This window comes from Natrinema sp. H-ect1, from assembly GCF_041821105.1.
Taxonomy (GTDB): Archaea; Halobacteriota; Halobacteria; order Halobacteriales; family Natrialbaceae; genus Natrinema; species Natrinema thermotolerans.
Window position 1 is genome coordinate 666138 of sequence record NZ_JBGUBA010000002.1, and the last position, 53454, is coordinate 719591.

The window sequence follows — 53454 nt, forward strand, 5'->3', positions numbered from 1 at the left end:
AGGTGCCTGATAGATGGCAGACGACGAACCCCAGGAACTCGAGGACATCAGCGGCGTCGGCGCGAGCAAGGCAGACGCACTACGCGACGCCGGCTTCGAGTCCATTCAGGACGTCAAGGAAGCCGATCAGGACGACCTCGCCGAGGCCGACGGCGTCGGCAACGCGCTTGCGGCCCGTATCAAGGCCGACGTCGGTGACCTCGAGGTCACCGAGGAGACCGAGGCCGAGATCGAAGACGAAGGCGCCGAAGAGGAAGAGCCGGACGAAGACGTCGAAACCGAACTGCAGCCCCGCGGGCTGACCGAGAAGACGCCCGATCTCTCCGAGGAGGAGGAGCGACTCCTCAACCGACGGAAAAGCGAGGGCAAGCCGCAGTTCAACCGGCAGGACTACCACAAGAAAAAGCGGACGCCGGAATCCTGGCGTCGACCCCGCGGGACGCTGTCCAAGCAGCGCCGCGGCGTCAAGGGCAAGGGCCCGAAGGTCCAGGCCGGCTACCGCACGCCGACGGAAGTCCGCGGGAAGCACCCGAGCGGCTTCGAGGAAGTCTACGTCGAGAACACGGACGACCTCGAGGGCGTCGACGGCTCCCGCGAAGCGGTCCGGATCGCCTCCTCGGTCGGCGCGCGCAAGCGCGAACGCATCGAGGAGCAAGCAGAGGAGCAGGGCGTCCGCGTCCTGAACCCGACCTACGAGGAAGTCGAGGTGGAAGCAGATGACTGATCTCTCCGCACAGAAGCGACTGGCAGCCGACGTCCTCGACGTCGGCGAAAACCGCGTCTGGCTCGACCCCGACGCCCAGGGCGACATCGCCGAAGCGATCACCCGCGACGAGATCCGCGAACTCGTCGACGAGGGACGCATTCAGGCCGACGAACCCTCGGGCAACTCCCGCGGTCGCGCCCGCGAGCGCAACGCGAAACGCGCCTACGGCCACCAGAAAGGTCAGGGCAAGCGCCGCGGCAAGAAAGGCGCACGCCAGAACGAGAAAGACGAGTGGCAGGACAAGATTCGCGCACAGCGTCGGAAGCTGCGTGAACTCCGCGACAAGGGCGAACTCTCGCCCACGCAGTACCGCGAGCTCTACAAGAAGGCTGGCGGTGGGGAGTTCCGTAGCGTCCGGTACCTGTTGAACTACATCGACGACAACTACGGTGACCAATAATGGCGACAGGACCACGATACAAAGTACCGATGCGGCGTCGCCGTGAGGTCCGGACGGACTACCACCAAAGGTTGCGCCTGCTGAAATCGGGCAAGCCCCGCCTCGTCGCTCGCAAGAGCAACAAGCATACTACGGCGCAGCTGATCACTCCCGGACCTCAGGGAGACGAGACGCTCGCAAGCGCACATTCGAGCGATCTAGAGGAGTACGGTTGGGACGCACCCACGAGCAACATTTCGGCGGCGTATCTGACCGGCCTGCTGGCCGGCCAGCGAGCCGTCGAGGCCGGGATCGAGGAGGCAGTGCTGGACATCGGCCTCAACACCGCGACGCCGGGCAACAAGGTGTTTGCGGTCCAGGAGGGGGCGATCGACGCCGGCCTCGAGATCCCGCACAACGACAGCGTACTGGCGGACTGGTCGCGCACTCGCGGCGAACACATCGCCGAGTACGCCGAGCAGCTAGACGAGCCGCTCTACAGCGGCGAGTTCGACGCGACTGACCTCCCCGAACACTTCGACGAGGTACGAGAGGAGATCCTAGAATGAGTGGAAACAACTACAACGACGGCGGATGGGAACCGGTTACCCGTCTCGGCCGAATGGTTCAGGAGGGCGACATCGAGACGATGGAGGACGCCCTCAACTCGGGCCTCCCGCTGAAGGAGCCCGAACTCGTCGATCAGCTCCTCCCCGGGCTGGAAGACGAAGTACTGGACATCAACATGGTCCAGCGGATGACCGACTCCGGGCGACGCGTGAAGTTCCGCTGTGTCGTCGCCGTCGGCAACCGCGACGGCTTCATCGGCTACGCGGAAGGCCGCGACGACCAGGTCGGTTCCGCCATCCAGAAGGCCATCGGTATCGCGAAGCTGAACATGATCCAGGTCCCCCGCGGTTCGGGTTCCTGGGAGGACCGCTCGGACCGGCCACACTCGCTGACCCGACGGACGACCGGCAAGGCCGGCTCCGTCGAAGTCGAACTCATCCCCGCCCCCGAAGGGCTGGGGCTGGCCGCCAGCGACACCGTCCGTCACGTCCTCGAGCTGGCTGGCATCGAGAACGCCTGGACGAAGAGCCACGGCAACACGCGAACGACGGTCAACCTCGCGAAAGCGACCTACAACGCACTCGAAAACGCCTCCCAGTCGCGGCACCCGCGCCGCCGACCCAACCGTGAGGAAGCCGAGGTGAGCGAGTGATGAAGGCGATCGTTCAGGTTCGCGGCGAAGTGAACCGACAGGACGACGTCCAGGACACGCTGGAGATGCTCAACATCCACAGCGTCAACCACTGCGCGCTCGTCCCCGAGACCGACGCCTACGAGGGGATGATCGCGAAGGTCAACGACTACGTCGCCCACGGCGAACCCGACGCCGACGTCCTCGAGACGCTGCTCGCAAAGCGAGCCGAACCCCTCGAGGGCGACCAGGCAGATGTCGACGAAGCGTGGCTGGCCGACAACACCGAGTACGACGACTTCGGTGAACTGGCCGACGCGCTCCTGGCGGAGGAGACGACCCTTCGTGACGAAGGACTGTCACCGACGCTTCGACTCCACCCACCGCGGGGGGGTCACGAGGGTATCAAGAAGCCGACCATCGAGGGCGGCCAACTCGGAAAGCATACAACGGGGCAGATTAACGACCTGCTAGAATCGATGCGATAACCATGACGAGCAAAAAACGACGCCAGCGCGGATCGCGGACCCACAGCGGCGGTTCCCACAAGAACCGACGCGGTGCGGGCCACCGCGGTGGTCGCGGCCGTGCCGGGCGCAGCAAACACGAGTTCCACAACTACGAACCGAAGGGCAAACACGGTTTCAAGCGTCCCCACGACATCCGCGAAACGGTCGCGGAGATCGACGTCCAGAAGCTAGACGAGGACGCGATCCTCTATGTCGCGGAGGACCTCGCCGAGGAGACCGACGGTGGCTACGCTCTCGACGCTCGCGATATCGTCGAGGACGGCCACGAGGTCGACAAAGTGAAAGTCCTCGGTTCAGGACAGGTTCGCAACGAACTGACCGTCACGGCTGATGCCTTCTCCGACGCGGCGGAAGAGAAGCTCGAGGCCGCTGGCGGCGAGGCCGTCCTCACGGAGCGCGCACAGGAGGACGACGCCGACGACGAACAGGACGAGGACTAACATATGGGATGGAAGGAAGCCGCTGAACCGGTCCTAACGCGGATGCCAGCAGTGCGCCGTCCGGAGGGGCACGTCCCCTTCAAGCGGAAGCTGATGTGGACGGCCGGCATCCTCATGTTGTACTTCTTCCTGACGAACGTCACGCTGCTCGGTCTGCAGTCCGGCGGGGCAAACGACCTCTTCGGCGAGTTCCGCGCGATCCTCGCGGGCTCACAGGGGTCGGTGCTGCAGGTCGGTATCGGCCCGATCGTCACCGCGAGCATCGTCTTACAGTTGCTCGGCGGGGCGAACTTGCTCGGACTCGACACCGACGATCCGCGGGACCAGGTCCTCTATCAGGGGCTCCAGAAGCTGCTGGTGGTCATGATGGTGATCCTGACCGGGCTTCCGATGGTGTTCGCCGGCGGCTTCCTGCCAGCCCAGCAAACGCTGCAGCTCGGCGGCCTCGCTCTCGAGGGAACACAGGTTCAGCTCCTGATGTTCGCCCAGATCCTCGTCGGCGGGATCCTCATCCTCTACATGGACGAGGTCGTCAGCAAATGGGGCGTCGGGAGCGGGATCGGCCTGTTCATCATCGCCGGCGTGAGCCAGCGACTGGTCACCGGGCTCGTCCAGCCCGCACAGGGCGGGTTCCTCTTCGACTGGTACCGCATCCTGACCGGTCAGGTCGACGTCGGATCGCTCGTTTCGGCGAGCGGACTCCAGACGCTGCTGATCGGCGAGGGACAGCTCATCGCACTACTGACGACGCTGCTGATCTTCGGGATCGTCGTCTACGCGGAGTCGGTCCGCGTCGAGATTCCGCTGAGTCACGCTCGCGTCAAAGGCGCTCGCGGTCGCTTCCCCGTGAAGCTCATCTACGCGAGCGTCCTGCCGATGATCCTCGTTCGCGCCGTGCAGGCGAACGTCCAGTTCATGGGCCAGATCCTCAACCGGCAGTGGAGCGGCATGCCCGCCTGGCTCGGCACCTACTCGCAGGGCCAGCCCGACGGCGGGTTCTTCTACTACGTGTCGCCGATCTACTCGCCGCAGGACTGGATGTGGTTCACGGCGAACGTCTCCCAGGAGTGGTGGCAAGTGCTGATCCGCATCGGTATCGACGTCACGTTCATGGTCGTCGGCGGTGCGATCTTCGCCATCTTCTGGGTCGAAACGACCGACATGGGGCCCGAATCGACGGCGAAGCAGATCCAGAACTCCGGGATGCAGATCCCCGGCTTCCGACAGAACGTCGGCGTCATCGAGAAGGTCATGGAGCGGTACATTCCGCAAGTGACCGTCATCGGCGGCGCACTGGTCGGCCTGCTGGCCGTCTGGGCGAACATGCTCGGTACCATCGGTTCCGTCTCCGGGACGGGGCTGCTGCTCGCGGTCTCGATCACGTACAAGCTGTACGAGGAGATCGCCGAGGAACAGCTCATGGAGATGCACCCGATGATGCGCCAGATGTTCGGCAACGAGTAAACCGTTCGCCGTCTCCCGACGACCTGCCTTTCCTCGTTTTCACCGCCCGATAGCGACGCTCTTCTCGAGGCTCGCTGCTTCTCGTACCCGATCCGGACCGAACGAGAGGGTTGAGCCGGGTCGATTCTGCATGTGGTAGCTCTCTCTCGTCGAGACGATCCACCGCGAGCGGTGCATCGCCGAAGCGCCGTCGAGACGGCTTTCTCAGGGAATCAGCAAGCGTCAGTATAAACCGATGACCGACTCGACTGTCTCCGCGACGCAGTTGGAGTCGACTCCCGAGTGGGTGGAGGATTCCGTCGTCAGGCTGCCACGGGATTCGAGCCGAGTGACGGATAATGGGTCCGGGACGATCGAATTCGGCCTCGAGGACGGCCCCAGTAATACAACTCGGCAACGTGAAACCGCGCTCGTTTGCCGTCCGTACCGAACGTTGAGAACGGTTATCCGGCACTCAGTCGGTCATGATTGGACCTGTGTCACCCAGTTCATCTCCCCGTGGAAAACGGTGCTGTCCGGATTCGTGGGGCTCCAGAACCAATCGGTGATGTCGAGTTTGAACGTGGCTGTGACGGTCGAGAGGTCACTCGAGCGACGCTAAAGACGATACGAATCCCACCCGATCGGCGGGAGAAAGGACGTGCCCGATCGTTGCGACGAGACGGCGCGGTTACTGAATCGAGTACCCAGCAGCGAGGGTCAGCAGGACGACCATGAACGCCGCGGTGAGCATCATGTAGGTGATCGAGCGGGGTTCGTCTTTCAGGTGCTGGAAGTAGCCGGCGATCAACGAGACCTTGATGGCCGCCAGAATCATCGTCCCGATTATTGCCATCTCGTAGGTGAAAATATCCGGGAAGTGGAAGAAAACGAACTTCCCCGTAGCCAGCAGTAGCAGTGCCACGTAAATCAGGCTGTACGTCCGAATGCTCGCCATTGGTGGTGAATGTGGGCGACGGATACTTATACCTTCCTCATATGACCCCAACGGAACGTGCCCCCGCGACGTAGCCACCGCTCGCCGTGGGCGGTACCCGGGAACTGGAAACGACACGTAGATGCACGACCAGCCCGAATCGCCGCCAATGAGTGGACGGTCGGCTTTCGTCCGCCGGTTCGGTATCGGCCTCGCGGTCGCGTTCGTCGCGCTGGCTGTGGGTGCCGGCGTCGCCGCCGCCAGCAACGTCGCCGCCGGTCTCACCGGCGGTAGCGACGTCTCCGTGCCGACGTGGCTCTACCTCGCGACCGGCGGCGGCGCGGTCGGTGCCTCGGCGCTTCTGACCATGCTCGTCACCGACCGGGAGGTCATCGGGGCGTATCACGATCGCACCCTCGAGTCACCTGCAAAGCGGCTGGAGTCGGCCGGTGGCCTGCTGCTTGGCGTCGTCGGACTCCTCGGACTGGCCGGCATTCTCGTCGTCGGCGTCCTCGGACCGAACATCGGGCTGGTCAGCGCGACGGTCCTCGTGACCTTCGCCGGCGGCCGCGCGCTGTTGACGATCGTCACGTACACGGTCGGGAACCCCTGGCCCGCGTTGAACCCCTGGCGACGAATCGCCGAGATCCTGCCGAGCGCGGGTGAGCCCTACCCGGAGGCCTACCGTTCCTGGCCCGCCGTGATCGCCCTGCTGGCGTTCGTTTGGCTCGAGGTGGTCGCGCCGCTGACGTCGTCGCCCGTGGTGTTGACGTTCGTCATCGTCATGTACTCGCTGTTTACCCTCTCGGGCGCGGTCGTGTTCTCCCCGGAGACGTGGTTCCGTCGCGGGGATCCGCTGTCGCTGTGGTTCCGGTGTTACGGGGCCGTCGCCCCGATACAGCGGACCGACGACGGACTCGAGCTTCGGTTTCCGGGCGCACGCTTGAGCGAGGCCGACCTCGTGACCGACCGATCGCTCGTGGCCTTCGTGCTGGCGTTGGTCTGGGAGCTGACCTACAGCGGCTTCATCGTCACGCCGGTCGGCGTCCGAACGATCGAGGCGCTGGTCGGGATCGGCCTGCCGCCGGGACTGGTCTATCTGGCGCTGTTGGCGGGCGGGTTCGCGGCCTTCTGGAAGGTCTACTGGATCGCCATCGACCGGACCCGTGAGCGGGCCGAGACGTATCTCTCACGGGAGTATCTCGGCCTGCGACTCGCCGCCCCGCTGCTTGCCATCGCGGCCGGCTACCACCTCGCACACTACGTCGGCTTCGGGCTCTCGCTGTGGCCGTCGCTGGTCGACGCCGTGGCGATGCCGCTGAACCCGCCGCCGAACCCGACGCGCTATGCCCTGCCGGGCTGGTTCGGCTACGTCGAGATCGCGGGTATCCTGCTCGGCCACGTCCTCGCGGTGTGGGTCAGCCACACCGTCTCCTTCGACCTGTTTCCCGGGAAACTGCAGTCGATCAGGAGCCAGTACCCGCTGATCGTCGTGATGGTCTTTTTCACGATGGCGAGCCTGTATCTCGTCTCGCAGGGCTCGATGAGCCCGCCCTACGTCCCGAGTTGACGTCCCGTCCGATCGACGAGCCGTTGTGATGATCCGTCGGTCGGTGCGGGGTTCCGAACCGGCAATCACTTCTTCGCGCCGCCGTAACGACCGACCGAATGGCGACCGAACGCGCGCTCGAGCCGGAGTACGAGGTGCCGACGGACGGCCCGGAAGCGACCTGTCCGTACTGCGGGCGGCCGTTTCGGTCCGACCGCTATGCCACCTTCCACGTCGGGGTCGAACACGCCGAGGAGTGTACGGACGCGGAGCAGGAGGCCTTCGACGAGGAACGCGACGACGAGGAGTACGACCTGTTTACCTTCCACTTCAAGACCGCTATTTCGGTGTTTCTGGTCTACTTCCTGTTTACGTTCATCTACGCGCTCGTCTGGGCCGGGTAGATCGTGCCGTTTGCCGACCAGTTCGGTCTCCAGAATCTCTTTCCCCGCTGATTACACAGTACCGGTCACATGGTCGCTGGCTTCCCTCGCCCGGACGCCCTCGGAACCCTCGTCATCGTCTTCCTTCTACTCGTCTCCCTCAGCACCCCGTTTGCCCTCGGGGTGGCCGGATCCGCCGACCCTGGAACGGCCGCTGCGGACGACTCGATCGTCATCGACGACGAGTTGCCGACTGACGGCCCCACCGTCGAGGTCGTCGTCAGGCTCACCGAGCCGACTGTTCCCGACGGTGTAAGCGACGCCGAGGCCGAACGACGGCTCGAGGCCCACGCCGAGGCAACCCAGGATCCCCTGCTCGAGTACGCCGACGACAGACGGGGGTTGGCCGTCGAAGAGCGCTTCTGGCTGACCAACGCCGTGGTCCTCGAGGTCGACACCGAACGGGTAGCGTACGAGACCTTCGACCGGTTCGACGCGGTCGAGGCGGTTCACGAGAACATCGTGGTCTCGGTCCCCGAACCCCCGGCACGCGCGAACGCGACGGCATCAGGGCCGACCGCGACGACGGCAGCGACCGCGGGCGCGTCGCGAACGACGAACGGGCTCGCGCAGGTGAACGCACCCGCTGTCTGGGACGAGTACGACGCCCGCGGCGAGGGCGTCCGCGTCGCAGTGCTGGACACCGGCGTCGACCCGGACCACCCCGATATCGACCTCGCGACCGAGGATCCGTCGGATCCGACCTTTCCCGGCGGCTGGGCGGAGTTCGACGCGACCGGGCAGCGGGTCGAGTCGGTGCCACACGACACCGGCGTCCACGGGACTCACGTCAGCGGGACGGTCGCCGGCGGGGCCGCGAGCGGGACCGCCATCGGCGTGGCCCCCGACGCCGAGTTGCTTCACGGACTCGTCCTGAACGAGACGAGCGGGACCTTCGCCCAGATCGTCGCCGGGATGGAGTGGGCCGTCGAGCGAGACGCCGACGTCCTCAGCATGAGTTTCGGGGCGACCGGCCGATACGCTCAGCTGATCGATCCGGCCCGAAACGCGCGGGCGAGCGGCGTCGTAGTCGTCGGCGCGGTCGGAAACGAGGGGCCAGACACCTCGGGGAGCCCGGGCAACGTCTACGAAACGCTCACCGTCGGCGCGGTCGATTCGACCGGGACCGTCCCGCCGTTCTCGGGCGGTGAACGCATCGCCCGCGAGGAGTGGGTCGGATCCTCGGTTGACTGGACGGCCCCGTCGTCGTACACCGTCCCCGACGTCGTCGCACCTGGTGTCGCCGTCACGAGCGCCACCCCTGGCGGCGGGTACGAGTCGCTTCCGGGAACGTCCATGGCAACGCCACACGTCTCCGGGACGGCCGCCCTGTTGCTATCGATCGCACCCGACGCGACGCCGACGGAGATCGAAGCCGCGCTCACCCGGACCGCTCGAGTGCCCGCTGACGCCGACAGCGAGACGATCGCGACTCGCTACGGCGCGGGCATCGTCGACGCCAGCGCTGCCGCGGACACGATCGCACCCGTTCGCGGAACGAGCCGCCCGGCCACCGGCGGCTCAAGCGATACCGAACTCGGTGGCGACTCGTTCTCGACTGTGGCTGTCATCGCGAGCGTCGCGTTGCTCGCGGTCTGTCTCGGCCTCGTCGTTCTGGTTCGGTATCGACCGGGCGACCGGTAATCGCGGCGGCTGTCGGTCGACGACACGCAGTCAGGACTCCGACGAAGGCCGACGCGGGAGGAGCTGCCCCCACACGTGCTTGTCGAGACAGCGGACCGTCAGCGGCTCCTCGACCGTGAGACAACAGGAGAGCCGCGGATAGCCGAACCGGACCGCCGCAGCGTCGTGCCAGTGGGTCGGTTCCGGTGCGGGGTCGACCTCGACAGTGCAGGTCGAACACAGACCCCGTCCTCCGCAGTTGGCAACCCGTGATACCGTTCCGTAAACGGGGAATCCGTGTTCGAGCAGCGCATCCCGAAGGATCGTGCCGGACGCTACTTCGATGACGCGTTCGCTCTCGTCGGTGATCACGGTTACCGGAATGGCCTCGCCCATACTCGCAGTACGGGCCCGAGGTACGTGGCGCTAGTGGTGGCGGGAGTTACTTGCCAATCGGTACCGGCGACAGGAAGCATCGAGACTGCACGATTGCCCGTAAGCGTTCGAACGCAAAATCACGACCGCACGGCGAAAGCCCGCGTCGGCGCGGGCCTTACATCAGGTAGAACAGCGGGAACAGGAAGACCCAGACGATGTCGACGAAGTGCCAGTAGAGTCCGAAGGACTCGACGGGCGCGTGGTCCTCAAGGTAGGCATCGACCGAGAGGACACGGTAGATCATGAACAGCGCGACCAGAACCCCGAGGATGACGTGCAGGGCGTGGAGCCCGGTCGTCACGAAGTACAACGAGTACTCGATCCCGCTGAACCAGTAGTGACCGTCAGCGAACTTGCTGCTGTACTCGAAGGCCTTGACGCCCATGAACACGAGGGCAAGCAGGACCGTCGCGCTCAGCGCGCCGAGCAGTCCCTTCTTGTTCTCGCGCTCGGCCATCACGTGTGCGAGGATGACCGTGAAACTCGAGGTCAGCAGGACGTAGGTGTTGAACAGGCCGGCCTCGGTGATGGCATCGAGATGCCATGCGTCCCAGCCCATGTGGATGCGCATGAAGAGATACGCTCCGATGGCGGCACCGAAGACGACGACGTCCGAGGCCAGGAAGACCCAGACGCCCATCTTCTGGTTGCTGACGCCGCCAAAGGGCCAACGTTCGGCGACCGCCATCTCGGGTGCGTCGAACTGTTCGCGGCCGAACTGGAACAGCGAGACCCCGAGCATCACCACTCCGAGAACCATGAGGGCCGGATAGATGATGTTCTGTGCGGGTGCCGAATCGAGCGTCACGAAGTTACCGACCTCGCTGTGGATATGCGACTCGACGAACGAGAAGACGTACGGCGTGATACCGCTGAGTCCGAGGAAGAACGTAAACGTCGCGACACCGATACCGAGCGGCCAGATACTGGCGTGGTCGGCGTGTTCCTCCTCGTGGCTCGTCGCTGCACTGGTCGCTTCCTGTGCGACGCCGCCGTCGGTCGCGGTCGCAGTGTCGTCGACGAACTCGAGGCGGCCGCTGGCGTAGCTGGGGCGGTCGGTCCAGTTCTCGAGCGGTGGTGGTGATGGGATCGCCCACTCTGCGGTCCGGGAGTAGGTCCACGGGTTATCGGGCGCGTCGGGGCCGGAGATCAGGCTCTTCCCGAGCGTGTAGAACATGATCAGGAACGAAGCCCCGAACACGAACGCCCCGACGGTCGCCAGCTGGTGGTAGAGCTGTGCGCCCTCGCCGTAGTGGAAGACGCGACGCGGCGTCTCCCAGGCCATGAACATCGGGAAGTACAGCAGATTGAACCCGATGAAATAGACGGCGAAGTTGAGCTTTCCGAGCCGTTCGGAGTACATCTTCCCGGAGATCTTGGGCCACCAGTAGTAGATGCCGCCCATCAGTGCCGTGACGCCCGAGACCATCACGTAGTGGAAGTGAGCGACGACCCAGTAGGTGCCACGGAACTCGTAGTCCAGCACGACGGCGCCGAGGAACACGCCCGTGATACCACCAAGGATGAACAACACGAGCGCGCCAAGCGAGAACAGGAACGGCGTCGTAAAGCGGACTCGCCCCTTGACCATCGTGTAGATCAGCGCGAAGACCATCAGGTCGAAGGGTAACGAGATCCCGATCGTTGTCGCCATGAACAGGGTCTTGATCGGGAGGTTGATCGTCGACAGGAACATGTGGTGCATCCAGACGAGGAACGACTGCACGGCCACGAGGACCATCGCGATGATGACCCACTTTCGGCCGACGAGTCGGCGTCCGGTAAACGTCTGGAACGTCTCGAACATGATCCCCAGAGCCGGGAAGAAGACGATATACACCTCCGGATGGCCGAAGAACCAGAAGATATGTGCCCACAGCAGGCTCGAGCCCTGATCAGTCGCGAAGTACTGCGTGAGGAACAGCCGATCGACCGAAAGCAGTAGCACGGCTGCCAGCAGTGCTGCGAACGCAAACAGCATCATCCAAGCGGTCAGCAGCCACGACCACGAGAACATCGGCATGTTCCATAGACCGAGTCCTTCCGCACGGGATCGGTGCATCGTAGTCAGGAAGTTCACCGTCCCTATCGTGATGGAGATACAGAACAAGACCAAGCCAAGGACCATTGCGTTACCGCCGGTCATCGCCTCCATCGCCGGGGTATAGGTCGGCACGTTCAGTGGAGCATACATCGTCCAGCCGCCGGAGAACGAGCCACCCTGGAAGAACGAAATCCCCATCAGAATGCCAGAGAACAGGTAAAACCAGTAGCTCAGCGCATTCAGTCGGGGGAACGCGAGGTCCTTCGCACCGATTTGGAGCGGCACGAAGTAGTTAGCGAAGCCGCTTGCGATCGGCGAGAGGAACCAGAAGACCATGATGAGTCCGTGTCCGGAAACGGCCTGGTAGTACTGGTCGTTCGTCAGCAGTCCGGTGCCGCCGGTCTTCCACAGGTGTGCGCGAAACAGCAGCGCAAGGAGGCCACCGAACAGCAGGAAGAACATCGCCGTCGTCAGATAGAGGATACCGACGTCTTTGTGGTTGGTCGTGACCAGCCACCGCTTGATCGACCGTTTCGGCGGAAGGTCACCCATCAGTTCTCACCTCCGTCGTTCGCTTCGCTTGCATTGCTTTCACTCTCGTTCATCTCGAGCGTGTAGGTCTCGTCGACCGGACCAGTCATGTCGAACTGGTCTTCGACCGTCTCGAACTGCCCGTTGGTCGACTCGATCGTCACGTTGTATTGGCCGGCCTGTTCGATGTCGGTGATCTCGATCGTGCCGTTGTCGAACTCCTCGGCCGTGAAGCTGCGGTCCTCGATAGAGTCGTTCTCCTGATGCTCGAGGGTCATCTCGTAGCCCTCGGTGACTCGGGATTCGTTTCCATCGACCATGGTGAACTGCATCGTCAGCTGGTTGTCCATCCACTGGTCGTACTCGTCTTCGGACATCACATTGAGCGTCCCGACCATCGAGGTGTGGTACTCGCCACAGAGTTCGAAACACTCGATCTCGGATTCGCCGGGTTCATCGGCCTGGAACCACGTCTTGTCGTATTCGCCGGGGATCGCGTCGGCTTTCACCCGTTGATCGGGTATGCCGAAGTTGTGCCAGACGTCACCCGACGTTACCTGCAACCAGACACGGTCTCCCGCGGGCACTCGCAACGTTCCACTTGCCTCGATCCCGTTCTCGTACTCGTAGAACCAGGCGAAGCCTTCTCCGGTAACTTCGACCTCGATCGAATCCTGCGCGCCGTCAGTGCCCGGATCCTCGACGTACAGCAACATCCCGTACGTCCAGATCACCAGCGAAATGACGATGACGGCGCTGATGCCGAACGAGAGAAACAGTTTCTTGCCGCCCTTTCCGCCCGTCGGTAACTCCCCGACCGATGGCAGATCCTCGTCGTCGCCCGCAGGCTCGCCGGTGTCGCGGTACTTGTACGCGTTGTACAAAGTGTACGCGACCACGACGATGCCGACGAGCGTCCCGAGTCCGAGGAATACCAGGAAGATATTCTCGAACACGTCGACGCGGGTCCGCTGCATCGGTGCGATGAGTGCGCTGTAGAGTGTGTTCATCTCTTTTGAATGCCGGTTATATGTCGGAGGATGATTGCTGAGGGCACTTATCTATTTGGAAACCGCCCGACTGATACGGTCTGGCGGTCGCAACGTCCGACCCCTGTTTCGGGCGACGACACGACCACCAACTGTCTCGATTCATCACTGTGGGGTTGGGCCCGATACCCTTCTTTCTATCGCCGATAGACCGCCATCGTGTCTTGCTGGCCACATGTTACTCTTCGACATGTGGCTTTTGGCGAACTTGTTCGCTTCCAGTGCCGGAGGGGACGCGAAACGGAGCCGATCAAACCGGGATGCGGCAGCTTCAGTTCTCGCCCGCGCTTATATTTCGACCACCCAGACCCGAACCGTCGACGGCAGCTCGTACACCTCGAGGAAGACGTCATCGAGAAACTGTGCGATCCGGTTCGGATCCGCTTTCGCGCTGATCCGAACATTGACTCCCTCGGCCTCCTCGGGACGGTGGAGATCGTCGATCTTGAACGCGGGGAACGCCTCGAGGCGGGACTTTACCGACTCGAGTTCCGCGTCGGTACAGTCGAGGTTGATCGTCCCGTCACCGAACTGAATCCAGGGGACGCCCGGATCGGTGGTCGCCTCGTCGGTCGTGGTGTCTTCCGCTCCCGATCCAGCGTCGGCCTCGAGTGCGCTCTCGTCGACCTCGAAGGTACAAAACGCGCTGTTTCGCTCACGATGAGCGGTGATGGCGTCGACGTACAGTTTCCGTCGCTCGGCGGGTTCGGCGGCGTCGAAGCGGGTCATACACCGACGGACGTGCCCGATTCTTTAAGACTTTATGTGACGCCCGTAAACGGTGTCGTATGGCACAGCCACGAATCCTGATCCTCGGTGCGCCCGGGGCAGGGAAGGGCACCCAGAGTGCAAAGATCACCGAGGAGTTCGGCGTCGATCACATCACGACCGGCGACGCGCTGCGATCGAACAAGGAGATGGACATCTCCGACATGGACACCGAGTACGACACGCCCGGCGAATACATGGACCAGGGCGAACTCGTCCCCGACGACGTCGTCAACGCGATCGTCGACGAAGCACTCAGCCAGGCCGACGGCTTCGTCCTCGACGGCTACCCGCGGAACATAGAGCAGGCCGAGGAACTCGAGGACATGACCGACCTCGACGTCGTCCTCTATCTCGACGTGGGCGAGGAGGAACTCGTCCACCGGCTGACCGGCCGGCGACTCGACCCCGAGACGGGCGACATCTACCACGTCGAGTACAACCCGCCGGAAGACCCCGAAGTGGAGGAACGACTCGAGCAGCGCGACGACGACACAGAGGAGACGGTCCGCGAGCGGCTGTCGGTCTTCCACGAGAACACCGAACCGGTCATCGAGTACTACGACGAGCAGGGCGACTTAGAGCGGATCGACGGCGAGCAGGCCCCCGATGCGGTCTGGGACGAAGTCAAGGCAACGATCGAAGACGCCGCGTAACCGGTTCACGCGTTTTTCACGTCAAGTTCGTAGACGGCGACGTTCAAGTGGGTAAGCCCCGGTGGGAGGACGTATCCCGACGGGTAGGCGTTCGGCTCGTATCCACTGAGGGAAGCGTCGTATTCGAAGTCCGACGCGCTCGCCTGGTTTCCGATCGACGTCCCGACGAACGAGCCGTCGAATTCAGCGTTGTTGCCGACACATGCTTGCATATCTTTACATTCTTTTGAGTTGTAATTCCCATCGAAATCGGACTCGTTACCGCCGGCAGCGTATATGATCCCCTCGAACTTCGAACCTCCTTTCGCACCGATGTCGACCGACGTATCCGATCTGCCGTATACCTGGAGCTGTTTCGCATCGACTTCCGAGTCGTCGTCGTTCGCACAGTCATCGACGCACATCTCACCACCAGCGATGGTTAAATCCCCCGTTGTGTACACTTTTAGATGGCGGTCCTGACCGCTCGCGTTCTTCCAGTTCGACACTTCGAACCTGCTTTTGTCGATCGTGATGTCCCCATCGACGACCAGCGTCGCGTTTCCGTTCGACAGGTCGAACTGCACGTCGTTGGTGGCGGAGACACCCTCCGCGAAGTACGTCCCGTCTTCGAACGTCCCCTCGGATCCGTCGATCACCCACGGGCCGGTATCCGCATCCGCTGCCCACGTTCGGTTTTCGGTGGTGTTTGACTGTTCTACGACGTCGTCGATCACGGAGTTGATCGCCGGCATCGTCGTCCCCTTGCTGTAATCGTCGATCGCATCGTGTTTGTCGTTGATCTCGCCGGAGACAGTGACGCCGTTATCGAACGCACCGTCTAGCTCTTGGACGCCGAGTTCGATCTTGACGTACCCGGTATCACCGCTAAGCGACGTGACGTTTTGGACGGACGCGTCACCGACTTCTTCCTCGAAGTACAGTGCCCAGCCGCGGTAGTACTTGCTCGTGATCTCGAGCGTGACGGTATCATCCTCGACGACGGTCGCGTTTCGGATCGGATCCGTGCTGTTGTGGCGGATGTCTACCTCGCCCGAACTGAGTTCACGTTCGCCACTGACAGTTGTCACGGGCAACGAGAGGGTTTGTTCTTCAGCGCTGTAGGCGATAGACGGTTGCGAAATCATCCGCGTCTGATTACCCGTCTCTCGCCAGACGCCGCCGGCCTGATAGGCGACGATGCTCCCGTCGTCGCCCTCGTATTCGATCGACCCCATCGTGAGGGTCTCGTTGACGTTTCTCGCTTTGATCGTAATCTCGCCGGTCGCAGTCCTCGTAACTGCCCCCTTCTGGCCGGCATCGAACGTCATCGACTTCGGTGCATCGCCGTCTTTCGATACCGTCGCCATCTGTTTGCTCAACTCGACAAACGCCTGTTCGACGCGTTCGCTTTCGGCCTGCTGTTCCGTGCTGGTCATAACGTCCCCGGCGACGAGCAGAATGCCGATGCTGATCGTTGCGACCATTCCGATCAGCAATACAAGCGCGAGTATCGCGCTCTGTCCCCGCTGTGACGGAGCGGCCGGTCCGTCAGCTCTTCGGAAGCCCATTTATACACTCTACCCGTTTGGGAAACCTTATGATAAAACGTTCGACCGATCAAACTGTTTATCTCGGTCCGAACTCGACGAATGGAGTTGCCGAGACGTTGAGAGTGTCCCGTCGTCGGTATGGCTCACCGATCGGCCGATTGCCAGTTCGTCCTCGTGGGAGTACCGAAGAAAAACACTTGTATAGCCGACGTGCCCTAGCCCAAGCAGATGACGCGTACAGCCGAAAAGATCGACGCCCTCGTCCGCGAGGATTCCTCGATGGCGGCAGCCCTCGAGGCCATCCGCGAGGAAGCCGACAGGAACGGCGGCGAGGTTCAATGGGCCGACGTCAGCGATGACCTGACGAGCGGCCAGTGGGGGCGATTGATCGAAAAAGGCGTTCTAGTCGACGGCGACGACGGGTTCGAAATCGCCGACCGCGAGGCCTTCGACCGGGCGCTCGACGGCGACGGTGACGGCGGGGGCGCGGCCGCCGACATCGAGATCGACGAGGAGGCATCGAGCTGGTCGCAGTGGGACAAACTCGCCGGCGTCGGCGCATTGCTGTTGATGCCCGGCTACTGGTTCGACTCGATCCGCAACGTCGTCGGGAGTACGCTCGACCTCGCGCTCGGACCCCTCGACGCGGCGTTGCCGTTTTACGCCGTGATCCTCTCGGTTGCACTGATCACCGGCCTCTACTCCTCGCTGCTCCAGGCGAACCTGATGAACCCCGAGATCATGGCGAAATATCAGGAACGGATGAAAGCCGTTCAGGAAGAGCAGAAGGACCTCCGACAGGAGAAAAAGGAGGCCGAGGAACGCGGCGCGAGCGAGGCCGAGATCGAACGCCTCGAGAACGAGATCGAACGCGCACGCGAAGAGCAGATGGAAGCCATGGCCGACAACCTCGGCATGTTCAAAGAGCAGTTCCGGCCGATGGTCTGGATCATGCTCTTTACGATCCCGATGTTCCTGTGGATGTACTGGAAGATGTACGGCGGGATCAGCAGCGAGATAGTCGTTATCCCGCTCGCCGGCGAGGTCTCGTGGGGCGACCGCTTGCAGGGATTCATCCCAGTGTGGCTCTTCTGGTACTTCCTGTGTTCGATGGCCTGCAATCAGCTTATCCGGAAAGCACTGGACATCAACATGTCCCCGTCGTAGCCCGGCCGCACCGCGCTTCGGATCGAACGCCCACCGTCGTCGGAATTCCGCCGACAGCGGAGACGAAAAGTCTCATTAGTGCCACCCTCCCCAGATAAGGTATGTTACTCACCGTCTCCGGCCCGCCGGGTAGCGGGAAGAGTACGACCGCGGAGTTGCTCGCCGACGCCTTCGATCTCGACCACGTCAGCGGCGGCGACATCTTCCGCGAACTCGCCGACGAGCGGGGGTATACCCCACTCGAGTTCAACAAACTCGCCGAGGAAAACGACGAGATCGATCGCGACCTCGACCGGCGACTGCGAGAGATCGCCGTCGAGGAGGACGATCTGGTCCTCGAGTCGCGACTCGCCGGCTGGCTGGCCGGCGACCAGGCCGACTTCCGGTTCTGGCTCGACGCACCGGCGCGAGTCCGCGGCGAACGTATCGCCGAGCGCGAGGAGAAGGACCCGGCCCGGGCAACCGAGGAGACGAAGGCCCGCGAGGCCAGCGAGGCCCAGCGCTATCAGGAGTACTACGGCATCGATATCCGGGACCTGACGATCTACGATCTATCGGTGAACACGGCCCGCTGGGAGCCCGAGGCGGTCCTCGATATGCTCGTCACCGCCGTCGAACGCTACGCGGCCAACGGCGACGAGGGGAAAGCACGCGTCGAACTCGAGAACGGCTTCGAATGAGCCTCCGTGGCCCACCGGCGGAGCGATCGCCCGCCGAGTTACTCACCTTCGGCGTCGTCAATCTCGATAAGCCGCCCGGTCCGTCCTCACATCAGGTCAGCGGGTGGCTTCGCGACGCGGTCGCGGAGACGCTCGCCGATCGCGGGGCAGCGGCGACGATCGATCGTGCCGCCCACGCGGGGACGCTCGATCCCAAAGTGACCGGCTGCCTGCCGGTCATGCTCGGCGATGCGACCCGCCTCGCACAGGTGTTTCTCGAGGGGGCAAAGGAGTACACTGCCGTCCTCGAGTGCCACGCGCCGGTGCCGGCCGACGCGGAATCTGTCGTCGCCGAGTTCGAGGGGCCGATCTATCAGAAGCCGCCGCGGAAAAGCGCCGTTGCGCGTCGCCTGCGCGTGCGCGAGATCTACGATCTCGAGGTCCTCGAGGCCGAGGACCGTCGGCTCCTGTTGCGGATCCGCTGTGAGAGCGGCACCTACGTCCGCAAACTGTGTCACGATCTGGGGCTGGCGCTTGGCACCGGCGGGCACATGGGCCACCTGCGTCGGACCGCCACTGATCCGTTCGACGATCGGACGCTGCACTCGGCCCACGACTTCCTCGACGCGCTGGCCTTCTGGGTCGAGGACGACGACCCAGAGCCGCTGTTCGACGTCGTCGACCCCGCCGAACGCATCCTCGAGGGGATCCCCAGTGTCGTGGTCGCGGAGTCGGCCGCCCGTGAAATCGCACAGGGCGCGCCGGTCTACGGCCCTGGCGTCATCGAGGCCGACGACGGGATCGAGCAGGGGTCGCTGGTCGCCTGTTACACGCCCGACGACGCAGCGGTCTGTCTGGGCGAACTGGTCGCGAGCCCGGACGCCGACGAGGGCGTCGTCGTCGACCTCGAGCGGGTCCTCGTCTAGAGGTACGAAACCGGGTACCGCACCGCCTTCGAAACGACACCCTTAAGCAGCAGACGGCCATCGGTTCACGTGCGGGACCGTGGGGTAGTGGTATCCTCTGCGGATGGGGTCCGTAGGACCCGAGTTCAATTCTCGGCGGTCCCACTTTTCGTGACGCAACGAACGAGAGAGCGACGCGACCGCCGTGACGTGAGGAGCGAAACGTGGGAGCAGAGAACGGCTTTGCCGTGACCGTGGTCCCACTCGAAATTTTCCAAGTGTTCAACTCTTAGCGGCTCATGCCTCTGAGACGGCCGAAAATCCAATTCTCGGGTTTGGGATATTACCACGTAGCCGACAGGCCGTCAGGAGGTGGTCGGCGTGACGGTCGCACCGTGGCCATCGGTTGACCACTCGACGTGCCAGCATTGCGGAGCCCACGTCACGGACCGGTTCCGACGCGTCTTCGGTGACGACGAGGATCGGGCCCATCGGTGTGGTGACTATGATACGTACGCCCGACTGAGCCGCGGCTCCGCTGCTGGTGTCGACGTGGCGGTCCCCGATCCGGAAACATCCGAGGGTCGTCACGGGGGTGAGGCCGATGCGTAGTGGGTTCGTCCGGGCGAGCAAACTGTACGATGTCGAGAATCGGACGCCCATCGCCCATCCGGCTCATCAAGCGACCGACACCGATGTTCGACAGGCGCTCGAGAGTCGAGAGGTTCGGGTACAGCATCCGTGATTCACTTCGCCACTGAGGCTCGGACCGCCGCTTGATCACGAGCCCGTAACAAGTCTCGTCGTCGCGTTCGGACCGAAAACTAGTGCGTTCTCGCCGGTGTCGCCGTCGGTGATTGGTCGGAGTATACCGGCTAACTGTCCGATTTTCGCATCCCGGTGGTGGAGGTCGCTCGGGACGTACGACGGACGAGGGCTCGAATATCTGTAATCCTGATCGGTAGTTCCGAGACTATCTATCAATTATTGACTGATATGAAGGGTGAAATGAAGGTTTCGAGAAGAGAGTTGGAATTTAAAGATTAGACGTGGTCATCGAACTGAGTGAGAACCGACTCACTACCTTCAACCACACCAATAATTTGGATAGTCTCACCAGAACAATCAATGTCCCCACTAGAAGCTGAACCGTAGTATGCTACGGCTGTGGCCCCTGCAGAGTCAAAGTTGCTACTACCATCATCGTATTTGCTACCACTACCACTACCACATTTAACATAGAGGTCGTCAGCTCGTTCAATGCTGTTCACTGTGATTGTTACCTTCTCATTGCTGGCGTCATGGTCAAATTGAATACCTGCCTGTGCATTGGCAGTCTGACCTTGTCCAAGGTCAAGCACGAATGCCGCAATCACAGCTGCGAGAATAACTGTGATAGCGACCATAAGTATCACACCAATAACGGGTGATACCGCGCGTTCATCTTCACTTCCGACCAGTTTCGGTTTGATGTTTGGGATATACATTATATTATCCCCACTCTTCTTCGGTTATGACATTCTGGCTACCATCGACTTCGCCAATTACTTGGATAGTCACTGAACTACCCTGTGTGTCACACTTTGGACTACTCGCACCGGAGTAGCTGAAGGACCCACTATCATCACCTATAGCGATTGTCTCTGATGAACCAGCAGATGGATTTAGACTAGATGCTGACTTCCCAAAACCATCAGAAGATTTACATCCGGACTGGCTGACCCAAATGTCATCAGCACGGCTGACTGAGTTAACAGTCACCACAAGCTGATTATTTGACGTGTCCTTGTCGAACTGGATACCTGCCTGTGCATTTGCACTTTGACCTTGTCCAAGATCAAGGACGAAAGCTGCAATGACTGCCGCCAGAATGACAGTAATTGCAACCATCAGTATCACTCCAATCACAGGAGAGACTGCACGCTCATTTGATTCGTTCGGCTCCGGCTTACTAATCCCGTTCATCATAGCGACTGAATGACTGCCTCGTTACCAGACTCAGTAACCCCAACGACATTCTCTCCCGATGAGCAAGTGAACGTCCCACCGGCAGAAGTTGCGTACTCACCACTGAAGCTACCTCCAGAGTAGCTCCCACCATTGCTGCAATACACGCCTTGCGTGTTGGAGCCAAGATTGTTTAGTGTAACCTCGCTGTTAGCTTCGTCAAACTGAATACCCGCTTGTGGATTCGCCTCTTGACCCTGCCCCAGGTCAAGCACGAATGCCGCGATCACAGCCGCGAGAATGACGGTGATCGCGACCATCAGGATCACGCCGATAACTGGTGATACTGCCCGTTCGTCTTCGTTTCCGATCAATTTCGATCTGTATTGTGTCAAATCTATGTGTACCACAGCACCGCTGTAAACGGTCGGAAGGACTATGCGAAGTGGTGTGGTACCACTTCATGCGCGTAGGGGGATTGGGAATCTTTGACCAACCCGACGCGCCTTCCTGCCGTTCCGTTTGGTGCTTGTAGTCAGGACGCAACTGCTACCATATATAGATAAAGGTTCGTGAGCTTCTCGTGAACTGATACGGGTTTCAAAACTGAAAATCAGCGGGTGCTATCCGGGCTACAGCGTCGTCTTGAAAGCGACTCCGTCTTGCGATCTCACTACTGATTCGAAGATGGTTCGAATTTGACGGTTCGGAATCACGTCCACCTCTGAACTGGGACGTACCGCTGCTCGACAACGGATTTGCCCAGACGTACGCTGGTAGGACCTATGAAGACCCGTGAACCGCTGTGCTGGATTATCAGGCGAAAATTTACGCGATAAATTCTGAATAGCCGTCGGCCGACCGCCCTACCGTCCGGAGCCGGCGTTGCCCGCGAGCAGATCGGGCGCGACGGGACAGCCACACGGGGCAGCGATACCCGGACCGGGGCCGGAGACGGTCACGAGCCAGACGGGGCGGCCACAGCGGGGGCAGTCGGGGACCGACCACTCGTCGTCGGGTCCGTCGCCCCCGCTTGAGGGCCGGTCCTCACCCATGGTTAGCCCCACGGGTGGAAGTTGCTGCTGGTTGTCGGGGTTGATTCCACCGTCGTGCGGGACGTTTATATCCCGCTAGAACGAACTCGAGCATGGCTTTCGAATCCCCTTGCAGGGTTGGAAGCCACGTCTCGGGTGTTCCTGCACCCGGGGCATTTCGACGCGTGCCCCCCGTTGCGTTCGCGATTGGAGACCGGCTTCCGTTCGGATTGTTATCACGAGATGGCTTATATCTACTGCTAGCGGCGGGGAATTTGGATTGAGCCACCGGAGAGCGCCCGATCGCTGCCGTTCCAGTGAGCCGTGTCCATTGCTCGCTCGAGAGCGAGAGGTCGCCGCTTCGGTCGTGCCGACCTGCCACGACTACTCGTGATTTGACCGCTCGTGTTCGAGACGCCGCCGTCCGTCCATCACGTTTCGAGTCGATCGTCGGCTGCGTGGCTTCAAGCCCGTACTGTAGCCGCTCCAGTGGTCCCTGATTATCACGGATGAAAACGCCCGGACCGTATCGCTCGGCCGGATTCCTATCACGATCTGGTACCTATATGGGGCTTCCACCGATGGGATACACTCGCAGCCGTCACGGGCGGTCTCGACCGACAGCGCTCGAGCGGGGGTTCGACCGCGATTGCTCGAGGCCGACACGGATTCGAGCAGGAGGACCGTCCGGGGGCTGCGGGGTGGGTGGAAAATGGGGGACGTGGCGATCGATTCGGGTGGAACAGGTGGCGACAGCGGTTGGTGGGTGCCAACGGTGATCGACGCCGTACCGCGCTACCGACACCGTCGCAGCCCGACGCGAGCCGGGGTGGGCTCGCGGGCCATGCGACGACTCGATCCAGGGGTGGGTCGATGACTAGCGGCGACAGTCCATCACGACGGGCGGACGACCGGGGGTAAGCCCGGTCGTCTCGACCGTTCTCATGGTTGTGGTCGTCATCGTCTTGGCGGCCGCCATCGGGACGTCTTTCCTCGGCTTCGGCGACCCGCTCGATAGGGGTGCCCGCGCCTCGATCGACACCGAGGTCACGAGCGGCACCGCCGACGGCTCGGTGACGGTGATCGTCCTCGATATGGGCTCGAGCGACCGCGTTGAGATCACGGCCGAAACCAGCGGTGACGACATCACCGACGGCACGACGACGAACTCGGCGATCGAACGGACCGTCACGGAAAGCGGCGAGCGGCTCACTGTCGAAGAGGGGCCCACGGGGGATACTACGATCGAATTCACCGGTGTCGCGTACACGTCGCGCTCGGAGTCGATCGTCCTCGAGCGGGAGATCACGATCTGAGCGGCGACGACCTCTCGAACCGCTGACCGAGCCGACCGAAAGAATACAACTGCGACGCCCGGAAGCGTGACCGAACGGCCGTCGTGACGCCCAAGAGACGGCCGCTCGACGGTGGGTGGAATGCCTCTGACAGCCCACTGGTGCCGGGCGGCCGTGACACCAGCTCCGCTGGGCTATATACGTGTAAGGAGAACGGGTATAAACGTATTTGGGATTTCTACCTCCGGTGATGCGTTCGGATACAATCGCTCGAGTGGGCCACCACTGACACAAATCTGAGGTATGTCTGACGTGAGTCTGCCGTGTGTCAGCAAAGGATCGAGGGGCTTATTTACATCGTCGTTGGCCGCTGACATATGCCCACGACGGTTCCGACCAGCATTCGGGTTGTACAGGGGGTGGCGGCGCGCGAAGGTGTCGATCCGATCGATCTCGAGCCGCCATTGCATGCGGTCGTCGACACCGACGCACTGGACACGCTATGTCGGTCGGTCGACGACCGGTCGCGGACACCGGTCGCCGTCGAGTTCTCCTATCACGGCCATCGTGTCCACATCGACGACTCGGGCGAGATAGAATTTTCCGCGGACGTCTCGACCGCGGAATCGACGGCGGGCGAAAACGAGGACTGATCCGGAACGGGACGCTCACAGCACCGGTTCTCGGGAGGTACCGAACGCGGCTGTAGCGACTACTCCACTGCGACGGACGTTGTGTCCGGTGTGAACAGGGACTCTCCCAGATAACCCCAGTCGTCGAAGTCCCGGTCGCCGCCGCCGGTGGAGAAGCCGTAGTAGTCGCTCGGCGCGTTGTAGTTCATCACGCTCGGGTACTGTGCAAAGGCGTACTGATCGGAGTCGATTCCTTCGAAGTTCCCGTTGGAGAGACCGAGCGAGTGACCGAGTTCGTGCATCGCCGTCGATCCGGTCTCGTGGCGTTCGGGCTGGGCCTCGACCATCATGGTCCCCAGCGTCGCTTTTCCAATGACGTTCGTCGTCGCCGTCCCGCCCGCCACGTCGTTGACGATCACCAGGTAGTGATACCCCGCACCCGAGCCGTCGAAGTACTGGGACCGATACCGCGTCAGGTCGTCGACGTCCGTCACGTCCTCTCGGGGCAGCGTCTCGTCGAAGACGAGATGGAGGTCCACGCCGGTCGATCCGTCCGGGTTGTCGAGCGGGGCGTCCGCGAACCGGTCGACGATCCGGTCGCGTTCCGCCGTCGAGAGATCGGTCCCCGCCATGGTGTCTATCTCGACGTAGACGTCCGTCCGAAGCGGGTCCGCGTCGGGGAGTCGGTCCTCTCGGTGGATCTCCGTGCCGTCCTCGAGGCCGTCGCCGTCGGTGTCCGGATCGGTCGGATCCGTGTCGTACTCGTCGACCTCGGCACCGTCGTCCAACCCGTCACCGTCGGTATCGGCCGCGGTCGGATCGGTCCCGTGTAAGTGCCGCTCCATGCCGTCCTCGAGCCCGTCGCCGTCCGTATCCGGATCGGTCGGGTCGGTGCCGTACTCACGGCGTTCCGCGGCGTCGTTCAGCCGGTCGTCGTCCGTGTCGCTGTCGTGGGGGTCCGTGCCAGCCTCGACCTCGAGGCCGTCCGTGAGGCCGTCGTCGTCCGTATCTGCGACCGTGGGATCGGTCTCGTACTCGCCGACCTCGACACTGTCGTCCAGCCCGTCGCCGTCCGTATCGGCCGCGGTGGGGTCGGTCCCGTACTCGTCGAGTTCCGCGTCGTCGTCGAGGCCGTCGCCGTCCGTGTCGGTCGCCGTCGGATCGGTCCCGTACTCGTTCACCTCAGTGCCGTCCTCGAGCCCGTCGCCGTCGGTATCGACCGCAGTCGGATCCGTTCCCAACCGGCTCTCCACGTCGTCGTCGAGGCCGTCACCGTCGGTGTCGGCCTCGAGCGGTGCGGTCCCGTCCCGGACCTCTGCGACGACCGACCGCCCGTCGCCGTCGAGGTCGACGACCGTCGTTCCCGCCACGACCCCCGCGGTGAGCAGGCCGATGACGAGAACGAGGGCGGTCAGGGCTCGCGACGATAGCATTTCCTGACAGTCACGAACGAGGGGATATCTGTGTTGTGGCTCCCCCGTGACTGCCATCGGCCATCGGCTCCCGGCGCGACTGCCGTCGGCGCGGTCCCTGCCAGCGGTTTCACTTTCACTGCGCCGTCCAAACCCTCTTACACGCCGCCCCCTGAGACGACGAGCATGGACGGGAACGACGGCCTCGAGTTGCCGGTCGCCGACGCCGAGTTGCCCTTCGATCCCGACACCACGACGATCGCCGACCGCGACGTCTTCGACTCGCTCGAGCCCGCCGTCCAAGAGTGGTGGCTCGAGGAGTTCGGCGAGTTCGTCCCCGAGAACGGCGGCTTCTTCACGCCGCCACAGCGGGGCGCGATCCCGAACGTCCACGCGGGGACGAACACGTTGATCTGTGCGCCGACGGGGTCGGGCAAGACCCTCGCGTCGTTTACCGCGATCATCGACGAACTCTACCGGCGCGACCGCGAGTCGTCCGACGTCGACGGACGAAGTCCGTCTGCTCGGGAGACGGCGTCTCCCGGTGGCCTCGAGAACTCCGTCTACTGTCTCTACGTCTCGCCGCTCAAATCGCTGGCCAACGATATCCACCGCAACCTGACGGTGCCCCTCGAGGGGATCGAATCCGTCGTCGACCGACGCGACGGCGAGGGGATGGGCGAGATCCGCCACGCCATCCGTCACGGCGACACCGACGACAGCGAGCGCCAGAAGATGCTCGAGGAGACGCCCCACATCCTCAACACGACCCCCGAGACGCTCGCCATCTTGCTCAACTCGCCGAAGTTCCGCGAGAAGCTCCGCACCGTCGAGTACGTCATCGTCGACGAGATCCACTCGCTGGCCGCGGGGAAACGCGGTACCCACCTCTCGGTCAGCCTCGAGCGGCTCGAGTCGATGGCCCATGGCGAGATCACCCGGATCGGCTGCTCGGCGACGATCGAACCGCTCGAGGAGGTCGCGGAGTTTTTGGTCGGCTGCCGGGAGCCCGGTGGGTCCGCCCGCGACTACGAGATCGTCGACGCCCGCTTCGCCCGCGAGTTCGACATCGAACTCGAGTGTCCGACCGACGACCTGATCAACACGCCCCGCGAGGTCGTCCAGGACCGGTTCTACCGGATGCTCCACGATCATATACAGGCCCACACGAACACGCTCGTGTTCACCAACACCCGCTCGGGGGCCGAGTGGGTCCTGCACAACCTCCGCGAGCGGTTCGACGCCTACGACGAGGGAAACTCCGGCTGCCACCACGGCAGCCTCTCGAAGGAGGTCCGACAGGACATCGAGGGCCGCCTGAAGTCGGGCGACCTCGACGTCGTCACCTCCTCGACCAGCCTCGAGCTGGGGATCGACATGCCCCACGTCGACCTCGTGGTCCAGGTCGGCTCGCCCAAATCGGTCGCCGCCCTGCTCCAGCGGGTCGGCCGCGCGGGCCACCGCGTCGGCCAGACCGTCACCGGCCGCGTGATCGCGCTCGACCGGGACGAACTCCTCGAGTGTGCGGTCATGCTCACAAAGGCCGAAGAGGGCTTCGTCGACTCGGTGTCGATCCCCGAAAACGCCCAGGACGTGGCCGCCCAGCACGTCTACGGGATGGCCATCGCCGAGATCCGCCCCGAGGCCGACCTAAAGGCGACGCTCCGCCGCGCGTATCCCTACCGGAACTACACCGAGGCGGAGTACGAGTCGCTCATGCGCTATCTCACCGCCGACTACGCCGGCTTAGAGGAGAAAAACGTCTACGCGAAAGTCTGGCGCGACGAGAACGACCCGCCCGACGGCCAGCACCACCACGAGGCGTTCCCCGTCGGCGAGCCCCTGATCGGCAAGCGCGGCCGCCTCGCGCGAGTCATCTACATGACCAACATCGGGACGATCCCGGACTCCTTTACCTGTGATGTCTACACGCGCGCGAGCGACGAGTGGGTCGGCCAACTCGACGAGAACTACCTCGACACTCTCGAGAAAGGCGACGTCTTCGTCCTCGGGGGCGACCACTTCGAGTTTCGCTACCGCAGAGGCTCGAAAGTCTACGTCGACCGGACGAGCGCGCGCCCGACCGTCCCCTCGTGGTACTCCGAACGCCTGCCGCTGTCGTACGATCTCGGCCGCGAGATCCTTACGTTTCAGGGGGAACTCCTCGAGCGCTACGCGGCCGGCGGGCCGCCGCGGGTCCGCGCGTGGCTCCGGGAGTTCCCGCTCGACGACGACAGCGTGCGCGCGATCGCTCGCCTGTTCGACCACCAGTGTCGATACGCCGGCTCCGAAAGCGTCAGCACGCCCGACCAGCTCGCCGTCGAGGTCGTCCGCGACCGCGAGGAGTACGAGCGCCACTACTACGTCCACTCGACGTACGGCCGGAAGGTCAACGACGGCTTCTCCCGGCTGCTGGCCTACCGCTGCGCGCAGGAGGCGACGGCCAACGTCCGCGTCGCGGTCGCGGACAACGGCTTCGTCCTCTCGATGCCGCTCAATCGCAAGGTCGACCTCGAGGGGATCCTCGCCGACCTCGAGGCCGACCAGGTCCGGGACGATCTCCGGGCCTCGCTGTCGGGGACCGACCTGCTCCAGCGGTACTTCCGGATCAACGCGACCCGCGCGCTGATGATCCTCAAACGCTACAAGGGCTACGAGAAGTCGGCGAGCGAACAGCAGGTCTCCAGCGAGATGCTGCTTGGCTTCGCCGAGGATCTCGAGGACTTTGCGGTAATCGAGGAGACCTACCGCGAGATCCTCGAGGACAAACTCAACGTCGCCGAAATCGAGGCCATCGTCGCCGCCATCGACGCGGGCGGGATCGAACTCACCCGGCAGCCGCTTGACTCGCCGACGCCGCGAGCCTTCGGGCTGGCCACGCTATCGGCAAGCGACGTCGTCCTCGCCGAGGACGAGAGCGCGGCCCTCCAGTCGTTCCACGAGCGGGTCCTCGAGGAGATCGGCGAGGAGTCGCTGGCGGGGATTACCACCGGATCGGACGAGGAGTAGCGATCCGCCCGGACGGTCGATGGAACTGCGTGCCCGCCGTCGTTCGGCGATCGAGTTAACAGCGGTAGTCTGCTCCCAAACTGACTTTATCTTGGAAACTGAATTGGTGGCATGTCACCAATGATAATGCGAGTATCTGCCATACGAGACGGCGCTGGGAGTACTGAGCCGGTCCGCGACCCCAACCGAACGGCGACACCGGGTGATCGGTAGATGGTCGACCACGAGACCTGGGCCGACGAACAGTCGGCCACGACCGTCTCGGTCGACGACCACGACCTCGAGATCGCCTACCACGAGGCCGGTCCCGCCGACGCCGACGAACCGCCGGTCGTCTTCGTCCACGGCATCCCGACCTGGTCGTATCTCTGGCGTGACGTCGTCCCGCCGGTCGCCGAGGACCGCCGGACGATCGCGCTCGATATGGCCGGCTACGGCAACTCCGCGATGCACGACGGCTTCGACCGCTCGATCCGCGCCCAGGAGGGCGTCCTCGAGGCCTTGCTCCACGATCTCGGTGTCGAGAAGATCGCGCTGGTCGCCCACGACATCGGCGGCGGCGTTGCGCTGCGCTTCGCCGCGCACAACCCCGGGATCGTCGATCAGCTCGTCCTCTCGAACGCCGTCTGCTATGACTCTTGGCCCGTCGAGTTCGTCTCGAATCTGGGCCTGCCCGCGACCGCCGACATCGAACGCGATGAACTCGAGGGCCGCCTCGACGCGGCGTTCGTCGAGGGGGCCTACGGCGAGGCCGACTCCGAGTTCGTTGCGGGTATGAAAGCGCCGTGGCTGACCGACGAGGGCCACCTGTCGCTGGTCCGCAACGCCGTTGCAACGAACACGAACCACACGACCGAGATCGAGTACGGGGCGATCGACGCCGAGACGCTGTTGCTGTGGGGCGAAGACGACGTGATGCAGCCCTACAGCTACGCCGAGCGACTGGCCGGAGACATCGACGACGCCGAACTCGCGCCGCTATCGGACGCCTACCACTGGGTCCCCGAGGACCGATCGGATGTGTACGCCGAGCGGCTCCGCGAGTTCCTCGCGGGAGCGGAACCATAAAATCATGTCCGCAACGAAACTCACGGTAACATGAGCGGCGACCCACCGAACTGGGAGTTCAAGGACCGCGATATCGCGATCCTGAGTGAACTCTCGGCAGATCCGCAGTTGTCCTCGCGCGAACTGACACAGGTACTGGAATCGGAGTACGATATCGACGTCTCTCACGTCACCGTCAGCGAGTCGATCCGGCGGATGCGCGACGAGGGCGTCTTTCGCGAGGCGATCATCCCCAACGAGGAGTACTACATTTTTGCGCTGTTCGAGTTCAAGTTCAATCCCGAACACTTCGACGAGTACTGGCGCGACGCGATGGAGTACATCAAACAGGACAAACACACCCTGTTTTTCTTCCTCTCGGACGGGGAGTATCAGTGGAAGACGGTCATGATGTTCCGGGACAGACAGGAGGTATCCCAGTGGATCCACGACTGCTACTCCGAACACGGCGCAGTCATCGCCAACATTCGTAACTCGGCGATCCACAACGTCCTCAAGTTCCAGACCGATCCGCGGATCTACGAGGAACTGGGCGAGGATCGTAGCGACTGATATTCGCTTTCACAGCGACGGTCCGTCGACACGCGGAAAATCGAACCCACGAGTGGTCTCGACGGCCGGAACCACGACGGCTCCGGGAGTCGGGACACGGCCGCTCGAGACGCGTTATTCGCTGTCGATACCGTCCCGGAAGAGCCGATAGGTGGTGCGGCCGACGGCGGCCTCGCCGTCGTCGCCCGTCACCGTCACGTCCGTGACGCCGGTCGAACCGCCGACCCGGAGGACCTCTGCCTCGGCGCGGAGGTCACCGGTCGCCGGCCGCAGATACGAGACGTTGAGATCGGTCGTCGTCAGATGGGACTCACTGGGGTTCTCGAACGTACTCCGCAGCGCGAACGCGCTCGAGGTATCGATCAGCGTCGCGACGATGCCGCCGTGAACCGGATCCGGCCCGTCGGTACCGATGGGGTTCTCGAAGTCCTCGTTCTGCTCGATGACGAGGACCGCGCGCCCGTCCTCGAGGTAGTCGACCCCGATGTCGAGCCACGACAGGTAGCCGTGGCTCTGGACGAACGAGTCCCATTCGGGCCACGCAGACGGGTCGTCCGGTCCGTCGGTCATGTCACTTGCCCTCGAACTCGGGCTCGCGGTCCTCGGCGAACGCCGCGGTGCCCTCGAGGACGTCCTCGGTGCTGGAAAGCAGGCCAAAGCCCTGGCTCTCCATGGCGACGGCGGCTGCGATGCTTGCGTCCTCGCCCTCGTTCATGACCTTCTTGGCGATCTTGAGGGCGATCGGCGGGCCGCCGGCCAGGTCGTCGACGAACTCGGAGACGGTGTCGTCGAAGTCCTCGCGCTCGACCGAGCGGTTGATCAGGCCCCACTCCTCGGCGCGGTCGGCGTCGATGTGGTTGCCCCGGAAGACCAGTTCCTTCGCGCGGGTCTCGCCGAGGACGCGGGTGAGTCGCTGGGTGCCGCCGCCGCCGGGGATCAGGCCGAGGTTGATCTCGGGTGCGCCGAACGAGGAGCGCTCGGTCGCGACCCGCAGGTCACAGGCCAGCGCGAGTTCGAGGCCGCCGCCGAGACAGAAGCCGTCGATCTTCGCCAGCACGGGCCGTTCGAAGTCGTTGACCGTCTCGAAGGCCGGCGTGACGTCCATCAGGTCGGTCGGGTCGGCGTCGCTGAAGCCGGAGACGTCCGCGCCGGCACAGAACGCCTGATCGCCCGCGCCCTCGATGGTCGCACAGCGGACTTCGTCGGTGTCGACGTTCGAGAACAGGTCGTCGATCTCGGCGAGCAGGTCGTCCGAGAGCGCGTTCATCCGCGAGGGCCGGTCGAGTTCGACGGAGAGGACGCCGTCCTCGAGGTCGTAGTTCAGGTCGTGGTAGGGACCGAGGCTGTCGTCGTCGTAGCTGTAAAAGCCCGCGCCGGCTTCCTCGCCGGTCTTGCCCTCCGCGACGAGTTGCTCGAGGTACGGGTGGGGCTCGAAGCGGTCCTCGCCCGTCTCCTCGTAGAGGGTCTCGAGCTTCTCGAGGACCGTATCGAGGCCGATCTTGTCGGCGCGTCGGCAGATACCCTCGGGGAAGCCGAGCCCGAGCTGGACGCCGGTGTCGACCTCCTCGGGGGTTGCGACGTCCTCGCCGACGAGGAACGCGGCGCGGTTGATCATGCGGGCCTCGACGCGGAGCCAGTCGAAGTCGCCCGCGTCCTCGGGTTCGTAGTCGGCGCCGTCGCCGTCCTCGTAGTCGTAGAAGCCCTTGCCGGTCTTCTGGCCGAGGTCACCGGCCTCGACTTTCTCTTCGGTGATCGGCGGGATCGGGCTGTCGCCTTCCTTGCGGACGTGGTAGCCGACGTCGATACCGGTGAGGTCGCCGAGTTCGAACGGCCCCATCGGATAGCCCCGCTCGTGGACCATCGTCGCGTCGGCCTCGCGGATCGTCGCCTCGTCGTTCGAAACCATGAACGCGGGTTCGCCGCCGAAGGGGCCGACGATCGTGTTGACGACGAAGCCGCGGACGTCCTTGCGGACGTAGATCGGCGTCTTGTCGATCGACTCGACCCACTCGTAGCCGGCTTCCGCCGCCTCGTCGCTGGTGTCCTCGCCGTAGATGACCTCGACGAGGTCCATCTTGACCGGCGGGTTGAAAAAGTGCAGACCGAGTACGCGCTCCGAGGAATCGACGGCCTCCGCGATGTCGGAGATCGGCAGGCTCGAGGTGTTGGTCGCCAGCAGCGTATCGCCGCTGGTGTACTCCTCGAGGTCGGTGAAGATGTCGTGTTTCAGGTCCAGATCCTCGGGCGCGGCCTCGATGACGAGATCGGCGTCGGAGACGGCCTCCTCTAAGTCCGTCGTCGTGTCGATCCGGCCGAGGACCTCCTCGGCGGAGTCCTCGAGCATCTCCTTTTCCTCGAGTTTCTCGACGCTCCACTTGATCGACTCGTAGCCGTCCTCGATGAACTCGTCTTTGATGTCACGCATCGTGACATCGTAGCCGGCCATCGCGGTCACTTCGGTGATTCCGTGCCCCATGTTCCCCGCGCCGAGTACTGCCACGCGGTCGATGCTGTCCAGTGACATGGTCGTTCCATTGCCGGGAACCGTCTTAATACCACCGAACCGAATTAGCAATGTTAAGCCCGTTGTCGGCCGTTGCACATCACGTACGTCGATTCGCGTTCATCGCGACCGTCGGTAACGGCGGTCGGGGAGCGGCCGAGCGGACGGGTCGACCGGCCGGCTCGCACGCGCTCGTTCTGCGGCGGCGACGTTTTGCGCGGACCGGCCGACCGACGTCGTGGTGGCGTGCCGGCGGTGTCCGATGGCTATCGCGACCGCTGAACGCGTGTTCCGTCCGAAGAAAACCGCCCGACGACGCGAGTCTACAGCGGTTCGTCGCCCTCGATGATCCGTTTGGCCCGCGCGGCCAGTGCCGGCACGCGGTCTTCCATCAACGGGTACATCGGGTCGTCGCTGTTGCCCTCGAGGTAGCGCCGGAAGAACATCTCGCCGAGGCCCGCGAGTTTGTACACCGCGAGCGCGCGGTAGAACCGCTCGTGTTCGAACTCGTAGCCGGTCCGCGATTCCCAGCGGTCGACCAGTTCGCGGCGGGTCGGATACCCCTCCCGTTCCATGAACCGGGTGACCAGTTCCGGGAGTTCGGGATCGGGATCCTTCGCGTCGCGCCAGTACGACAGCATCCAGCCGAGGTCCGCCCGAGGATCGCCCAGCGTGGCCATCTCCCAGTCGAAGACGCCGATCAGTTCCGGCGGCGTCCCCGGCCCGAACATCACGTTGTCGAGCTTGTAGTCGCCGTGGACGAGCGTGTGTGGGTGGTCGTCGGGCACGTTGTCGCGGAGCCAGTCGCCGACCTCGTGGAGGACGGGAACCTCGCGTTCGTCTTCGGTCACTTCGAACGCCCACGAGAGCTGTTTGCCCCAGCGGTCGACCTGTCGTTGCGTGTACCCCTCGGGGCGGCCGAACTCCTCGAGGCCGATCGCTTCGTAGTCGAGGTCGTGGATCGTCGCCAGTGTGTCGACGAGTTCCTCGCCGACGCGCTCGCGGTGATCGGGGTCGGCGAACCGCTCCGGCTCGTCCTCCCGGAGGACGTCGCCCTCGAGTTGCTCCATCACGTAGAAGTCGCTGCCGATGACGTCGTGGTCCTCACAGGCAAGCACCGGCGTCGGAACCGGGACGTCGGTGTCGGCGACCGCGTTTGTCACTCGATATTCGCGAATGACGTCGTGGGCCGTATCGGCGGTCTCGCCCGGCGGCGGCCGGCGGATGACCAGTTCCCGGTCGCCCCAGGTGACGAACAGCGTCTCGTTGGAGTGGCCCTCCTGATGACGGGCGATGTCGTACTCGTCGACCTCGCCGAGGTGTTCCCCCAGATACGCGACCAGCGCGTCCTCGTCGACGAGGCGTTCGTAGTAGTTCTCGCTCATGGGAACCGGTGGGTGCTATGGCCGTCGTCGCGGGCCGATACGGTGTCGTTCGTGGCGGTTCGCTTTGCAGTGGGCATTGTCGTGTGCTACTATATCTCCCCCTTTACGAAAATAGTTACGCCACGAACTCTCTTTTACAATGTTTGCGGGTTGGAAGTTACCATGCAACATACCGACTCGCGGACGACGCGGTGGCAACCGAGTCCGAACCGGGCGGGACGACCGTCGGGAACGTCCTGCCCGGTGTTTCGAATCGATACGCCGCTCGAGAACGCTACCCGTCTCGTGTCCCGTCGACGATTTCGAGGATTTCCTCGGGCGATTCGATCCGATAGGAGACCGCGGGGCCGTCCTCGGCACCGAAGGCGACGCCGTGCAAGCCGCTCTCGTCGGCCCCTTTCACGTCGTGATCGTAGCGGTCACCGATCATCAGCGACCGCTCGGGGGCGACGCCGGCTTTCTCGATGGCCGTCTCGAACATGGCCGGGTCGGGTTTGGTGTAGCCGACCTCCTCGGAGGTAGTGATCGAGTCGAAGCGTTCGCGGACGCCGAACCGCTCGAGCATCCGCTTTCCCTCGGCGTCGTCGACGTCGCTGACGACGCCGACGTGGAGGTCCCGCTCGGCCAGCCGTTCGATCGCCTCGACGGCTCCCGGCACCGGCTTGATCGACGCCGCGACGATCTCCTCGAACAGGGGCTCCCACTCCTCGCGGGGGACCTCCTCGCCGACGATGGCCGCGACGGCGCGGTGATAGCCCTCGCGTGCGGACCGGAACTCGGTGCCGTCGCGTTCGCGGAAGTAGTCGCCCACGGTCGTCCGCCACGTCTCGACGGCCTCCTCGACGGTTGTCTCGAGGTCGTAGCGGTCACAGAGTTGCGCGACGAACTCGGCGTGGGCGCCCTGTACCGACTCGAGCCCGAGGATGACGCCGCCGATGTCCCAGAAGACGGCCTCCCACTCGGAGTCCGTTCGGGCAGCCGCGCCATCGGCTCCATCACTGCTCATCGGCGTGCCCCCTGGCCGTCGGTCGGTTCGCTCTCGTCCGTCTCCGTACTCGTCTGGTCGAATCCGCCGCTCGCTCGCATGGTTCCTCTCATAGCTTGGGTCCCGGCGACGGTCGATGACCGATCGCCGTCGAATGAGTATGTGTGCAGGTGATTCGCATTCACTTAACGGTACGGTATTCATACCCATCTTTATTAACAGTTACTGCAAATAGCCAGCCGGAGCTAACAATGGAAACCAACACGCACGCAGTCGCCGGTGATCGCGTATGAGTACCGACCGATTCAGCGTCGACGGCGACGTCGCCATCATTACCGGGTCCTCGAGCGGGATCGGGAAGTCGATCGCGGAGGTGTTCGCCGCTGACGGCGTCGACGTGGTCGTCTGCTCGCGCGAGCAGGACAACGTCGATCCGGTGGCCGAGTCGATCAACGAGAGCGACAGTCCCGGGCGGGCGCTGGCCGTCGAGTGCGACGTGACCGACCGCGAGGCCGTCGAGGCGCTCGTCGAGGCCACCGTCGAGGAGTTCGGCGGACTCGACGTGCTGGTCAACAACGCCGGGGCCTCCTTTATGGCCGGCTTCGACGACATCTCCCCGAACGGCTGGGAGACGATCGTCGACATCAACATCAACGGCACCTATCACTGCACCCACGCCGCCGCGGAGCATCTCAAGGACGGCGGCGGTGCGGTGATCAACCTCGCCAGCGTCGCGGGCCAGCGCGGTTCACCGCTGATGAGCCCCTACGGCGCGGCCAAGGCCGCGGTCATCAACCTCACGACGACGCTGTCCTACGAGTGGGCCGACGACGACGTTCGGGTCAACTGTATCGCGCCCGGCTTCGTCGCCACGCCCGGCGTCGAGAGCCAGATGGGCGTCTCCGCGGACGATATCGACCGCACGGACGTCGCACGGCGGATCGGCACCGTCGAGGAGATCGCCGACCTCACCCAGTTCCTCGCCAGTCCGGCCTCGTCGTACATCGTCGGTGAGACGATCACGGCCCAGGGCGTCCCGCAGATCGAAGAAGACCACGACGTGTAGCCGGCACGCGCTCACGTCGGCTCTCGACGTTCGAGCGGTGACCGCTGCGCGGACGACCGCCGGGTCCGGGCCCGTCCGTGGAGTACGTAAACGGCCGTCCCCACGCCGCCGGTTCCCATACACCCAAAAGGGACGGTTTCGTCTGTGGACAACGATGACAGACAGAGATGTCCACCTTCCGGTCGCTGCACAGCCGACGATCGACTCGATCGTCGACTACGCACGGACCGCCGAGGACGGCGGCTACGACTGCGCGTGGCTCCCCGAGACGTGGGGTCGGGACGGCGTGACCGTCCTCTCGGCGATGGCCGAACACACCGAGGAGATCGATATCGGCTCGAGCATCCTCAACACCTACTCGCGATCGCCGGCCCTGCTCGGCCAGACGGCGGCGACGCTGCAGGAACTCTCCGAGGGCCGCTTCCGGCTCGGGCTCGGTCCGAGTGGCCCCGTCGTGATCGAGAACTGGCACGGCGTCGAGTTCGGCAACCCGCTCAAGCGCACCCGCGAGACGGTCGAGATCGTCCGGCAGGTTCTCTCCGGCGAGACGGTCGACTACGACGGCGACGAGTTCGACCTCTCGGGGTTCCGACTCCGGTGTGAGCCACCGGAAACCTCGCCCCCGATCGAGGTGACGGGGATGGGACCGAAAGCCGTCGAACTCGCGGGCCGGTTCGCCGACGGCTGGCACGGCATCATGCTCACTCCCGACGGGATGGAAGAGCGCATCGCGGACATCGAACGCGGGGCCGATCTGGGCGACCGCGACCCCGACGACGTCCAGGTCACCGCCGGCGTCACCGCCTGCGCGCTCGAGGACCCCGAGGAAGCCCGTGCGCTGGCCCGCCAGCACATCGGGTTCTACGTCGGCGGCATGGGTACCTTCTACCGCGACGCCCTCGAGCGACAGGGCTACGACGAGGCCACCGAGATCTACGATTCGTGGCAGGACGGCGACCGCGAACACGCCCTCGAGCTGGTCGACGAGAACATCCTCGACGACCTCTGTGCGGCCGGCAGCCCCGAGACCGCCCGCGAGCAACTCGAGCGCTACGAGGACGTCGACGGCCTCGACGCCATCGCGGTCAGCTTCCCGCGCGGGGCCGACGAGGACCAGGTCCGCGAGACGATGAAAGCGGTCGCACCCGAGAACTGAACCGGTTCCGAAACGGGGTGTCGGCTCCCCTCGGAGCTGCATCGGCTGCGAACTGCTATCGCGTCCGCAGGAAGGAGTCGATTTCTGCAGCGATTACGTCCGGGGCCTCGGCGGGGCCACTGTGGCTCACACCGTCGAACTCGACGAGGCGGCTGTGTGGGATCGCATCGTGGGTCGCGCGGGCGCTCTCTCGGAGAAACCCGGGGCCGTCGGTGCCGGTCAAGACGAGTACGGGGGCGGCAACGTCCAGACTGCTCGGAAGGCGGTATTGCTCGACGGCGCGGTTCATCCGGACGACCTCCTCGGCGAGGTCCGTACACGCCGGCCAGACCGGCCACTCCGCGAGCCACGCGTCGAGGTCGTCGATCCCGTCGGGGTGGAGGACCTGTTCGACGTACCGCTTCACCGCCTCACGTCGGTTCCCCGCGTCGATGAGCGTCTGCATCCGGTCCGCGAGGTCGGCGTCCGCGCGGTAGTCGTCGGGAAGGATCGCCGGTTCATACGCGACGACTGCCGCGACCGCCGCGTTCGTCGCGGTTTCGATCGCGGTGAGTGCGCCGTAGGAGTGACCGAAGAGGACCGGCTCCTCTTCGAGTGCGTCGACGAGCGTTCGTACGTATTCGACCTCTCGGGCCAGTACCTCGTCGGCGCTGGTCTCGGTCCGTTCGTCGAGACACGTCCCGAACCCCGGGCGTTGCGGGACGATCGCGGCGTATCCGTCCAGGTGTGGAACGACCGGCTGCCAGTATTCCGTGGAGGCCATTCCGCCGTGAAGGAGGATCAGCGGCGGGCCGTCACCGTGGCGCTCGTACGTTACCTCGATGCCAGCGTCGGACTGTGTCGTCTGCATGCGACACTGCGTTCGAGGCGGACCGAGCTAAGCGGTTCTCTCAGTGATGGGGGCTTTTAAATAGGCGAGGGGATGCGACCGCTTTTCGACACGTCCATTTGCACGGCGGGAAACGACGCGGTATGGGTCTCGTCGCGGAGTTCGACATCCACTGCGATGCGCTTCCGCTCGTCGGGGTTGCGAGAGCAGCGCCCGAGGCGAAGATCGTTCTCAGGCTGCAGTTCAACCACGGCGAGCGGCCGCTGTTTATCGTCACTGTGACGGGTGGTTCACGGACGGCGGTCGAGGCGGCCTTGACCGACGCCGAGGACGTCGACGAGTGGGCAGCGATCGGAACGGCCGGCTCCACGCGACGATATCAGGCGACGCCAGCGCTCAGTCTGGCGGAACAACTCGGCGATCACATCGACGACCTCGCCGGACTCGAGGCGCTTGCCACCGCCGAAGCAACCATCGAACGGATCGAAGTGACCGCCGACGGGTGGCGCCAGTCGGGGTGGTTCGCCACCCGAGCGGCGTTCGACGCGTTCTCGTCGTTCTGGCAACGAAACGCGGGGTTTCGATTGCGCCGTCTCACTCACGACGGGGCGCCAGAGCCGCCCGGCGACGGCCTCTCCGATCGCCAACGTGAGGCACTCAGAACGGCCTACGAGATGGGCTATTTCGACGTTCCTCGCCGGACGTCCTTGGATGCGATCGGGACGGAATTAGGGATCTCGGCGTCGTCGGTATCGGAGCGGCTTCGCCGCGCTCAAACGCATCTCATCGAGGAGACGGTCGCGACGACGTGGCCGCCGCTTCCCGAGTAGCGGACGGCTGAATCGCTCCCCGCTGCTCGAGGCGCTGCCCGGCAGAGCGACGGGACTCCCGTTCCGGTAGCATCGCCGTCGGTACGCACCGGAAATCCGTGGTCGAAACGGACACTGCCGGGAACCGGATCGCGCCGGCCTCCCGTCGGTCCCTCTCGAACGGTGGGCGCTCCGACAGCTACAAACCGTGCATCCTCCCAGTTCCTGCTATGCCCGGCAAGGTGAGTCCGGACGACCTGCTCGCGCACGTCTTCGAGCGGACGGAGACGGCCGACGAGACGGTGCTACAGGGCCCCGCTGACGGCGAGGACGCCGCCGCGATCGACTGGCCCGACGGCGAGGGAACGCTCGTGGTCAGCTCCGACCCGATTTCGCTGGCGGCCTCGGCGGTCGGCACGCTCGGCGTCTACGTCGCCTCGAACGACGTGGCCGTCTCCGGCGCGGACCCGCGCTGGCTGACCGCCGTCGTCTTGCTCCCGAGCGACGCCGAGACCGAGGGCGGTGCCGACGGCCCCCTCCTCGAGGTGGTCGCCAACGACCTCCACGCCGCCGCCGGCGAGATCGGCGCGTCGATCGTCGGTGGCCACTCGGAGTACGTCGACCAGCTCGAGCGGCCGCTGCTCTCGCTGACGGCGATGGGGGCGACGGATCGGTTCGTCCCGACCGGCGGGGCCGAGCCCGGCGACGCGGTGATCCTGACAAAGGCGGCGGGACTCGAGGGGTCGGCCGTCCTCGCGGCCGACTTCGGCGACGACCTCGGGGTCGATACCGAGACGCGCGAGCGCGCCGAGTCGTTCCTCGACGAGATCAGCGTCGCCCCCGAGGCCCGGCTCGTCCGCGCGGACGCGACGGCGATGCACGATCCCACTGAAGGCGGGGTTGCGGCCGGTCTGCTCGAGGTGGCCCGCGCGTCCGGCGTTCGCCTCGAGGTCGACCGCGATGCCGTGCCGGTCCGCGAGGCGACGGCGCGGCTGTGTGATGCCGCCGGGGTCGATCCGCTGCGGATCTTCGGCTCCGGTGCGCTGGTCGCGACCGTTCCCGGCGACGCCGTCGACGACCGTCTCGAGGCACTTTCGGACGCGGGGATCGAGGCCGCGAAAATCGGGACGGTACGGGAATGCGAGGGGGACGAGCCGACACTCGTTCTCGACGGTGAATCGATCGTCGAGCCGATCGAGGACGACCTCTACCCGCTCTGGGAGCGGGCCGACGGCGCGGACTGACTCCCGTTCCCACCGCCGCCCGACAGCGCGCCCAGCGTCGCCTCGATCACCAGGGTTTCGGGATCGACGACGGCGTCCGCACCGATCCGCTCGAGCGATTCGACCGTCCGGCCGTCGGCGAGCGCGACGATTCTCGCGTCCGTCATCGACCGGGCGGCCGCCACCAGCCGCGCCCCGTCTCGGTTCCCGGCTCCGATGAGGACCGCGTCACAGGTGTCGAGAGCGGCACGCTCGAGCGTCCGCTCCGCAGTCGGGTCGCCGTCGATCGACTCGACACCGTCAGGTAGCACCGCGGTCGACTCCTCGTCGGTCACGACCGTGATCGATGCCCGTCCGGCGAGCGCCGCGATCACGGGCCGAATCGTCTCGCCGGCCCCGAAGACGACGACCCGCGATTCGTCGTGGATCCACCCGTCGTGATCGTCATCGACCGCTCGATTCCCGCGCCTCGTCGCGCGTCGGCCGGCCCGCGCCAGACGCGCCTCGACCGCGGGACCGAGCAGACTGCCGGCCGTGGCCGCGAGCGTCGCCGGACCGAGGACGACCAGCGAGACGGCGAACAGCCGCGCTGCCTCGGTTCTCGCGTGGACGTCGCCGTAGCCGACCGTACTCGCCGTCACGACGGTGAAATACACCGCGTCGACGACGCCCTCGACCCCGTCGAACCCGCTTCGGAGCGCGTACGCACCGGCCGTTCCGTAGCAGCAGACGCCGACGATTGCAAGCAGCGCGCCGACCTGGGTCGCGTTGAGGTGGCTCGCACGCGTGAACCGTCGGCTCGCCGTTACGAGAACGACGAGCCCGCCGATCGAGAGGAGTACGAGCGGGAGAGAGAGCGCCCGGAACTGGGCGACGCCGTGTGCCCCGGAGAGAAAGACGAGGCCCACGGCAACGAGATACGCCACCCGGTAGCCACGGCGCATTCCCCAGACGGTGACGAGCAACGCGAAGCCGACGACGGTCCCGCTGAACTCCGCCGCGGTCTGGAGATCGGCGAGCGAGCCGCCACCCTCGAGGGCCGGTCGGGTGAGAATCGAACCGATTCCGGTTGCGATCGACGTGAGTGCGATTACGGTGACGATCACGATCGCGACGCGGCCGCCGGGCCGACGCGGATGAAACGCCTCGAGCATACTGCTCCTACGCCCGCACCGGCGGTAAATCCCCGTCGGTCCCGGCACACCGGAGACGTGGGCGAGTTCGCGACCGACGTCGTAGTGACTGCCTGCCGACAGTACGAACGTCCCGCGGACGCCGATCCCGAACGGGATCGATTCACGACCGCGTCGACTCGAGCGGGCCGATCTCGAGTTGCCCCACGGCGGCCGGTACGAGAAAGATGCCAGCGACCAGGATCGCGTACAGGACGACCAACAGCGGTTCGACCGTCGTGACGATGGACTCGAGTCCCCGAACGAGCGCGACGAACCCGACGCCGACGACGAGGACGACGGCCGCCTCGAGTCGGGAGCGCAGCGCCGGCAGGGCGGACAGTCGCCGCGAGCCCAGCAGCCCGCCGATCGCGCCCCCGAGACCGAGCAGGGCGTCTTCCCGTCCGCCGGCGATGACGAACGCGGGCGCCGAGAGGGCGAGCGCGATCGCGAACCCGATCGTTGGATCGCCGCGCGTGACCCGGTCCATGGCGGCGACGAAGGCGACCCCGAGCGCCGCGCCGACGATCACGTCACCCAGATAGTGGACCCCCAGGACGACCCGCGAGAGCGAGACGAGGGTGACGAGCGCCGCGGCGACCGCCAGCGCCCGCGGGTCACCCGCCCGGTCGTACGCCGAGACGAGGCCGCCGTAGACGACCGCCGCAGCGAAGGCGTGCCCGCTCGGAAAGCCGTAGCCCTCGCGCTCGCCCTCGAGGGGGATCGGCATGACGTCGGCCGGCGGTCTGGGGAGGGCAAACAGCGCCTTGAGCGAGAGCAACAGCGCCAGTCCGGCCACCGCGTAGCTGATCACGAGCGCGCTGCGGCGGCGATCGACACACCAGAACAGCACGGCGAGCAAAACCATGAGCGCGGTCGTCCCGCCGAGTTCGGTCACGAAGACGACGAGTTCCGCGTACTCGTTCGGGACGACGCCGCGTATCGCTTCGCTCTGGGCCTCGAGTCGCATCTCGGCCGGCACGTGACGCGTCGGCTACCTAAACGTTCGTTTCGGCGGACGCGTCTCGCGGGTCCCGTACTGACGATCGCGTCGGACCGTTTTCACCGATCGGGACGTTCCCGTCGGAATCACTTTGATAGCAGGTACCATTTGGCCGGACAGTGGCCCAGTATGAACGATACACGAAACCGCGACCGAACGCCGCGGGTGCGGGAGATCGAGTTCGAGATCACTGCGCCCGCGTATCCGTTCGTCCGGGCGTCGGCCGAACTCGAGTGTCGCGTCGAACTGGCGGAGATGATCCCCCGCGGGAACGGGTGCTACGCCGAGTTCTTCACCGTGGCCGAGGCCAAGCCGTCCCGGGTCGCGGACCTCGCCGACGACCACGAGAGCGCCGACGTTCGGTCCCTCCACGAACACGAAAGCGGCGCGCTGCTTGAGTTCCTCGTCGCCGAGGACTGCCCCGCGGTGGAACTCGCCGAACTGGGGGCGCTGCCGCGGACGGTTCGAGGCAGCGACGGGGACGGCCGGATCGTCGCCGAAGTACCGCCGCGGGACGACGCCGGCGGAATTACGGACGCGTTCCTCGAGCGCGTGCCGGAAGCGACGTTCATCGCGAAGCGGGAGACCGACGCGCTCACGACGCCGTTCAGCCGGACCGCGTTCCGGCAGGAACTGCGCGCCCGACTCACCGACCGCCAGCGGGAAGTCCTCGAGGCCGCGTTCGAAGCCGGCTACTACGACTGGCCCCGCGAGTGTTCGGGCGAGGACGTCGCGGCTGAACTCGGCATCGCGTCGCCGACGTTCTCCCAACACATCCACGCCGCCGAGCGCAAACTCCTCGCGATGGCCTTCGAGGACAGGGCCGACGACGAGGCCAACTGACCGCCAGGACGCGGTCGATCGCCGGCCGTTCGATCAGTCGGACGGAGCGACGACGATCCGTCCGTCTCCATAGACCGCGACCACACAGCCCTCGTAGGAGAGCGAGAGTCGCTCCGGCCGCGCTCGCGGCCGTCGATCGAAGAGCCGGTCGACGGCGGTCGTCTCGACCGCCTCGTACAGTGGCTGCATGGTCGTCGGGTCAGTGCCTCTGACGGCTGCAACCGCCCGAACGATCGCGGACGACGGCGTGTCCGCATCGTCCCAGTCGTACCGTGCGGTATACGTCTCGTCGCCGCGCTCGAACGCCGGGCGGTCGCCCGCCGCGGCGGTGTCTCGCTGAGTCATCTGAATCACCGGGCTGCCGCGTTCATACCGACGCAGGCGAGGTGGTTAGTAGCGATACCTATAGCTCATGGGAAACATATCAGCCTACTGACTCTCGGTGGGCCCGTTACTGCCGCGCCCACTCGAGCATGCGCTTGTAGACCGGATCGCTCGCGAGCGCCGACGAGTCGCCGACCAACACCAGCGCCCGCTTGGGCCGTGTCAGCGCGACGTTGATCCGCCGGTAGTCCTCGAAGATCGGCCCCTCGAGCGAGCCGGTCGCAGTGAACGAGACGATGATGACCTCCTGGCTCGAGCCCTGGAAGCGGTCGACGGTGTCGACGGTGACGTCGTCGGGGACCGTACTCGAGATCTCCGAGACCTGTGCTCGGAACGGGGCGATGACGCCGATCTCCGACCGGTCGAGGCCGGCCGCCTCGTAGCGCTCGATCAGGTCGGCGATTCGTGTGGCCTCCTCGCTGTCGGTATACTGGCTCCGGTCGCCCTCGACGTCGACGAACGAGACGGGATCGGACAGGGTCTCGGGCAGGGCGTCCCGGGAGACGCCCTCGAGGTCGTCCAGCGTTCGCCCGGCGACCTCGGGCGTCGCCGGCCGTAGCTGCCCGTCGTAGAACTCGGTGGAGGCGAAGACCTGAATGCGCTGGTTCATCCGGTACTGGCGATCGAGCATGACGCCGGCGTCGGGGTAGCGCTCGACCAGGCGCTCGAACAGCGACTCGGTGAGGTCGTTCTCGGCGCGCACGACGGGCGGCAGCTGCTCGTGGTCGCCCACCAGCACGAACCGCTCGGCGAGGTTGATCGCCGCGCAGGTCCCGGGCTCGGTCAACTGGGCTGCCTCGTCGACCAGCGCGGCGTCGAAGGCCTGCTCTTTCATGATCCGTGAGCCGCAGGTCGCGGTCGTCGCCGCCACCACCTGCGCGTCCTCGAGTTCGGCGACCCGATCGGCGGGCTCGCCCGCCCGCTCGAGCCGGTAGGGCTCCATCTCGTCGCTGACCCCGCTCTCCGACCCCACGCGGACGACGTCGACGGCTTTGCCGTCTCCACTCCGTTGCGTCTCCGACGCAACGCTGTCCTCGTCGATGACGTCCTCGAGTTGCTCGAGTAAGGCCTCCAGAGCGTTGTCGACGGCGCGATTCGTGAAGGCCGACAGCAGGACGCGCTCGCCGCGCTCGACCATCGCGCGGATGGCCCGGGCGATGGTGTAGGTCTTCCCGGTCCCCGGCGGGCCGTGGATCAGCGCGCAGTCCTCGGCACCGACGGCTTTCCGAACGGCCTCGTTCTGGCGCTCGTTGTTGTCGATGAAGGTCTCCTCGATCGCTTCGAACTCGGGCTCTGCGCGGCCGAACAGGACGTCTTTGCGCCGTTCGTCGCCTTTCAGGAGCGCGTCGTGCATCGCGACGAGCAACCGGTCGGTCGTCAGCTCGGAGGGGTAGACATCGAGCCGGGTGACCGCGACCGGCTCGTCCGCCGTGATCACGACCTCGTCGTCGAGTCGCTCGATCCGCGCGAGTTCCGAGTCGCCCCGAACGGGGTCCCCGTCGCTGGCCAGCACCAGGTCGCCCTCGCGGAGCTTCGAGTTCGCGCCGCCAGTCCGGCGCGCCCGCAGCTCCCAGCGACCGCCCTCGAGCGGCCGTTTTGCGACGAACTCGAGGTCGATCAGCGCGCGGTCGTCGTCGGCCCGTTCCTGCGCGGTCTGTTCCCAGAGCTTGGCGTACTCGCGGTGGACCTCGCGCCGTTCCTCCTCGATCGCTCGGTAGAACCGGTCGAAGTACTCGCGTTCCTCGGCCGGCAGCGCCTGCCCGATCTGGCCGGCCTTCGACTCCTGATCCAGCCGCCCGGAGACGACCATGCAGGTGTCCTGCTCGAAGCAGTACTCGCATTTCGCGTCGGCCTCGTAGCCGGTCGGAACCTCGCCTCGCATCTCCATCGCCGCGATCTCGTTGCGCAGGCGGACGACGTACTGCAACAAGCCGTCGCCCATCGTGAACTCCTTTGCGGGGGTCAGGTCGCCGGTCTCCTCGTTGCGATCGAGCGCCGAGTTCTTCGTATAGAGGAGCGTCCCGATATCGACGTCGCCGCCGTGTTCCTCGAGCAGGAGTGCGTAGCAGGCAGCCTGCACCTTGTCCTTGAACCGCGGTTCCTTCTTGAGGTTCTTGCCGGTCTTGAGTTCGACCGGTGCGCCCCGGCGGACGGCGTCGGCCCGGCCCCGAATGCCGAAGGTCTCGCTGATGAGCAACTGCTCGGAGCGCCAACTGTCTTCCTCGGTGAGCCGGCCCTGCTCGAGCCAGCCCTCGATCGCTTTGGCGTTCTCCCGGATCTCCTCTTTGACCGCGTCGGGCGTCTCGCCTAACAGCCCCAACTGGAGGCCTCGCTCCTCGACGCGGGCGTCGATCGACTCCTCGAGGTTGCGCCCGCGAAGCAGGTCGCCGAAGACCTCGTGGACGAGCGTCCCTTTCACCACGGGGTAGTTCAGCGGCACCCCGGAGAGCTTGTTCAGGTAGTAGAGCCGGGGACACTCCACCCAGTTGCGGATCGAGGTGACGCTGACGAGAAAGGAGGGTTCGACGACGACGTAGGACTCGCCCGTCGTCGCGTACTTGGTCTCGCCCTGATACTCCTCCTCTTTCGCGTTCGTCACGACCAGTTCCATCCCCGGCTCGAGCAGCTCGGCCGACTCGGTCCACTTATTCCAGAGCGTCACCGTCGTTTCGCGGCCGTCTGCGACGGCCGCCGTCCCGCCGTCGCTGCGCGTCGGCGTGGCGTCGCCGGTGGGCTCGTCGTCGGTCGCGAGCCGGACCGGGACCTCCGCGAGATCGCTTTCGCCGTAGCTCGTCGACACCGTTCGCACGTCGACCTCGCCGGCGACGGTTCCGCGTACGTACACAGCTACCGTCACGAGCGAGCGATCAAAAACGCTATCGGTCCCGGTGGCGACCGGCTTGTTTCCCCGCTCGCGGGACGCGATGCCCACGATAACATTCACTTACCGGCGTTCCCGGGTTTCGTTCCCGGCCGGCCGCGAGTGGAACGGACGGGCCGTTTTTGCGATCAGGCCCCGAACGTCCGGTACTATGAGTGACCCGAACGGCGACGATCGTCGGCGGGGCGACGGGCCCGGGGCCGGCGACGAGCCGCCGACCGACGACGGCCCGATCAACCGACCGGAATCGGCGTCGGCCGACATCGACTCGGGGACCGGGGTCGGTGACGGAGAGCGGCCCGGCGGCCGCGACCCGCGAGACGAGTCGACGCAAGTCGCCAGCGAGGAGCGCCGGCGCAAGACCTCGGTCGTCAGTCTGCTGGTCGCCGTCCTCGGCGCGTGGGTCGCCCTCTCGGTGCTGGTCTTCCAGAGCGGTGGCGCTCCCGCGTCCAACGACGTCCTCGTCGGACTCGCGGTCGCGCTGGCTGCCGGCTACAACTACTATCGGGTGACGAACGACATCCCGCTCAGCCCCGCCATCGCCTCGCTGGTCGCCCTCCTCGGGATCTGGCTGATCGTCTCGGCCGCCCTGCTCGGGATGACCGGCGGGCTGTTCTGGAGTACGCTCGTGACCGGGCTCCTGATCGCCGGGCTCGCGGGGTACAACGCCTACGAGGCCCGCGGGGCCCGAACGGTCGCGACCGACTCCGGCACGGGGATCTAAGGGTCGGCCTCGAGCCGGCGAAGCCGGTGTTCGGCGGCGTGATGGCCCATCGCGACGACCGAAAAGGCGACCATGACGACGGCGAAGCCGACCGAGACGATCGGTGAGACGCCGTTGACGTACCCGTTCCAGAGCTGGCCCAGCGCCAGCGCCAGCGGGGCGATCGTCAGCAGCGAACTCTTGGCGGGTGCAGCGCGGAACAGATCGACGAGCGACGGTGAGCGACGAGTGGACATAGGGAAAGCGTCGGTTACCGTCCCTGTCGGCGGGGCCAGTGTATTCCTTTCGGTTCCGGAACGGTCCGTTGCGGGGCGTAACAGTCCGTTCTCGGCGTCTTTCGGTGGAACCGATACGTTCATTCTGCCGGCGATCCAACCCTCGCCTATGCGGATACGCGAGTGGCAGGACGTACTCGAGGACGTCACGGAGCGCGACGTCGATCCGGAGGACTGGCGCGCAGTCGCCGGCGACCGCGCCGGCGGCGTCGGCGAAGACATGTACCTCGCGCATCCCCGGGCCGGCGTCTTCTTCCTGAAAACGTACGCGAAAAACCCCTTCGAGGTACGGGGTGTCGGCACCCGCGTCGCCCGGAACATCGACGACGAGATCGGGTCGTTCATGCCCGAGCGAGAGTCGGGCGGCCGCTTTGCGGTCCAGTCTCCCCCCGAGGACGAGGAGCAGGCCGAGACGGTCGGCAAGCGCCTCGAGACGGTGCTGGAAACCCACGCGGACGCGCCGACCCGACCGCAGGACCTGTTCGACGACGTGATGGAGGCGCTCGAGAGTCCCGCGTTCGGCCCGATGGAGTACGATCAGTACGACCGACCCGACGACCTCGCGGCCCTCGCCGACCGCTTCGAGGAGGCCGACGAACTGCTCGACGCCGAACTCGAGGACCTGATCGAGACCGACGAGGTCGATCGCGGCTTCATGTAGCGGTCGGGACCGCGGTCGAGGCGTTCGCGTTCAGTACGGATCGTATTCCGCGACGGAGAGGACCGACTGCACCTCGTCGTCCCAGAAGTGTTTCTCGGCGGTCGCGAACGTCGCTCCGTGTTCGCGAGCGATCGCCGCGATGAGCGCGTCCGGGTGGTCCGCCGGGACGCCTCGATCCAGCAATTCGCTCTGCAACGATGCGGCCTCATCGGCCGTCCGTGCGGTCACGTCGAGTACGTCCATCGACGACGTGACGGCCCGTCGAATCGCGTCCGGGGTGCCGTCGATGTAGCCGTGTACGGCACCCATGTACGCCTCGTAGAGGACTATCGCCGGCACTCCCCACGCCTCCTGTTCGTACCGCTGCAGGAAGCGACGAGCGTCGTCGGTTCCGTCGAGATAATCGCTGAGAAGATTGTTATCAAGTACGAGCATCTACTTTGATTCCTCGATTCGGTCCCTCGTTCCCGCCCGCAACTCTTCTCGCATCGTCTCCAGCCCCGCCCGCGTTTCCGTGTCCGTTTCCGAAAGGACGCCGAACCCGGCCCACTTGTCGCCTTCCGTGAGTCGTAGAATCACGTCCTCGTAGCTTTCGTCCTCACGCTTATGGAGATCCAGTCGGTCTTTCGCTTCGTCCGAAACGCGGATCGACGTGTCTCCCATGTATGGGAATACGTATGCGTATGCAAAACACTTTCCCTCGTTCGAGACCGCTCCCGCATCCGCGTCCGATGGCTCTTTGAAAACGGCCGTCGAGGATACAGTCATGTCAGCGACCGCGAGCCCCGAGGCCGTCGTCCGCGACTACTACGACACGCTCCGGAACGGCGACCCCCTCGAGCCGTACTTCCTCGCCGACGAGTCGACGGTGAAGTTCGGCATCAGCGAGTCGCTGTTCGGCGGCGAGGTTATCCGTTCGGCCCTCGAGGAACAGACCGAAACGACCGCCGACTGGACGATCGAGAGCCGCCGCCTCGTCGTCGATCGGCGCGAGGCGGTCGCGACCTTCGCCGACGAGGTGACGATGGCCTGGACCGACACGGAGGGCGGCGACCGACGCCGATTCGACAGCCGCTGGAGCGGGACGCTGGTTCCGACAGACGACTCGAGCGCGCCCGACTGGCAGTTCGCGCTCATGCACGTCAGCGCCCCGCACGAGCTATGAGCCGACGGGGTCGGGAGCCGTCAGGCTCGAGCGGCGTCTCGGACGCAGCCACCCAGCTCAAGGTCGCTTTCGTGTTGCTGGTCGGCCTGTCAGGTGGGCTGGTCGCGTTTCAGGGTGAGGCGTCGCCGGTCGTGATCGGCGCGGCGATCCTCGGTGGCATCGTCGCCGGGAGCGCGTTGCTCTGGTACCTGATCTGGATCATGACCGGCTGAACGCGTCCGGGCGACCACCACGCGAGGGAAAACGGGAGATTCGGGTCAGCGGTCGACGCGCCGGAGCCACGTCCCCGGGGCATCGAGTTCGTCGTGGCTCGGCAGGTACTCCGGCCCCTCCCAGACGAGACTGGCCGTCTCGAGGTCCCGGACCGCGACGACGTGTTCGAAGAAGTCCTTGCCGCGTTCGTACTGGCGCTCTTTCAGCCCCAGGCCGAGCAGCCGCCGGAAGACCTTCTGGATCGGCCCCCGGCCCTGCCGGCGCTCGTCGAGTTTTCGCCGCAGGTCCTCGTACTCGTCGTCGAAGGCGTGGTCCATCAGGAGTTCGGCGTACCCCTCGACGACGGTCATGGCGGCGTCGAGATCACGGAACGCCTCGCGGTCGAACGATCCCTCCGAGAGGTTGGCGATCCCGTCTTCCATGCGGGTCTCGAGGTGGTCGGAGAGCCACGGTGCGGCCCCGAACTCGGCGGCGTGGGTCACCTCGTGGAAGGCGATCCAGCGGCGGAATCGATCGGCGTCGACGTCGAGTTGGTCGGCCGCGTTGAGGATGTTCGGTCGGACGAAATACAGCGCGTGGTCGTCGGTCGGGGCGTCGGCGAGCAACAGCGGATCGTACTGACCGAGGACGTTCCGCCCGAGAAAGGAGAGCATGACCGTCATCGTCCCCGTGTTGATCGTCCGCGCGATCCCAGGGAACGTACCGGTGTGGGTCTCGAGGGCGCCCATGACCCGTTCGAAGGTGGCGACGTTGGCGTCGATCCAGTGGTGGCGGTTCTGGATCTCGATCGTCTCGGGGACGTCGAATTCGGCCCCGGAGACGGCGCGGACGGCCGCCCTGGCGTCTCGCACGTCGCGGGCGTAGGCCTCGCGTTCGCCGGTCTCGAGCGCGAGCGAGCCGGGGTCGGTCGCGGCCTTGGCGGCCTCCGCGGCGGATCGCCAGTCGATCGCGTCGTCACCGGATGCCCCGGCGACTGCCCGGGCGCTACGATAGAGATTCACGACCCCAAATAGGGGAAGGACCCGCAAAAGCGTTCGGCTCAGTGGAGCCGATTCACCGCCGGTCGGTCCGACGCCGGCCGGCGATCAGTCAGGTGGCGCTCAGTTGACGATGACGTCGGGCCCCTCGTCGGCCTTGAGGTCGGACTCCTCGTCGTCGCCGCGGAACTTCTTGGCGGCCGCGGCGATACCGACCAGGACGACCAGTGCGACCAGCGCGCCGACGGCACTTTTCCCGCTCCCACCGGACTCCTCGTCGCTTTCGTCGGATTCCGTCTCGAGGTCGGCTTCGGACGCCGATTCCGTGGATCCGATCGGCAGCGCTTCGCCGACCGAGCCGAGGCCGATCTGGGGGGTGTCGATGTGCAACTCTACGAGGGTGAACTTTTTATCTCCCATGAGCGGACGGTCCACGAGTACACACTTAGCCGTTTGGTTAGGTATGGGATAGCAGCGGTGTACGAGCCGGCTACCCCTCGAGTCCCGGACCCGACCGTTCGCGGTTCATGGTTCCCTAATTGATAAACTACAACTACTTTACACCGGAACAAAACACTAGTTCGCGTATGAACCTGCACGATCCCACCACCCGCTGGGGAGTGGGCCTCGCCAGCGGTGCCCTCATCGCCACCATCGCGGTGCTGTTTCTGGACGGAACGACGCGACTGCTCGTTCTGGCGCTCGCCGTCTTCGATGCGGTCTCGACGCCACAGTTCCTGAAACACGCCGCCGCGGAATCGGCGGACCGGTGAGAGCGCGTTGCCGACCGTCCCGACACCAGTCAGCTTTCTGTCAGTAACGGCCGCGAGATCCGCAAGACCGGGTGGGAAACATCGTGTTATTCGCCGCTGAACGGCCCTCGTCGGAGCCGGGACCGGTACGATTAAGTGTCCATCACCAGCCGTGTTGCGTATGAGTGGACGACCGCTGGACGTCCTCGAGGCGTCGCTCGGCGAACGCGTCACGGTACGACTCAAGAGCGGCGACGAGTACGTCGGCGATCTCTCCGGGTACGACCAGCACATGAACCTCGTCCTCGAGGACGTGACGATCCCCGTCGAGGGCGTCGATCAGGAGGCTCCGGCCGAAGACACAACCATTATACGCGGCGACAACGTCGTCTCGATTACTCCATGACTGGTGCAGGAACCCCGAGCCAAGGAAAGAAGAACAAGACGACCCACACCAAGTGTCGTCGCTGCGGAGAGAAGTCCTACCACACCAAAAAGAAGGTCTGCTCGTCGTGTGGCTTCGGCAAGTCCTCGAAGCGCCGCGATTACAAGTGGCAGTCGAAGTCCGGCGACAACTGACCGGTCTCTCTTTCGTCGTTTCCTCTCGTCTTCCGATCCGACAGCCCCGGCGTCGTCGCCGATGCCGGGACGCGCGACGCCGATGGACAACCCTTAGTTCGCCGCCCCGAAGGATCGCGTATGGAGACGACTGACGCCGTCGCGGGGCTCGAGTGCGTCGACTGCGGGACCGTCATCGAGGCCACCGCCGAGGCCCACCGATGTCCCGAGTGTGACGGTCCGCTCGACCCGCGCTACGACTACGACGCGATCGACCTCGATCGCGAGACGCTCGAGGGTCGGCCGGCCGACTCGCAGTGGCGCTACGCCGAACTGCTGCCGTTTGCCCGCGAGACGGCGGTCACGACCCGGGAGGGCGCGACGCCGCTGGTCGACTGTCCCGACCTGGCCGACGAACTCGGCGTCGAGCAAGTCCTGCTCAAGGACGAAGGCCGGAACCCGACGGGCTCGGTCCGCGACCGCGGTGCGTCGCTTGCGGTCACGGCCGCGACCCGGAGCGACGCCGACGACGTCGCGCTCCCGTCGACGGGCAACGGCGGTCAGGCCGCGGCGGCCTACGCGGGCCGGGCCGGCCTCGAGTCCCACGCCTACCTCCCCTCGCGCTCGGGCTTTACGAACAAGGCGATGGTCAACGTTCACGGCGGCGACATGAACGTGGTCGGCGGTCGCTACGGCGACGCCGTCGGCGCGTACGAGGAGGCGCTCGCCGAACACGACGACTGGTACTCGCTGCGAGCCTTCGAGACGCCCTATCGCCACGAGGGGATCAAGACCCTGTTCTACGAACTCGTCGAAGACCTCGAGTGGACGGTTCCGGACGCGATCTGTTATCCGACGGGGATCGGCACGGGGATCGTCGGCCTCGCCAAGGCCGCCCGCGAGTTCGAGGAACTGGGACTGATCGACGAGATGCCCACACTCTACGCCGCGCAGGCGTCGGGCTGTGCCCCGATCGCGGACGCCGTCGCCGACGGCCGCGACGACCTCGACCCCGTCGAGCGCCCCGACACCATCTGTGGCGAACTCGAGATTCCGGACCCGCCGGCCGGCTCGTGGGTCCTCGAGGCGCTGCGTGAGACCGACGGCGACGCGGTCGCGACCGACGACCCCGACATCCTCGAGGCGGCCGTGCGGGTGGCCCAGACGACCGGCCTCGAGCCGACCCCGAGCGCGGCGGCGGCTGCCAGCGGCGCGTGGGAACTCGCCGACCGTGGTGCGTTCGACGGCGACGAGACGGTCGTGATCGTCTCGACGGGCGCGGGCAACAAGGAGGCCGACGTGTTGCGAAGCCACCTGATGGGACAGGGCATTTAGACAGCACCCAGTACCGGGTAATACCGCCGAATACAGCCGGTATAACCGCTATCGGGCGCCCAGTTGGGCACGGCGAACCGAACGCTTTCACCGACAGAGCCTTGACTCCGAGACGAGTAGACAAACCGAGTTCAAATGTGTGAACATTCACCAGAGTGTTCGAACGGGGTCACGTGCCAGCTCGTCCTCGAGAACGGTGAGACTGGCCTCGAGACCGCCGAATACTACTGTAAGGCACACCTGGTGCTGCGGATCTGGGAGGTCGAGAACGACAGCTCGATGCGGGCCGTCAGCGCTGAACAGCTATAGGCCGGATCGGCCTCGCCCGGCGCGCTTGCTGCCGATCACGGCTCGATCGTCGCGACGGAATCAGCCTGTTCGCGACCCGGAGGTGGACCCGATCGCGCCCGAGGGCCGCGGCGCGCTCGAGTCGACCAATGACGCACTCGAGCCGGCCGGGCCACTGCCCCCACCGTGTGACCGCGTCCCTCGCGACGGGGTCGTTCCGTAGCGTTTTTGCTGGTTGTCGGGAAACGACGCGGTATG

General features: G+C 65.0%; 61 protein-coding genes and 1 tRNA gene (2 of these 62 running past the window's edge). 37 read left to right on the forward strand and 25 right to left on the reverse strand.

What is annotated here, in order from left to right:
• The 8 genes in view from ACERIM_RS07610 to secY are tightly spaced (at most 3 nt apart) and all read left to right on the forward strand, a layout consistent with a single transcriptional unit that may run on beyond the window.
• A protein-coding gene (locus ACERIM_RS07610) for a 50S ribosomal protein L6 (protein ID WP_006651027.1) crosses the window boundary here: on the forward strand, nucleotides 1-10 show its 3' portion. Its footprint begins 524 nt before the window's first position; only the last 10 of its 534 coding nucleotides appear in the window; its start codon lies off the left edge, out of view; it ends in the stop codon at nucleotides 8-10.
• A gap of 3 nt (nucleotides 11-13) precedes the next feature.
• Entirely contained in the window at nucleotides 14-724 is a 711-nt protein-coding gene (locus ACERIM_RS07615; protein ID WP_006651028.1) for a 50S ribosomal protein L32e, read from the forward strand.
• The gene (locus ACERIM_RS07620; RefSeq protein ID WP_006180001.1) at nucleotides 717-1166 is read left to right on the forward strand and encodes a 50S ribosomal protein L19e; all 450 of its coding nucleotides are present in this window, start codon (nucleotides 717-719) and stop codon (nucleotides 1164-1166) included. Before ACERIM_RS07615 ends, ACERIM_RS07620 begins: the two co-directional genes overlap by 8 nt.
• Nucleotides 1166-1714, forward strand: a complete 549-nt coding sequence (locus ACERIM_RS07625) for a 50S ribosomal protein L18 (RefSeq protein ID WP_006180000.1) — start codon at nucleotides 1166-1168, stop codon at nucleotides 1712-1714. Before ACERIM_RS07620 ends, ACERIM_RS07625 begins: the two co-directional genes overlap by 1 nt.
• Complete coding sequence (locus ACERIM_RS07630) at nucleotides 1711-2367, forward strand: 30S ribosomal protein S5 (protein ID WP_006179999.1); 657 nt, start codon at nucleotides 1711-1713, stop codon at nucleotides 2365-2367. Before ACERIM_RS07625 ends, ACERIM_RS07630 begins: the two co-directional genes overlap by 4 nt.
• Nucleotides 2367-2834, forward strand: a complete 468-nt coding sequence (locus ACERIM_RS07635) for a 50S ribosomal protein L30 (protein WP_006179997.1) — start codon at nucleotides 2367-2369, stop codon at nucleotides 2832-2834. Before ACERIM_RS07630 ends, ACERIM_RS07635 begins: the two co-directional genes overlap by 1 nt.
• Before the next feature lie 2 nt (nucleotides 2835-2836).
• Nucleotides 2837-3316, forward strand: a complete 480-nt coding sequence (locus ACERIM_RS07640; RefSeq protein ID WP_006651030.1) for an uL15m family ribosomal protein — start codon at nucleotides 2837-2839, stop codon at nucleotides 3314-3316.
• 3 nt (nucleotides 3317-3319) lie between these two features.
• On the forward strand, nucleotides 3320-4780 hold the full coding sequence (gene secY, locus ACERIM_RS07645) for a preprotein translocase subunit SecY (RefSeq protein WP_015298766.1): 1461 nt from the start codon (nucleotides 3320-3322) through the stop codon (nucleotides 4778-4780).
• A 670-nt stretch (nucleotides 4781-5450) separates the two neighbouring features.
• Here the strand turns inward: secY and ACERIM_RS07650 are convergent.
• Nucleotides 5451-5717, reverse strand: a complete 267-nt coding sequence (locus ACERIM_RS07650; protein ID WP_006179994.1) for a cytochrome C oxidase subunit IV family protein — start codon at nucleotides 5715-5717, stop codon at nucleotides 5451-5453.
• Between the two features lie 148 nt (nucleotides 5718-5865).
• Here ACERIM_RS07650 and ACERIM_RS07655 point away from each other — a divergent pair, with 148 nt between their 5' ends.
• The 3 genes from ACERIM_RS07655 to ACERIM_RS07665 all read left to right on the forward strand — a co-directional run bounded on the left by ACERIM_RS07655 (nucleotide 5866) and on the right by ACERIM_RS07665 (nucleotide 9332).
• Complete coding sequence (locus tag ACERIM_RS07655; RefSeq protein ID WP_373631919.1) at nucleotides 5866-7266, forward strand: hypothetical protein; 1401 nt, start codon at nucleotides 5866-5868, stop codon at nucleotides 7264-7266.
• Nucleotides 7267-7364: 98 nt separating this feature from the next.
• Nucleotides 7365-7649: a hypothetical protein gene (locus ACERIM_RS07660; protein WP_006179992.1), complete on the forward strand. Its 285-nt coding sequence runs from the start codon at nucleotides 7365-7367 to the stop codon at nucleotides 7647-7649.
• A 69-nt stretch (nucleotides 7650-7718) separates the two neighbouring features.
• A complete protein-coding gene (locus ACERIM_RS07665) occupies nucleotides 7719-9332 on the forward strand; it encodes a S8 family serine peptidase (RefSeq protein ID WP_373631920.1) in 1614 nt (537 codons plus the stop codon).
• A gap of 30 nt (nucleotides 9333-9362) precedes the next feature.
• Here the strand turns inward: ACERIM_RS07665 and ACERIM_RS07670 are convergent, their stop codons facing one another.
• The 4 genes from ACERIM_RS07670 to ACERIM_RS07685 form a co-directional block, all read right to left on the reverse strand.
• Nucleotides 9363-9707 carry a 2Fe-2S iron-sulfur cluster-binding protein gene (locus ACERIM_RS07670; RefSeq protein WP_373631921.1) on the reverse strand — a complete coding sequence of 115 codons (345 nt, stop codon included), beginning with the start codon at nucleotides 9705-9707 and terminating at the stop codon, nucleotides 9363-9365.
• Between the two features lie 157 nt (nucleotides 9708-9864).
• Nucleotides 9865-12345 carry a cbb3-type cytochrome c oxidase subunit I gene (locus ACERIM_RS07675; RefSeq protein WP_006651036.1) on the reverse strand — a complete coding sequence of 827 codons (2481 nt, stop codon included), beginning with the start codon at nucleotides 12343-12345 and terminating at the stop codon, nucleotides 9865-9867.
• Nucleotides 12345-13334: a cytochrome c oxidase subunit II gene (gene coxB, locus ACERIM_RS07680; protein WP_006651037.1), complete on the reverse strand. Its 990-nt coding sequence runs from the start codon at nucleotides 13332-13334 to the stop codon at nucleotides 12345-12347. The genes ACERIM_RS07675 and coxB overlap by 1 nt, the downstream gene beginning before the upstream one ends.
• A gap of 327 nt (nucleotides 13335-13661) precedes the next feature.
• Nucleotides 13662-14102: a hypothetical protein gene (locus tag ACERIM_RS07685; RefSeq protein ID WP_373631922.1), complete on the reverse strand. Its 441-nt coding sequence runs from the start codon at nucleotides 14100-14102 to the stop codon at nucleotides 13662-13664.
• Between the two features lie 59 nt (nucleotides 14103-14161).
• Between ACERIM_RS07685 and ACERIM_RS07690 the strand changes: the two genes are divergently transcribed.
• Entirely contained in the window at nucleotides 14162-14797 is a 636-nt protein-coding gene (locus ACERIM_RS07690) for an adenylate kinase (protein ID WP_373631923.1), read from the forward strand.
• A gap of 5 nt (nucleotides 14798-14802) precedes the next feature.
• Here ACERIM_RS07690 and ACERIM_RS07695 read toward each other — a convergent pair whose 3' ends face one another.
• Complete coding sequence (locus tag ACERIM_RS07695) at nucleotides 14803-16263, reverse strand: hypothetical protein (RefSeq protein ID WP_006651040.1); 1461 nt, start codon at nucleotides 16261-16263, stop codon at nucleotides 14803-14805.
• 294 nt (nucleotides 16264-16557) lie between these two features.
• Here ACERIM_RS07695 and ACERIM_RS07700 point away from each other — a divergent pair, with 294 nt between their 5' ends.
• The 5 genes from ACERIM_RS07700 to ACERIM_RS07720 all read left to right on the forward strand — a co-directional run bounded on the left by ACERIM_RS07700 (nucleotide 16558) and on the right by ACERIM_RS07720 (nucleotide 19672).
• A complete protein-coding gene (locus ACERIM_RS07700) occupies nucleotides 16558-17496 on the forward strand; it encodes a DUF106 domain-containing protein (RefSeq protein WP_373631924.1) in 939 nt (312 codons plus the stop codon).
• Nucleotides 17497-17597: 101 nt separating this feature from the next.
• Nucleotides 17598-18176, forward strand: coding sequence for a (d)CMP kinase (cmk, locus tag ACERIM_RS07705; protein ID WP_006179983.1), 579 nt, complete (start codon nucleotides 17598-17600; stop codon nucleotides 18174-18176).
• Complete coding sequence (locus ACERIM_RS07710) at nucleotides 18173-19081, forward strand: RNA-guided pseudouridylation complex pseudouridine synthase subunit Cbf5 (RefSeq protein ID WP_373631925.1); 909 nt, start codon at nucleotides 18173-18175, stop codon at nucleotides 19079-19081. Before cmk ends, ACERIM_RS07710 begins: the two co-directional genes overlap by 4 nt.
• A gap of 73 nt (nucleotides 19082-19154) precedes the next feature.
• A tRNA-Pro gene (locus ACERIM_RS07715) sits at nucleotides 19155-19225 on the forward strand.
• A gap of 207 nt (nucleotides 19226-19432) precedes the next feature.
• Complete coding sequence (locus ACERIM_RS07720; protein WP_373631926.1) at nucleotides 19433-19672, forward strand: hypothetical protein; 240 nt, start codon at nucleotides 19433-19435, stop codon at nucleotides 19670-19672.
• Nucleotides 19673-20103: 431 nt separating this feature from the next.
• Here the strand turns inward: ACERIM_RS07720 and ACERIM_RS07725 are convergent, their stop codons facing one another.
• From ACERIM_RS07725 to ACERIM_RS07740, 4 genes are all read right to left on the reverse strand, one after another.
• Complete coding sequence (locus ACERIM_RS07725; protein WP_373631927.1) at nucleotides 20104-20547, reverse strand: type IV pilin; 444 nt, start codon at nucleotides 20545-20547, stop codon at nucleotides 20104-20106.
• A gap of 4 nt (nucleotides 20548-20551) precedes the next feature.
• The gene (locus ACERIM_RS07730; protein WP_373631928.1) at nucleotides 20552-20950 is read right to left on the reverse strand and encodes a type IV pilin; all 399 of its coding nucleotides are present in this window, start codon (nucleotides 20948-20950) and stop codon (nucleotides 20552-20554) included.
• A gap of 74 nt (nucleotides 20951-21024) precedes the next feature.
• Nucleotides 21025-21402 carry a type IV pilin gene (locus ACERIM_RS07735; RefSeq protein WP_373631929.1) on the reverse strand — a complete coding sequence of 126 codons (378 nt, stop codon included), beginning with the start codon at nucleotides 21400-21402 and terminating at the stop codon, nucleotides 21025-21027.
• 471 nt (nucleotides 21403-21873) lie between these two features.
• The gene (locus tag ACERIM_RS07740; RefSeq protein ID WP_373631930.1) at nucleotides 21874-22062 is read right to left on the reverse strand and encodes a hypothetical protein; all 189 of its coding nucleotides are present in this window, start codon (nucleotides 22060-22062) and stop codon (nucleotides 21874-21876) included.
• 872 nt (nucleotides 22063-22934) lie between these two features.
• Here ACERIM_RS07740 and ACERIM_RS07745 point away from each other — a divergent pair.
• Entirely contained in the window at nucleotides 22935-23357 is a 423-nt protein-coding gene (locus ACERIM_RS07745; RefSeq protein ID WP_373632017.1) for a type IV pilin, read from the forward strand.
• Between the two features lie 356 nt (nucleotides 23358-23713).
• Entirely contained in the window at nucleotides 23714-23989 is a 276-nt protein-coding gene (locus tag ACERIM_RS07750; protein ID WP_373631931.1) for a HalOD1 output domain-containing protein, read from the forward strand.
• Nucleotides 23990-24048: 59 nt separating this feature from the next.
• Here the strand turns inward: ACERIM_RS07750 and ACERIM_RS07755 are convergent, their stop codons facing one another.
• On the reverse strand, nucleotides 24049-25401 hold the full coding sequence (locus ACERIM_RS07755) for a hypothetical protein (protein WP_373631932.1): 1353 nt from the start codon (nucleotides 25399-25401) through the stop codon (nucleotides 24049-24051).
• 165 nt (nucleotides 25402-25566) lie between these two features.
• Between ACERIM_RS07755 and ACERIM_RS07760 the strand changes: the two genes are divergently transcribed.
• The 3 genes from ACERIM_RS07760 to ACERIM_RS07770 all read left to right on the forward strand — a co-directional run bounded on the left by ACERIM_RS07760 (nucleotide 25567) and on the right by ACERIM_RS07770 (nucleotide 30009).
• On the forward strand, nucleotides 25567-28389 hold the full coding sequence (locus ACERIM_RS07760) for an ATP-dependent helicase (protein ID WP_373631933.1): 2823 nt from the start codon (nucleotides 25567-25569) through the stop codon (nucleotides 28387-28389).
• Between the two features lie 213 nt (nucleotides 28390-28602).
• A complete protein-coding gene (locus ACERIM_RS07765; RefSeq protein ID WP_373631934.1) occupies nucleotides 28603-29457 on the forward strand; it encodes an alpha/beta fold hydrolase in 855 nt (284 codons plus the stop codon).
• Between the two features lie 30 nt (nucleotides 29458-29487).
• Nucleotides 29488-30009, forward strand: a complete 522-nt coding sequence (locus tag ACERIM_RS07770) for an Lrp/AsnC family transcriptional regulator (RefSeq protein WP_006179972.1) — start codon at nucleotides 29488-29490, stop codon at nucleotides 30007-30009.
• Between the two features lie 114 nt (nucleotides 30010-30123).
• Here the strand turns inward: ACERIM_RS07770 and ACERIM_RS07775 are convergent, their stop codons facing one another.
• The 4 genes from ACERIM_RS07775 to ACERIM_RS07790 form a co-directional block, all read right to left on the reverse strand.
• Nucleotides 30124-30579, reverse strand: coding sequence for a PaaI family thioesterase (locus tag ACERIM_RS07775; protein ID WP_006649721.1), 456 nt, complete (start codon nucleotides 30577-30579; stop codon nucleotides 30124-30126).
• A gap of 1 nt (nucleotide 30580) precedes the next feature.
• Nucleotides 30581-32533, reverse strand: coding sequence for a 3-hydroxyacyl-CoA dehydrogenase/enoyl-CoA hydratase family protein (locus ACERIM_RS07780; RefSeq protein WP_373631935.1), 1953 nt, complete (start codon nucleotides 32531-32533; stop codon nucleotides 30581-30583).
• 302 nt (nucleotides 32534-32835) lie between these two features.
• Nucleotides 32836-33897 carry a phosphotransferase family protein gene (locus ACERIM_RS07785; protein ID WP_373631936.1) on the reverse strand — a complete coding sequence of 354 codons (1062 nt, stop codon included), beginning with the start codon at nucleotides 33895-33897 and terminating at the stop codon, nucleotides 32836-32838.
• Nucleotides 33898-34171: 274 nt separating this feature from the next.
• On the reverse strand, nucleotides 34172-34903 hold the full coding sequence (locus ACERIM_RS07790; RefSeq protein ID WP_373631937.1) for an HAD family hydrolase: 732 nt from the start codon (nucleotides 34901-34903) through the stop codon (nucleotides 34172-34174).
• A 268-nt stretch (nucleotides 34904-35171) separates the two neighbouring features.
• Between ACERIM_RS07790 and ACERIM_RS07795 the strand changes: the two genes are divergently transcribed.
• Both ACERIM_RS07795 and ACERIM_RS07800 read left to right on the forward strand, forming a co-directional pair.
• On the forward strand, nucleotides 35172-35948 hold the full coding sequence (locus tag ACERIM_RS07795; protein ID WP_373631938.1) for an SDR family NAD(P)-dependent oxidoreductase: 777 nt from the start codon (nucleotides 35172-35174) through the stop codon (nucleotides 35946-35948).
• A 154-nt stretch (nucleotides 35949-36102) separates the two neighbouring features.
• On the forward strand, nucleotides 36103-37104 hold the full coding sequence (locus tag ACERIM_RS07800; protein WP_373631939.1) for a TIGR04024 family LLM class F420-dependent oxidoreductase: 1002 nt from the start codon (nucleotides 36103-36105) through the stop codon (nucleotides 37102-37104).
• A 55-nt stretch (nucleotides 37105-37159) separates the two neighbouring features.
• Here the strand turns inward: ACERIM_RS07800 and ACERIM_RS07805 are convergent, their stop codons facing one another.
• Complete coding sequence (locus ACERIM_RS07805; RefSeq protein ID WP_373631940.1) at nucleotides 37160-37954, reverse strand: alpha/beta fold hydrolase; 795 nt, start codon at nucleotides 37952-37954, stop codon at nucleotides 37160-37162.
• Nucleotides 37955-38076: 122 nt separating this feature from the next.
• Here ACERIM_RS07805 and ACERIM_RS07810 point away from each other — a divergent pair, with 122 nt between their 5' ends.
• Nucleotides 38077-38763 (forward strand): helix-turn-helix domain-containing protein, encoded by a 687-nt coding sequence (locus tag ACERIM_RS07810; RefSeq protein ID WP_006649713.1) that lies wholly within the window; start codon nucleotides 38077-38079, stop codon nucleotides 38761-38763.
• A gap of 209 nt (nucleotides 38764-38972) precedes the next feature.
• On the forward strand, nucleotides 38973-39986 hold the full coding sequence (locus ACERIM_RS07815; RefSeq protein ID WP_006649712.1) for an AIR synthase family protein: 1014 nt from the start codon (nucleotides 38973-38975) through the stop codon (nucleotides 39984-39986).
• On the opposite strand, the gene ACERIM_RS07820 is transcribed toward ACERIM_RS07815, so the two are convergent.
• Together ACERIM_RS07820 and ACERIM_RS07825 are read right to left on the reverse strand one after the other, a co-directional pair.
• Entirely contained in the window at nucleotides 39950-41119 is a 1170-nt protein-coding gene (locus tag ACERIM_RS07820; RefSeq protein ID WP_373631941.1) for an ion channel, read from the reverse strand. The genes ACERIM_RS07815 and ACERIM_RS07820 overlap by 37 nt on opposite strands.
• Before the next feature lie 142 nt (nucleotides 41120-41261).
• The gene (locus ACERIM_RS07825; RefSeq protein WP_373631943.1) at nucleotides 41262-42107 is read right to left on the reverse strand and encodes a phosphatase PAP2 family protein; all 846 of its coding nucleotides are present in this window, start codon (nucleotides 42105-42107) and stop codon (nucleotides 41262-41264) included.
• A gap of 162 nt (nucleotides 42108-42269) precedes the next feature.
• Between ACERIM_RS07825 and ACERIM_RS07830 the strand changes: the two genes are divergently transcribed.
• Nucleotides 42270-42983: a bacterio-opsin activator domain-containing protein gene (locus tag ACERIM_RS07830; RefSeq protein ID WP_373631944.1), complete on the forward strand. Its 714-nt coding sequence runs from the start codon at nucleotides 42270-42272 to the stop codon at nucleotides 42981-42983.
• Nucleotides 42984-43016: 33 nt separating this feature from the next.
• On the opposite strand, the gene ACERIM_RS07835 is transcribed toward ACERIM_RS07830, so the two are convergent.
• Nucleotides 43017-43328, reverse strand: coding sequence for a HalOD1 output domain-containing protein (locus ACERIM_RS07835; protein ID WP_373631945.1), 312 nt, complete (start codon nucleotides 43326-43328; stop codon nucleotides 43017-43019).
• 106 nt (nucleotides 43329-43434) lie between these two features.
• Nucleotides 43435-46212 (reverse strand): AAA domain-containing protein, encoded by a 2778-nt coding sequence (locus tag ACERIM_RS07840; protein WP_373631946.1) that lies wholly within the window; start codon nucleotides 46210-46212, stop codon nucleotides 43435-43437.
• 187 nt (nucleotides 46213-46399) lie between these two features.
• Between ACERIM_RS07840 and ACERIM_RS07845 the strand changes: the two genes are divergently transcribed.
• Nucleotides 46400-46972, forward strand: coding sequence for a hypothetical protein (locus ACERIM_RS07845; protein ID WP_049966104.1), 573 nt, complete (start codon nucleotides 46400-46402; stop codon nucleotides 46970-46972).
• Here the strand turns inward: ACERIM_RS07845 and ACERIM_RS07850 are convergent.
• Nucleotides 46969-47208, reverse strand: coding sequence for a hypothetical protein (locus ACERIM_RS07850; RefSeq protein WP_006649706.1), 240 nt, complete (start codon nucleotides 47206-47208; stop codon nucleotides 46969-46971). The genes ACERIM_RS07845 and ACERIM_RS07850 overlap by 4 nt on opposite strands.
• Nucleotides 47209-47356: 148 nt before the next feature.
• Between ACERIM_RS07850 and ACERIM_RS07855 the strand changes: the two genes are divergently transcribed.
• Nucleotides 47357-47908, forward strand: a complete 552-nt coding sequence (locus ACERIM_RS07855) for a hypothetical protein (RefSeq protein WP_006649705.1) — start codon at nucleotides 47357-47359, stop codon at nucleotides 47906-47908.
• 30 nt (nucleotides 47909-47938) lie between these two features.
• On the opposite strand, the gene ACERIM_RS07860 is transcribed toward ACERIM_RS07855, so the two are convergent.
• Entirely contained in the window at nucleotides 47939-48343 is a 405-nt protein-coding gene (locus ACERIM_RS07860; RefSeq protein ID WP_006649704.1) for a PIN domain-containing protein, read from the reverse strand.
• Nucleotides 48344-48571: an antitoxin VapB family protein gene (locus ACERIM_RS07865; RefSeq protein WP_006649703.1), complete on the reverse strand. Its 228-nt coding sequence runs from the start codon at nucleotides 48569-48571 to the stop codon at nucleotides 48344-48346.
• A 103-nt stretch (nucleotides 48572-48674) separates the two neighbouring features.
• On the opposite strand from ACERIM_RS07865, the gene ACERIM_RS07870 reads away from it, so the two are divergent.
• Nucleotides 48675-49073 (forward strand): nuclear transport factor 2 family protein, encoded by a 399-nt coding sequence (locus ACERIM_RS07870; protein WP_373631947.1) that lies wholly within the window; start codon nucleotides 48675-48677, stop codon nucleotides 49071-49073.
• On the forward strand, nucleotides 49070-49285 hold the full coding sequence (locus tag ACERIM_RS07875; RefSeq protein WP_373631948.1) for a hypothetical protein: 216 nt from the start codon (nucleotides 49070-49072) through the stop codon (nucleotides 49283-49285). Before ACERIM_RS07870 ends, ACERIM_RS07875 begins: the two co-directional genes overlap by 4 nt.
• A 45-nt stretch (nucleotides 49286-49330) precedes the next feature.
• Here ACERIM_RS07875 and ACERIM_RS07880 read toward each other — a convergent pair whose 3' ends face one another.
• Nucleotides 49331-50287: a zinc-dependent metalloprotease gene (locus tag ACERIM_RS07880; RefSeq protein ID WP_006649700.1), complete on the reverse strand. Its 957-nt coding sequence runs from the start codon at nucleotides 50285-50287 to the stop codon at nucleotides 49331-49333.
• 99 nt (nucleotides 50288-50386) lie between these two features.
• Nucleotides 50387-50683 (reverse strand): hypothetical protein, encoded by a 297-nt coding sequence (locus ACERIM_RS07885; RefSeq protein ID WP_373631949.1) that lies wholly within the window; start codon nucleotides 50681-50683, stop codon nucleotides 50387-50389.
• 167 nt (nucleotides 50684-50850) lie between these two features.
• Here ACERIM_RS07885 and ACERIM_RS07890 point away from each other — a divergent pair, with 167 nt between their 5' ends.
• The 6 genes from ACERIM_RS07890 to ACERIM_RS07915 form a co-directional block, all read left to right on the forward strand.
• Complete coding sequence (locus ACERIM_RS07890) at nucleotides 50851-51036, forward strand: hypothetical protein (protein ID WP_373631950.1); 186 nt, start codon at nucleotides 50851-50853, stop codon at nucleotides 51034-51036.
• A 160-nt stretch (nucleotides 51037-51196) separates the two neighbouring features.
• Entirely contained in the window at nucleotides 51197-51421 is a 225-nt protein-coding gene (locus tag ACERIM_RS07895; RefSeq protein WP_006179942.1) for an LSM domain-containing protein, read from the forward strand.
• Nucleotides 51418-51594, forward strand: a complete 177-nt coding sequence (locus ACERIM_RS07900; protein WP_373631951.1) for a 50S ribosomal protein L37e — start codon at nucleotides 51418-51420, stop codon at nucleotides 51592-51594. Before ACERIM_RS07895 ends, ACERIM_RS07900 begins: the two co-directional genes overlap by 4 nt.
• Nucleotides 51595-51714: 120 nt before the next feature.
• Nucleotides 51715-52908 (forward strand): threonine synthase, encoded by a 1194-nt coding sequence (locus ACERIM_RS07905; protein WP_049966110.1) that lies wholly within the window; start codon nucleotides 51715-51717, stop codon nucleotides 52906-52908.
• Between the two features lie 135 nt (nucleotides 52909-53043).
• The gene (locus ACERIM_RS07910; RefSeq protein WP_006179939.1) at nucleotides 53044-53217 is read left to right on the forward strand and encodes a hypothetical protein; all 174 of its coding nucleotides are present in this window, start codon (nucleotides 53044-53046) and stop codon (nucleotides 53215-53217) included.
• A gap of 234 nt (nucleotides 53218-53451) precedes the next feature.
• On the forward strand, nucleotides 53452-53454 hold the start of the coding sequence (locus ACERIM_RS07915; RefSeq protein ID WP_006179938.1) for a phosphoglycerol geranylgeranyltransferase. The gene runs 699 nt beyond the window's last position; the window shows 3 of its 702 coding nt (coding positions 1-3); the start codon lies at nucleotides 53452-53454; its stop codon lies beyond the right edge, outside the window.

What these genes read in the sequence shown, in the direction of transcription:
- ACERIM_RS07615 (WP_006651028.1), top strand. Translation starts at nt 14, where the DNA reads ATGGCAGACGACGAACCCCAGGAACTCGAGGACATCAGCGGCGTCGGC.
- ACERIM_RS07620 (WP_006180001.1), top strand. Translation starts at nt 717, where the DNA reads ATGACTGATCTCTCCGCACAGAAGCGACTGGCAGCCGACGTCCTCGAC.
- ACERIM_RS07625 (WP_006180000.1), top strand. Translation starts at nt 1,166, where the DNA reads ATGGCGACAGGACCACGATACAAAGTACCGATGCGGCGTCGCCGTGAG.
- ACERIM_RS07630 (WP_006179999.1), top strand. Translation starts at nt 1,711, where the DNA reads ATGAGTGGAAACAACTACAACGACGGCGGATGGGAACCGGTTACCCGT.
- ACERIM_RS07635 (WP_006179997.1), top strand. Translation starts at nt 2,367, where the DNA reads ATGAAGGCGATCGTTCAGGTTCGCGGCGAAGTGAACCGACAGGACGAC.
- ACERIM_RS07640 (WP_006651030.1), top strand. Translation starts at nt 2,837, where the DNA reads ATGACGAGCAAAAAACGACGCCAGCGCGGATCGCGGACCCACAGCGGC.
- secY (WP_015298766.1), top strand. Translation starts at nt 3,320, where the DNA reads ATGGGATGGAAGGAAGCCGCTGAACCGGTCCTAACGCGGATGCCAGCA.
- ACERIM_RS07650 (WP_006179994.1), bottom strand. Translation starts at nt 5,717, where the DNA reads ATGGCGAGCATTCGGACGTACAGCCTGATTTACGTGGCACTGCTACTG.
- ACERIM_RS07655 (WP_373631919.1), top strand. Translation starts at nt 5,866, where the DNA reads ATGAGTGGACGGTCGGCTTTCGTCCGCCGGTTCGGTATCGGCCTCGCG.
- ACERIM_RS07660 (WP_006179992.1), top strand. Translation starts at nt 7,365, where the DNA reads ATGGCGACCGAACGCGCGCTCGAGCCGGAGTACGAGGTGCCGACGGAC.
- ACERIM_RS07665 (WP_373631920.1), top strand. Translation starts at nt 7,719, where the DNA reads ATGGTCGCTGGCTTCCCTCGCCCGGACGCCCTCGGAACCCTCGTCATC.
- ACERIM_RS07670 (WP_373631921.1), bottom strand. Translation starts at nt 9,707, where the DNA reads ATGGGCGAGGCCATTCCGGTAACCGTGATCACCGACGAGAGCGAACGC.
- ACERIM_RS07675 (WP_006651036.1), bottom strand. Translation starts at nt 12,345, where the DNA reads ATGGGTGACCTTCCGCCGAAACGGTCGATCAAGCGGTGGCTGGTCACG.
- coxB (WP_006651037.1), bottom strand. Translation starts at nt 13,334, where the DNA reads ATGAACACACTCTACAGCGCACTCATCGCACCGATGCAGCGGACCCGC.
- ACERIM_RS07685 (WP_373631922.1), bottom strand. Translation starts at nt 14,102, where the DNA reads ATGACCCGCTTCGACGCCGCCGAACCCGCCGAGCGACGGAAACTGTAC.
- ACERIM_RS07690 (WP_373631923.1), top strand. Translation starts at nt 14,162, where the DNA reads ATGGCACAGCCACGAATCCTGATCCTCGGTGCGCCCGGGGCAGGGAAG.
- ACERIM_RS07695 (WP_006651040.1), bottom strand. Translation starts at nt 16,263, where the DNA reads ATGGTCGCAACGATCAGCATCGGCATTCTGCTCGTCGCCGGGGACGTT.
- ACERIM_RS07700 (WP_373631924.1), top strand. Translation starts at nt 16,558, where the DNA reads ATGACGCGTACAGCCGAAAAGATCGACGCCCTCGTCCGCGAGGATTCC.
- cmk (WP_006179983.1), top strand. Translation starts at nt 17,598, where the DNA reads ATGTTACTCACCGTCTCCGGCCCGCCGGGTAGCGGGAAGAGTACGACC.
- ACERIM_RS07710 (WP_373631925.1), top strand. Translation starts at nt 18,173, where the DNA reads ATGAGCCTCCGTGGCCCACCGGCGGAGCGATCGCCCGCCGAGTTACTC.
- ACERIM_RS07725 (WP_373631927.1), bottom strand. Translation starts at nt 20,547, where the DNA reads ATGTATATCCCAAACATCAAACCGAAACTGGTCGGAAGTGAAGATGAA.
- ACERIM_RS07730 (WP_373631928.1), bottom strand. Translation starts at nt 20,950, where the DNA reads ATGGTTGCAATTACTGTCATTCTGGCGGCAGTCATTGCAGCTTTCGTC.
- ACERIM_RS07740 (WP_373631930.1), bottom strand. Translation starts at nt 22,062, where the DNA reads ATGGGTGAGGACCGGCCCTCAAGCGGGGGCGACGGACCCGACGACGAG.
- ACERIM_RS07750 (WP_373631931.1), top strand. Translation starts at nt 23,714, where the DNA reads ATGCCCACGACGGTTCCGACCAGCATTCGGGTTGTACAGGGGGTGGCG.
- ACERIM_RS07755 (WP_373631932.1), bottom strand. Translation starts at nt 25,401, where the DNA reads ATGCTATCGTCGCGAGCCCTGACCGCCCTCGTTCTCGTCATCGGCCTG.
- ACERIM_RS07760 (WP_373631933.1), top strand. Translation starts at nt 25,567, where the DNA reads ATGGACGGGAACGACGGCCTCGAGTTGCCGGTCGCCGACGCCGAGTTG.
- ACERIM_RS07765 (WP_373631934.1), top strand. Translation starts at nt 28,603, where the DNA reads ATGGTCGACCACGAGACCTGGGCCGACGAACAGTCGGCCACGACCGTC.
- ACERIM_RS07770 (WP_006179972.1), top strand. Translation starts at nt 29,488, where the DNA reads ATGAGCGGCGACCCACCGAACTGGGAGTTCAAGGACCGCGATATCGCG.
- ACERIM_RS07775 (WP_006649721.1), bottom strand. Translation starts at nt 30,579, where the DNA reads ATGACCGACGGACCGGACGACCCGTCTGCGTGGCCCGAATGGGACTCG.
- ACERIM_RS07780 (WP_373631935.1), bottom strand. Translation starts at nt 32,533, where the DNA reads ATGTCACTGGACAGCATCGACCGCGTGGCAGTACTCGGCGCGGGGAAC.
- ACERIM_RS07785 (WP_373631936.1), bottom strand. Translation starts at nt 33,897, where the DNA reads ATGAGCGAGAACTACTACGAACGCCTCGTCGACGAGGACGCGCTGGTC.
- ACERIM_RS07790 (WP_373631937.1), bottom strand. Translation starts at nt 34,903, where the DNA reads ATGAGCAGTGATGGAGCCGATGGCGCGGCTGCCCGAACGGACTCCGAG.
- ACERIM_RS07795 (WP_373631938.1), top strand. Translation starts at nt 35,172, where the DNA reads ATGAGTACCGACCGATTCAGCGTCGACGGCGACGTCGCCATCATTACC.
- ACERIM_RS07800 (WP_373631939.1), top strand. Translation starts at nt 36,103, where the DNA reads ATGACAGACAGAGATGTCCACCTTCCGGTCGCTGCACAGCCGACGATC.
- ACERIM_RS07805 (WP_373631940.1), bottom strand. Translation starts at nt 37,954, where the DNA reads ATGCAGACGACACAGTCCGACGCTGGCATCGAGGTAACGTACGAGCGC.
- ACERIM_RS07810 (WP_006649713.1), top strand. Translation starts at nt 38,077, where the DNA reads ATGGGTCTCGTCGCGGAGTTCGACATCCACTGCGATGCGCTTCCGCTC.
- ACERIM_RS07815 (WP_006649712.1), top strand. Translation starts at nt 38,973, where the DNA reads ATGCCCGGCAAGGTGAGTCCGGACGACCTGCTCGCGCACGTCTTCGAG.
- ACERIM_RS07820 (WP_373631941.1), bottom strand. Translation starts at nt 41,119, where the DNA reads ATGCTCGAGGCGTTTCATCCGCGTCGGCCCGGCGGCCGCGTCGCGATC.
- ACERIM_RS07825 (WP_373631943.1), bottom strand. Translation starts at nt 42,107, where the DNA reads ATGCGACTCGAGGCCCAGAGCGAAGCGATACGCGGCGTCGTCCCGAAC.
- ACERIM_RS07830 (WP_373631944.1), top strand. Translation starts at nt 42,270, where the DNA reads ATGAACGATACACGAAACCGCGACCGAACGCCGCGGGTGCGGGAGATC.
- ACERIM_RS07835 (WP_373631945.1), bottom strand. Translation starts at nt 43,328, where the DNA reads ATGACTCAGCGAGACACCGCCGCGGCGGGCGACCGCCCGGCGTTCGAG.
- ACERIM_RS07845 (WP_049966104.1), top strand. Translation starts at nt 46,400, where the DNA reads ATGAGTGACCCGAACGGCGACGATCGTCGGCGGGGCGACGGGCCCGGG.
- ACERIM_RS07850 (WP_006649706.1), bottom strand. Translation starts at nt 47,208, where the DNA reads ATGTCCACTCGTCGCTCACCGTCGCTCGTCGATCTGTTCCGCGCTGCA.
- ACERIM_RS07855 (WP_006649705.1), top strand. Translation starts at nt 47,357, where the DNA reads ATGCGGATACGCGAGTGGCAGGACGTACTCGAGGACGTCACGGAGCGC.
- ACERIM_RS07860 (WP_006649704.1), bottom strand. Translation starts at nt 48,343, where the DNA reads ATGCTCGTACTTGATAACAATCTTCTCAGCGATTATCTCGACGGAACC.
- ACERIM_RS07865 (WP_006649703.1), bottom strand. Translation starts at nt 48,571, where the DNA reads ATGGGAGACACGTCGATCCGCGTTTCGGACGAAGCGAAAGACCGACTG.
- ACERIM_RS07870 (WP_373631947.1), top strand. Translation starts at nt 48,675, where the DNA reads ATGTCAGCGACCGCGAGCCCCGAGGCCGTCGTCCGCGACTACTACGAC.
- ACERIM_RS07875 (WP_373631948.1), top strand. Translation starts at nt 49,070, where the DNA reads ATGAGCCGACGGGGTCGGGAGCCGTCAGGCTCGAGCGGCGTCTCGGAC.
- ACERIM_RS07885 (WP_373631949.1), bottom strand. Translation starts at nt 50,683, where the DNA reads ATGGGAGATAAAAAGTTCACCCTCGTAGAGTTGCACATCGACACCCCC.
- ACERIM_RS07890 (WP_373631950.1), top strand. Translation starts at nt 50,851, where the DNA reads ATGAACCTGCACGATCCCACCACCCGCTGGGGAGTGGGCCTCGCCAGC.
- ACERIM_RS07895 (WP_006179942.1), top strand. Translation starts at nt 51,197, where the DNA reads ATGAGTGGACGACCGCTGGACGTCCTCGAGGCGTCGCTCGGCGAACGC.
- ACERIM_RS07900 (WP_373631951.1), top strand. Translation starts at nt 51,418, where the DNA reads ATGACTGGTGCAGGAACCCCGAGCCAAGGAAAGAAGAACAAGACGACC.
- ACERIM_RS07905 (WP_049966110.1), top strand. Translation starts at nt 51,715, where the DNA reads ATGGAGACGACTGACGCCGTCGCGGGGCTCGAGTGCGTCGACTGCGGG.
- ACERIM_RS07910 (WP_006179939.1), top strand. Translation starts at nt 53,044, where the DNA reads ATGTGTGAACATTCACCAGAGTGTTCGAACGGGGTCACGTGCCAGCTC.